The organism is Xanthomonas sp. DAR 34887 (genome assembly GCF_041245805.1).
Taxonomy (GTDB): domain Bacteria; phylum Pseudomonadota; class Gammaproteobacteria; order Xanthomonadales; family Xanthomonadaceae; genus Xanthomonas_A; species Xanthomonas_A tesorieronis.
In genome coordinates, this window is record NZ_CP162490.1 from 4,824,136 (window position 1) to 4,881,806 (window position 57,671).

Annotated in this window: 39 protein-coding genes and 1 pseudogene (1 of these 40 running past the window's edge); 13 read left to right on the top strand and 27 right to left on the bottom strand. The window is 58.9% G+C overall.

Going from position 1 to position 57,671, the window contains the following annotated elements; genetic code table 11:
- On the bottom strand, positions 1 to 1,255 hold the 5' portion of the coding sequence (locus AB3X08_RS20640; protein WP_369934808.1) for an RHS repeat-associated core domain-containing protein. 3,236 nt of this gene lie to the left of the window's left edge; 1,255 of the gene's 4,491 nt are visible here — the first part of the coding sequence; the start codon lies at positions 1,253 to 1,255; its stop codon lies beyond the left edge, outside the window.
- A 332-nt stretch (positions 1,256 to 1,587) separates the two neighbouring features.
- Between AB3X08_RS20640 and AB3X08_RS20645 the strand changes: the two genes are divergently transcribed.
- On the top strand, positions 1,588 to 1,803 hold the full coding sequence (locus AB3X08_RS20645; RefSeq protein WP_369934810.1) for a hypothetical protein: 216 nt from the start codon (positions 1,588 to 1,590) through the stop codon (positions 1,801 to 1,803).
- A 166-nt stretch (positions 1,804 to 1,969) separates the two neighbouring features.
- Positions 1,970 to 3,463: a S41 family peptidase gene (locus tag AB3X08_RS20650; protein WP_369934812.1), complete on the top strand. Its 1,494-nt coding sequence runs from the start codon at positions 1,970 to 1,972 to the stop codon at positions 3,461 to 3,463.
- Positions 3,464 to 3,601: 138 nt separating this feature from the next.
- Here AB3X08_RS20650 and AB3X08_RS20655 read toward each other — a convergent pair whose 3' ends face one another.
- The 6 genes from AB3X08_RS20655 to AB3X08_RS20680 form a co-directional block, all read right to left on the bottom strand.
- Positions 3,602 to 3,985 (bottom strand): SymE family type I addiction module toxin, encoded by a 384-nt coding sequence (locus AB3X08_RS20655; protein WP_369934814.1) that lies wholly within the window; start codon positions 3,983 to 3,985, stop codon positions 3,602 to 3,604.
- 297 nt (positions 3,986 to 4,282) lie between these two features.
- The gene (locus AB3X08_RS20660; protein ID WP_369934816.1) at positions 4,283 to 5,716 is read right to left on the bottom strand and encodes an XVIPCD domain-containing protein; all 1,434 of its coding nucleotides are present in this window, start codon (positions 5,714 to 5,716) and stop codon (positions 4,283 to 4,285) included.
- A complete protein-coding gene (locus AB3X08_RS20665) occupies positions 5,713 to 6,201 on the bottom strand; it encodes a hypothetical protein (RefSeq protein ID WP_369934817.1) in 489 nt (162 codons plus the stop codon). The genes AB3X08_RS20660 and AB3X08_RS20665 overlap by 4 nt, the downstream gene beginning before the upstream one ends.
- Positions 6,202 to 6,354: 153 nt before the next feature.
- Entirely contained in the window at positions 6,355 to 6,744 is a 390-nt protein-coding gene (locus AB3X08_RS20670; protein WP_369934818.1) for a SymE family type I addiction module toxin, read from the bottom strand.
- A 410-nt stretch (positions 6,745 to 7,154) separates the two neighbouring features.
- Positions 7,155 to 8,552, bottom strand: a complete 1,398-nt coding sequence (locus AB3X08_RS20675; protein WP_369934819.1) for a P-loop ATPase, Sll1717 family — start codon at positions 8,550 to 8,552, stop codon at positions 7,155 to 7,157.
- A gap of 684 nt (positions 8,553 to 9,236) precedes the next feature.
- On the bottom strand, positions 9,237 to 12,521 hold the full coding sequence (locus tag AB3X08_RS20680; protein WP_369934820.1) for a sacsin N-terminal ATP-binding-like domain-containing protein: 3,285 nt from the start codon (positions 12,519 to 12,521) through the stop codon (positions 9,237 to 9,239).
- Between the two features lie 641 nt (positions 12,522 to 13,162).
- On the opposite strand from AB3X08_RS20680, the gene AB3X08_RS20685 reads away from it, so the two are divergent.
- On the top strand, positions 13,163 to 13,420 hold the full coding sequence (locus AB3X08_RS20685) for a hypothetical protein (RefSeq protein WP_369934821.1): 258 nt from the start codon (positions 13,163 to 13,165) through the stop codon (positions 13,418 to 13,420).
- A gap of 179 nt (positions 13,421 to 13,599) precedes the next feature.
- Entirely contained in the window at positions 13,600 to 14,244 is a 645-nt protein-coding gene (locus tag AB3X08_RS20690) for a hypothetical protein (RefSeq protein WP_369934823.1), read from the top strand.
- A gap of 82 nt (positions 14,245 to 14,326) precedes the next feature.
- Here AB3X08_RS20690 and AB3X08_RS20695 read toward each other — a convergent pair whose 3' ends face one another.
- Together AB3X08_RS20695 and AB3X08_RS20700 are read right to left on the bottom strand one after the other, a co-directional pair.
- Positions 14,327 to 14,605 carry a BPSL0761 family protein gene (locus AB3X08_RS20695; protein WP_369934825.1) on the bottom strand — a complete coding sequence of 93 codons (279 nt, stop codon included), beginning with the start codon at positions 14,603 to 14,605 and terminating at the stop codon, positions 14,327 to 14,329.
- A gap of 75 nt (positions 14,606 to 14,680) precedes the next feature.
- Positions 14,681 to 15,040 (bottom strand): hypothetical protein, encoded by a 360-nt coding sequence (locus AB3X08_RS20700; RefSeq protein WP_369934827.1) that lies wholly within the window; start codon positions 15,038 to 15,040, stop codon positions 14,681 to 14,683.
- A gap of 255 nt (positions 15,041 to 15,295) precedes the next feature.
- Between AB3X08_RS20700 and AB3X08_RS20705 the strand changes: the two genes are divergently transcribed.
- The 3 genes from AB3X08_RS20705 to AB3X08_RS20715 all read left to right on the top strand — a co-directional run bounded on the left by AB3X08_RS20705 (position 15,296) and on the right by AB3X08_RS20715 (position 21,193).
- Entirely contained in the window at positions 15,296 to 16,180 is an 885-nt protein-coding gene (locus tag AB3X08_RS20705; protein ID WP_369934828.1) for a hypothetical protein, read from the top strand.
- 28 nt (positions 16,181 to 16,208) lie between these two features.
- Positions 16,209 to 16,760, top strand: a complete 552-nt coding sequence (locus AB3X08_RS20710; RefSeq protein WP_369934830.1) for a hypothetical protein — start codon at positions 16,209 to 16,211, stop codon at positions 16,758 to 16,760.
- A 122-nt stretch (positions 16,761 to 16,882) separates the two neighbouring features.
- Positions 16,883 to 21,193: a DEAD/DEAH box helicase gene (locus tag AB3X08_RS20715; RefSeq protein ID WP_369934831.1), complete on the top strand. Its 4,311-nt coding sequence runs from the start codon at positions 16,883 to 16,885 to the stop codon at positions 21,191 to 21,193.
- Here the strand turns inward: AB3X08_RS20715 and AB3X08_RS20720 are convergent.
- Positions 21,174 to 22,229 (bottom strand): hypothetical protein, encoded by a 1,056-nt coding sequence (locus tag AB3X08_RS20720; protein ID WP_369934832.1) that lies wholly within the window; start codon positions 22,227 to 22,229, stop codon positions 21,174 to 21,176. The genes AB3X08_RS20715 and AB3X08_RS20720 overlap by 20 nt on opposite strands.
- A gap of 473 nt (positions 22,230 to 22,702) precedes the next feature.
- Between AB3X08_RS20720 and AB3X08_RS20725 the strand changes: the two genes are divergently transcribed.
- Positions 22,703 to 26,761, top strand: a complete 4,059-nt coding sequence (locus tag AB3X08_RS20725) for a helix-turn-helix domain-containing protein (RefSeq protein ID WP_369934834.1) — start codon at positions 22,703 to 22,705, stop codon at positions 26,759 to 26,761.
- A gap of 216 nt (positions 26,762 to 26,977) precedes the next feature.
- On the opposite strand, the gene AB3X08_RS20730 is transcribed toward AB3X08_RS20725, so the two are convergent.
- From AB3X08_RS20730 to AB3X08_RS20765, 8 genes and pseudogenes are all read right to left on the bottom strand, one after another.
- Entirely contained in the window at positions 26,978 to 28,237 is a 1,260-nt protein-coding gene (locus tag AB3X08_RS20730; RefSeq protein ID WP_369938639.1) for a hypothetical protein, read from the bottom strand.
- Between the two features lie 300 nt (positions 28,238 to 28,537).
- Positions 28,538 to 28,870: pseudogene (locus AB3X08_RS20735) on the bottom strand (TniQ family protein); the annotation flags it as partial.
- Positions 28,867 to 29,970, bottom strand: coding sequence for a TniB family NTP-binding protein (locus AB3X08_RS20740; protein WP_369934836.1), 1,104 nt, complete (start codon positions 29,968 to 29,970; stop codon positions 28,867 to 28,869). The gene AB3X08_RS20740 and the pseudogene AB3X08_RS20735, both read right to left, overlap by 4 nt.
- Entirely contained in the window at positions 29,967 to 31,991 is a 2,025-nt protein-coding gene (locus AB3X08_RS20745) for a Mu transposase C-terminal domain-containing protein (RefSeq protein WP_369934838.1), read from the bottom strand. Before AB3X08_RS20745 ends, AB3X08_RS20740 begins: the two co-directional genes overlap by 4 nt.
- Entirely contained in the window at positions 31,985 to 32,782 is a 798-nt protein-coding gene (locus AB3X08_RS20750) for a hypothetical protein (RefSeq protein ID WP_369934839.1), read from the bottom strand. The genes AB3X08_RS20745 and AB3X08_RS20750 overlap by 7 nt, the downstream gene beginning before the upstream one ends.
- A gap of 306 nt (positions 32,783 to 33,088) precedes the next feature.
- On the bottom strand, positions 33,089 to 33,409 hold the full coding sequence (locus tag AB3X08_RS20755) for a hypothetical protein (protein WP_369934841.1): 321 nt from the start codon (positions 33,407 to 33,409) through the stop codon (positions 33,089 to 33,091).
- Positions 33,410 to 34,716: 1,307 nt separating this feature from the next.
- Positions 34,717 to 36,525 carry an ATP-binding protein gene (locus tag AB3X08_RS20760; protein WP_369934843.1) on the bottom strand — a complete coding sequence of 603 codons (1,809 nt, stop codon included), beginning with the start codon at positions 36,523 to 36,525 and terminating at the stop codon, positions 34,717 to 34,719.
- Positions 36,522 to 37,730: a hypothetical protein gene (locus AB3X08_RS20765; RefSeq protein WP_369934844.1), complete on the bottom strand. Its 1,209-nt coding sequence runs from the start codon at positions 37,728 to 37,730 to the stop codon at positions 36,522 to 36,524. The genes AB3X08_RS20760 and AB3X08_RS20765 overlap by 4 nt, the downstream gene beginning before the upstream one ends.
- 554 nt (positions 37,731 to 38,284) lie before the next feature.
- Here AB3X08_RS20765 and AB3X08_RS20770 point away from each other — a divergent pair.
- Positions 38,285 to 39,799: an MASE1 domain-containing protein gene (locus tag AB3X08_RS20770; RefSeq protein WP_369934845.1), complete on the top strand. Its 1,515-nt coding sequence runs from the start codon at positions 38,285 to 38,287 to the stop codon at positions 39,797 to 39,799.
- Here AB3X08_RS20770 and AB3X08_RS20775 read toward each other — a convergent pair.
- The 5 genes from AB3X08_RS20775 to AB3X08_RS20795 form a co-directional block, all read right to left on the bottom strand.
- Positions 39,783 to 40,214 (bottom strand): hypothetical protein, encoded by a 432-nt coding sequence (locus AB3X08_RS20775; RefSeq protein ID WP_369934847.1) that lies wholly within the window; start codon positions 40,212 to 40,214, stop codon positions 39,783 to 39,785. The two genes, AB3X08_RS20770 and AB3X08_RS20775, sit on opposite strands and share 17 nt — an antisense overlap.
- Before the next feature lie 169 nt (positions 40,215 to 40,383).
- Positions 40,384 to 40,719: a hypothetical protein gene (locus AB3X08_RS20780; protein ID WP_369934849.1), complete on the bottom strand. Its 336-nt coding sequence runs from the start codon at positions 40,717 to 40,719 to the stop codon at positions 40,384 to 40,386.
- Positions 40,720 to 41,125: 406 nt separating this feature from the next.
- A complete protein-coding gene (locus AB3X08_RS20785) occupies positions 41,126 to 41,947 on the bottom strand; it encodes a hypothetical protein (protein WP_369934851.1) in 822 nt (273 codons plus the stop codon).
- A gap of 12 nt (positions 41,948 to 41,959) precedes the next feature.
- On the bottom strand, positions 41,960 to 45,850 hold the full coding sequence (locus tag AB3X08_RS20790; protein WP_369934853.1) for an RHS repeat domain-containing protein: 3,891 nt from the start codon (positions 45,848 to 45,850) through the stop codon (positions 41,960 to 41,962).
- Between the two features lie 25 nt (positions 45,851 to 45,875).
- On the bottom strand, positions 45,876 to 48,533 hold the full coding sequence (locus AB3X08_RS20795) for a sugar-binding protein (protein ID WP_369934855.1): 2,658 nt from the start codon (positions 48,531 to 48,533) through the stop codon (positions 45,876 to 45,878).
- Positions 48,534 to 49,127: 594 nt separating this feature from the next.
- Between AB3X08_RS20795 and AB3X08_RS20800 the strand changes: the two genes are divergently transcribed.
- Positions 49,128 to 49,898 (top strand): hypothetical protein, encoded by a 771-nt coding sequence (locus AB3X08_RS20800; protein ID WP_369934856.1) that lies wholly within the window; start codon positions 49,128 to 49,130, stop codon positions 49,896 to 49,898.
- A gap of 563 nt (positions 49,899 to 50,461) precedes the next feature.
- Positions 50,462 to 50,770 carry a helix-turn-helix domain-containing protein gene (locus AB3X08_RS20805; RefSeq protein ID WP_369934858.1) on the top strand — a complete coding sequence of 103 codons (309 nt, stop codon included), beginning with the start codon at positions 50,462 to 50,464 and terminating at the stop codon, positions 50,768 to 50,770.
- Positions 50,771 to 51,512: 742 nt separating this feature from the next.
- Here AB3X08_RS20805 and AB3X08_RS20810 read toward each other — a convergent pair.
- Together AB3X08_RS20810 and AB3X08_RS20815 are read right to left on the bottom strand one after the other, a co-directional pair.
- Positions 51,513 to 51,806, bottom strand: a complete 294-nt coding sequence (locus tag AB3X08_RS20810; protein ID WP_369934860.1) for a hypothetical protein — start codon at positions 51,804 to 51,806, stop codon at positions 51,513 to 51,515.
- Between the two features lie 91 nt (positions 51,807 to 51,897).
- Positions 51,898 to 52,302 carry an H-NS histone family protein gene (locus AB3X08_RS20815; protein ID WP_369934862.1) on the bottom strand — a complete coding sequence of 135 codons (405 nt, stop codon included), beginning with the start codon at positions 52,300 to 52,302 and terminating at the stop codon, positions 51,898 to 51,900.
- Between the two features lie 449 nt (positions 52,303 to 52,751).
- Between AB3X08_RS20815 and AB3X08_RS20820 the strand changes: the two genes are divergently transcribed.
- Together AB3X08_RS20820 and AB3X08_RS20825 are read left to right on the top strand one after the other, a co-directional pair.
- Positions 52,752 to 53,513 carry a hypothetical protein gene (locus AB3X08_RS20820; protein WP_369934864.1) on the top strand — a complete coding sequence of 254 codons (762 nt, stop codon included), beginning with the start codon at positions 52,752 to 52,754 and terminating at the stop codon, positions 53,511 to 53,513.
- Positions 53,510 to 54,229 carry a DUF6602 domain-containing protein gene (locus tag AB3X08_RS20825; protein ID WP_369934866.1) on the top strand — a complete coding sequence of 240 codons (720 nt, stop codon included), beginning with the start codon at positions 53,510 to 53,512 and terminating at the stop codon, positions 54,227 to 54,229. Before AB3X08_RS20820 ends, AB3X08_RS20825 begins: the two co-directional genes overlap by 4 nt.
- Before the next feature lie 372 nt (positions 54,230 to 54,601).
- Here the strand turns inward: AB3X08_RS20825 and AB3X08_RS20830 are convergent, their stop codons facing one another.
- A complete protein-coding gene (locus tag AB3X08_RS20830; protein ID WP_369934867.1) occupies positions 54,602 to 55,810 on the bottom strand; it encodes a hypothetical protein in 1,209 nt (402 codons plus the stop codon).
- 149 nt (positions 55,811 to 55,959) lie between these two features.
- A complete protein-coding gene (locus AB3X08_RS20835) occupies positions 55,960 to 57,069 on the bottom strand; it encodes a toll/interleukin-1 receptor domain-containing protein (RefSeq protein WP_369934869.1) in 1,110 nt (369 codons plus the stop codon).
- Between the last annotated feature and the right edge of the window lie 602 nt (positions 57,070 to 57,671).

Genomic DNA, 57,671 nt, shown 5'->3' on the forward strand with positions numbered 1-57,671 from the left:
TGTCGTATTCAAAACTGGTCAGATCCGCATTTCCGGCAAAGGCCGTGGACGCCACGCGCCTCGTAGTGTTCCCCTGGTATTTGATCGTTTCGTAGCGAACGCCTTTTTCGTCAATCACTCCGGTCAAAACACCTGGAAGATTGTTGTTCCCGGTGTTAGCGCCTTCATTGTAGACATAGGAAAGCACCTTCCCATCGGGATAGGTAACGCTAGTGAGATATCCGGCGGCGTTGTAAGCATAGCCAAGGCTTCCGCCGTCCGGCTGAATGATAGCGATCAGTCGCGCCGCACTGTCATAGCTCAAGTTGAGATTTCGACCAAACTGGTCGGTCACTGCAATCAACAGCCCAGCCTTTGGCGCAATACTGACAGGCGTATTGCTATCGCTGTAGGCAAATGCAAGAACTCTTTGCCCAGCCTGATCGCTCACCTCTTTAATCAGCCCGCCTGCGTCGTAGGACTCGGTTTGATAATTCGCCGAAAGCTGGAGCGCGTAACCAGCCCCGGCCGGAAGCTCGACAAGCTTCTCAGCAACGTCCTGGTCACCTTTCCAGACACCATTTGCAAGCACGAAGCGAATCACGCCGCCATCCGGCCGAAACGCGTTAATAATTTGCTGACTATCCGCCATGTCAGAGCGCTGAATTTCCAAGCGCCTGTCATAGATGTGCCTCCACTGAGGCCCTAAATTGGAAGACGCAACGACCGAAGAGCTGTTATAGAACCTGCGGAACACGAGATTCGAGGCAGAGCGGAAATCCGTTTCCTGGCGATACAGATTTCCTGTCGATGCGTTTACCGGATCGCCTTCAAAGGGGCTTCCTGGATTGTCGCCATTGACTGATGCCGAACTGTCGCGACTACCGCGCGGACCGGTGCCGTCTCTATCCGCCCCAAGCCCAGCCGTGCAGCGAGTATGGCAACCCCCCAGATTTTTCTGGGGCACGCCGCCGCCCCGGCTTAGCGTGGCATGGACGTTCGTGCCGCTCGATCCATTCAAATAAATGACCGCAACAATATCGCCCGTTCCGTAGCGAACCGAGATCTGAGGTGGATTGGTACAAGTTCCGTTACACAGATCAGTTATCTTTTTGGTGACAAATCCCACGGCCTCGCCAACGGTGGCAAACGAGCCGACCCCATGTATGGACTGGACGGTATAAGGCGCGCCATAGTCGCCGGTTTGCCCAAAGACCCTCGCAGGGAGAAGCGCAAGGACGCTCAAAGCGATAAAAACAGCGAGGCGTTTCAACATAGCTTCATCCTTGAGCTTCGATAGCGTTGTAGGCGGACAACCGCAGGGCACAGGCAGTGCCTGGCCCGACAAGCTTACCGAACTTTGTTGCAAAATTTGAGACGGCTAGAACTTTTTGCAGGAGCCGGCCTGACCCGCTGTCAGCGGACAAGGGGCTGGGCGCGCCTCAGCCAACGCTACGTCTAGCAACTTGGATATTGATGCTACCCAGGCGCACAATCAAAAAACTCTAGACACGGGACACCGCGATGTATGGAACGTGGATCGCAGTCGTCGCAGGCCTCATCGCGCTGACACTGGCACTCAATGGATGGATCCTGGCAAGGACACGCATGAACCCGCACCATGGCGCGAGGCTCGCCTTCTTCAGTGCACTCACCTCGCTTCTCGCGCTACCCATTTGTCTTGCAAGCTTTGGCGTCTATGCCATGGGTCTTTTCAAAGATCTTCCAAACCCATCCGGCATCACCTTCTTGACAAGCGCGGCCGTGGTGCTCCTTTCCACCATCACGGCCGCAGTCAAATCCCGGCGCAATTCCCATTCCTAGGCAACCGACGATCGTGCTCGGAGCCGACCAGCGTTGGCTGGCACAGCCGATCGGCCGGCGTGCTTGCTCAGCGCACCTTCGCTTCCGGCATGGGCGTGATGACCAGCGCACTATCCGTCCTCGCCACCATGTGTGTATGTTTCCGACCAGCCACCGAGCCGCTACGATGAACACCAAATTCCTCCTTGTGCTGCTGGTCGCCATTGCGTGCATGGCGCCGCACGTCTCCGTCAACGCGGCGGAGGCGGAGGCGCTGGCACCCGCGCCCGCCGGGGAGGTCGCGGCGGACGTCGTGCGTGCGGATTTTGCGACCCTGTACCGGACATTGCGCGAGGCACATTTCGACCTTTATGCGCACCGTCCCAAGGCGGATTACGACAGGGCCTACCGTACGATGACGGCGTCGATCCGCGGCCCCATGACACCGGTCGCGGTGGCCACGCTGTTCCAGAAATTCGTGGCGTACGGGCGGATCGGGCACGCACGGATCGATGCGCCCATCGTTGCATTCGTGACGCATCTGCAGGGCGGCGGCACCTTGGTGCCGCTATTCGTGCGCGTCGATGGCGACAAGGTGCTGTTGACCGAACCGGCGGAGGCCAGCGGCACACTGCGCGCGGGCGTGGAGATCACCGCCATCGACGGGGTCCCGATCCATGCCGTGCTGGACCGGCTTTCGGCCTACGTGTCTGCAGAGCGTCCCTACATGGCCTTTGCACAGATGGAAGAAAGCTTTCCGGCGCTGCTGTGGCTCGACCGCGGCGTCGTCGCCTCGGTCTCGGTCACGGCGACGATTGCCGGCCAATCGGTGACCGTTCCCGTGCCGGCAGTGACCCTGGATCAACGCAAGGCGTTGGACGCCAGGTATCCGAACCCTGGCCTTGCCACCGATTTCGCTGCCCGCGACTACAGAGTAGTAGCGCCGGGCATCGCCTACTTGCGTCCCGGCCCGTTCTTCAACAGCGAACCGGGTGCTGACGACGGGTCCCACTCCTATCGGGCGACTGCGTTCCTGGCATTCATCGACGACAGCTTCCGCAAGCTCATCGCTGGCGGCGCCAGCGATCTCATCATCGACCTCCGCAACAATCCGGGCGGGGACAACAGTTTCAGCGACCCGATGGTGGCCTGGTTCGCCACCCGTCCTTTCCGCTTCGCGTCCTCCTTCACGCTCAAGGCAAGTGCGGCGACCAAGGCGGACTACGCGCGCCTGCGCACCGCCAACGCGCCCATCGATCCCGATTTCGCACGGCAGATGGAAGCCGAGACGCATCAGCCCAACGGTACCCGTTACCGCTATGAACTTCCCCTCGTCCAACCGCGGCCCGCGCCACGCTACCAAGGGCGCGTGTGGGTGCTGGTCAACCGCCACAGCTATTCGAACGCGGCCTCCACCGCCGCGCTCGTCCAGGATTATGGGTTCGGCAAGGTCATCGGCGAGGAGACCGCCGACGTGGCCTCCAATTACGCATCGGTGCAGAGCTTCACGCTGCCCGGGACCAAGCTCTCGGTCACCTATCCCAAGAGCCACTTCATTCGCCCCAACGGCAAGGACGAGGTAGCGAGAGTGCGGCTCGATTTTCCGATCGGCCGGCCACCGGTCACCAGTGCCGACGATGTGGTGCTGAGCCAAGCGCTGGCGATCGTCCGGCAGCGCTAGCGCGTGCCGGCCATGTCCCGCGCCAGCACCGACCACCAAGGCGCTGCCCATCGCGGCGCAGCGGCCCCGCAGGATGCGAGGCCACGCGCCGCGGCGCCAAAAGCGCGTGACGCCTATCCGAGTGACGAAGGCGCCGCGTTATGCCGCAGGCGTGATCACCAGCGCGCCATCGACGATGGCGATCAGCGGCTTACTGCCCGGCGCGAATCCCAAGGCTTCCAACCACTGCCCGCTCAGGCGCAGGGTGGGAATGCGCTGGCTCTGCCGGTGGCCTTCCACCAGCACGTCGTGGCAGGTGTAGCCAATGGTGCACTGCGTGGGTTGGTGCGGACGCGGTGCGCGCTTGGGCGGCAGTTCGTCTTCCGTCAGGACCGGATTGAACAGCGTGGTGTACGTCAGGTCGCCGAGCGGGACGCGCGGCATCGGGGCCGGGACGAAAGGCGCCACGTGCAGCGGCACTGCATCGCGAATACGGCGGCCGGGAGATGGGTTGCTCGTGGATGCGATCGCTTTGCGGGACATAGTGGATTCCTCGGTAGAAAGGGAATCCGCCACGCCGAGACCAATCGAGGTGGCGGACGGGACGTGTCGGTCTACCGGACCAAGGACCGGCGGGGCCGAAGCCCCCCGCGTACCGCCCGCCATGAAGTGGCGAGCACGCGCTTCGCACAATGCAGGCAACAAAAAAGCGCCAAGCATCGAAGATGGGCGCTGGGCGCTGGGCGCTGGTGCGCCTCGATAGCGGGAGACCAATCCCGGCTGCGCGATTTAACGCAGCAACTCGATCCTGCTATTTGCCAGGGGCCGATATCAACGACATCAAAGCGAGTGCTGCAACGGACGTTGTTGTTGCCCTTGGGTACGTTGCTGCTCCACGGACTGCTCTTGGACTTGGCGCTGGTTGATGGCCTCGACCTGGCTGAAGCTTTCCTGCATGGGGCGTTGGGCGGCTTCCGCGGTAGGCATGTGAGCCCTTAGTTTTGCCGGATCCTTGGGGTCGCCCTGAACCACGATGATGTTTTGCGCCGCAGGCAGATCTTTGGTTTTTTCGCTTAGCAGGACGTGATCCACTCGGGTGATCCCGTTGTCCTTGGCCAGGGCAAGCAGGCTAGCGGAGGTGCGCTCGCTGACGTCATCGAACGTACGGCCATTTGCTTGATCCAACTCCCGAACCTTGCCACGGATGTCCTCCAGCATTCTGTGGTCCGGGTGATTTGGGTTGGCCGGGGTGAATAGCACTTCTGGCGCTAGCGCGTTGCTTGGAGCGGACTCGCGTTGGTGGCCAGTGTTCTTGAGCTGGACGTAGCCAAATCCGTCCTTGCCCAAGTCCACAACAGGGAAGGTCTTCGCTTCACCCAAGTCCAGGCCATTGTGCTCCAGTTGATTGGGCTCAAGACCCAGCGAGTGAAGATCGATACGCACATCGGGCGGGCGCCGCCCTTCCGCATACCACGCATAGTTTTTTGCGATGTGGCTGATCGGATGAGCGCCGTAATAGTTCCGGTAGTCGGAGTCGCCTAGCTTTCCGAGTGTTCCCTTGCCGTCGTAGAAGCACTGTTCAACCGCACGGGTAACCGGCTCGCCGCGGGTGTGCGGATAGCGCGTCAGCGCTTCATAACTGAGACCTTTTTCGAACTGCACGTCGAGGGAGCTACGATCCACGCATCGGGACTTCGATCGCGCCAATAGCGCGGCCTCCTGCTCATCATGGGGTAGCGCAGGTTGCATGTGCCCTATGCGGCTGTTCAACGCGCGCAACCCAGAGACTTCGGCCAAGGCTTCGTCTTCCCGCCCGCGATCCAGGTACTGCCGCACCGGCTCGGTCAGGTTGACCATCGTTTCCCGATTGGCGTAGGCCTCGTTCATCGCATTGCGCACGCGCTCGCCAAATGCATCGAGCGCTTCCGCCCGGGTCTTGGACAGCACACCATGCATCGCTTCATGACCCATGACTTCGGTCAGCAGGTCCAGCCGTTCACCCTTCACCGGCCAGTCCTTGAAAACCGACTCGCTCACATAGAGCGTGCCCGGCCTACCATCCACTCCATCCTCGAAGTGCCCACCGCTGTGTTGGCCATGCGAGACGGCGATTCGGCCGATCTGCCTGGCGTCCGCGGCATTGGCGATCAGCCTGGAGAGGTAGGGCGATTCTGCCAGCGCGCCGCGAATGTCCTGTTCGGCATTCCTTGGCAGACGAGGATCGTCGGCCAAGTGCGACAGCAGTGGTTCAATACGGGGATCGACGGGCGTCATGCTTCACCTCCGCCAAACCGAATGCCATACACGCATTCTTTGGACTTCCCGCCATCGCTGGTGCGGTAGAGCAGGAGGCTGGCACTGACACCTTCCTTCCCGTCTCCAATGGCGCGCCAATGCTGACGCAACCAGCCTCGCTGGAAGTCACGCTGCCCATGGCGCTTAAAGCCCATTTCTTCCAAGCGCCGCGAGAAGTCGTTGGCATCCCAGAAACAGACCGTCGTGTCGCGGTCCAGCGGTGCCCTCCCGTCAGGGAGCAACACGCGCACCTCGTTGTAGGGGAAGTCGGGTGGATTGGGAAGCGTGGTGGCCACAACGGCATAGCCATCCGCCAATGGGCGAATGGCACGCTCCGACGAAGAACCCGGCTTGGCCGGCGCAAAGGTCACGCCAAGTGCGGAAGCGAATCGCTCCTTGTCGGAGTCGCCTCGCGTCTTCAATGTGCCGGCATAGCGGAGCAAACGCGCTTGAAACTCGTGCATCGACACCGCGCCAGAAGGCGAAGCCTTCGGAGCGGAAGACGCCGCCTGGCGCGCGCAAGCGGAAGGCATGGCCACCAAGAGGACAAGCGAGAGGACGAATGGAAGGCGTTTCACGATTCCCCGCATGCCAGGCAGTGGCGCCAATCCTACAAGCTAGCTCGGTTCCGCGACCGTGATCACCAGCGCACCGTCGATGACGGCGATCTGGGGTTTGCTGCCAGGCACGAATCCCAGCGCCGCCAGCCACTGGCCACTCAGGCGCAGGGTGGGGATGCGCTGGCTCTGCCGGTGGCCGTCCACTCGCACATCGTGGCAGGTGTAGCCAATGGTGCACTGCGTGGGTTGGTGCGGACGCGGTGCGCGCTTGCGCGTCAGTTCGTCTTCCGTCGGGACTGGATTGAACAGCGTGGTGTACGTCAGGTCGCCGAGCGGGACCTGCGGCATCGGGGACGGGACGAAAGGCGCGGCGGGCGACGGCGCGGCATCGCGGGTGCGGTGACGGGGAGACGGGGTGCTCTTGGGTGCGGTTGCTTTGCGGGACATAGACGACTTCTCCTGAGTTGAAAGAAGTCCGCCCACTGCTGCCAAGCAGGGTGGCGGACGGTACGGGTTGGCAGACCGGACTCAGGGACCGGCAGGCCTTGCGGCCTCCACGTACCGCCCGCCATGAAGCATGGGAGCTATCGCCCACGATAACGCCGGGCAACAAAAAAGCGCCGGGCATCGAAGATGGGCGCTGGTGCGCCTGAGTGATCGGGCTGCCAAGCCCGGCTGCGTGATTTGACGCAACGATCCAATATTGCTCTTTGACAAGGTCAACGTCAACGAGCTTTGTAGACAGAAATGTAGGTTATGCACCTATAAAAGTCTAACTCTGACCCTGGCATTCACCAGGGTCCTCAGCATCCCAGACAACGATGCGTCCTAATCGCCACGCCCCTGAGTTCCAAGGACTATTCAGCCTTGATTCTTTCCTCTCTAAGCTTGGCGTATTCTTTAAGACCCAAGTGCACTTTAAATCGCGAAGCAGACCGATCCCAGCCGGCTTGAGGGTCAGAATATTGAAACACCCACGAAGACCCTCCATATCCACTTCTTCGCTCATAGCCAATCACAGAAAAAGAATAAAGCAATTCTAAAGCTTCATCAACACCGACAACATTATCCTTTGATTTTCGCGCGTTGTATTCAGCCTCAAATGCACTTCTTTCAAAAGTAACGGTGCTGAGGGCGCTACATGCCTGTAGTGCTTCCGACCAACGCGACCAGTGCGGAAGAACTTCGTCGTCCAACTCCTTTTTTAGATAAGACGAGTAGCCATCCCGGGCGGAAACGATATCTGAGTTTCCCAAAAGCAATGGCTCATCTGTTCTAGTTTTTGCTTGACGTAAAGCCTCATTCAGAAACTTAATAACATCTCGAGGGCGCAAAAAAGTCCTTGATAGGACATGATTCCATTTTGGCTGAGCACCTCTCATCAACTGCTCGTCGATAACAGAACTCCACTCAGCGCTCCCCCCAAGGCGAGCACGCAAGCGTTCATTAACTAAAGCCATAAGCGCTTCGTCATCCCAAGCAAGGTCTATAGCGTGACTTTCGCTTATTTTGTTCTTATCGCTGAACTCAATATCATCCCAAATATCAGTTCTTAAATAGATAACAGGATTTATTTTTGTTTGAAAGTTTTTTGTGTCGATTCGAAGGCTGCGCGCCGCAAGAATGAGTCCAATGAACATCCTTTTTTTTGGATCATCCAATTGGGACAACCCGTGATCCAACTCATCAAAATGAAGCGATAGTGAGTCAATACCCAAACGGCCACATAACGATAGCGTTGTATTCAAAATGCTCTGAGACAGGGCATCCAATTCAATACCCAACCCCGAATCACCCGCGGGTCGTTCAAAAGAAATCCCGCCAAGCTTATTGCCAAGGACTTGGGGTTCGAATGAAGCCTTTGAAAGCCTGATAGCTTTAGGGCGTAGAAGAACTCCGAGTTCCGGGTGAACGCCCCCATAGTTCTCGTTGAGGAATCGCGTCAATATCTGAGCATCATTCGAACCAGATGCGTGGCCCGTCGATAGAATTAACGAAGCAAGCTCAACGCAAAGAAGATATCTCCAAGATGCGACATATGCCTCAATGTCTGATGCACCCGAGTCGACGCGAGATGCATGGACGCTCCAGGGATAACCTCTCAAATTCAATGACTTCGAGAGGCCGAATGCGCCAGACTCGGAAAGATGGCGAACGAGCGCTGTTTTACCCGAGCCTTTTCTTCCCAGAACCAAGAAAGCATCCATCTCCGCCAGACGAGACGCAGCGGTCGTAGTTAAAAAATAATCAAGCACGGCGTCATCCTCTGCCGCCACGTCCCCGAATGATGACAAACCTCGTAGTGATACTGTGGGTTCTCACTGGATGCACTAGCTGCCTTTCATACAAGACAAAGACTTAGCGCGAGCGGGCTGGCCCCTTGGCTATTGATCAGGCCCCATAAAGGGCTAGTTCCACATCTCATGACAGCCAAAAGCCGCTAGTTACGCCAGACGACTAAGTTAGTTATATATATCAGTTACTTACAGCCGCCTTATCGCCATTGAAGAACTCGTCAACTGGGCGTCATTCAAATTCCGGCCACTTCCTCTGCGCCTCAAGTCAACTTGCATATCGGCCAGCATAGGGCGCCACTGCCCTCACTCCGGTTCCGAAGATGCGATATGTATGCCCCGCTTAAGTCGGCAATAGTTCAACAACTAGCATCAAGGACGTCTCAGCTTAGCCTGGCTGAAGGCGCCCGGCGGCACCCTTGGCATCAGCGACGGGCGCGGCTGGGGATGACAGGCCTACAAGGAAGCGGGCGCGGACCTCTCGCTTACGCTAAAAAAGCGCTCGACGCATACACCGCTTGCAACAGTTCCGCACGACGCGGCAGCGACCAGCCATGGCCAACTGCGGTATGGAGATGACGACAAGCTGCTCGACTCGCGCCAGCCGAGGGGGAGCGATCGAGCATTCGAACAAAGCATGGGCAGCTACTGGGGAAAGGCCATCAACTGCTCTGAAAGAGCAATTTGGCTCCATCCATGATCGAATGTGAAAGTTCGGGCATGGGCGACGGGGTTCTGGATTTTGAGCACCCGGGCTTGTATCGGGTTGGTTGCGCGCTCTACCACGTACAACCAGTACGCATCGCCTTTCTCGCGCGCGCATTCGAATTGCGTGCGTGACATTCCCACGGGACGATCTTCCAAAGTTCCCGTCATCGACTTCACTTCGATCCATCGAATCTGCTTGCCACCGCTGTCGGCCTCGAAAAGGTCAAAACCGGGGTTGCCTTCCGGAGTCCGGTGCAGTGCTGGCTCAAGACCAATGATCAGGTCGATCGCACGCCTCTCGATCTGCATCCGTGCCGCTTGGTCGAGGCCATCGGGATCGGGGCAATCTTCATCAGGATGCATGCCGATGTAGGAAACGAATTGACGTCCGCCTGCTTGGCCAGGCGTCCGCTTTCCCTGACCTCCTCCCTTTCCACTAGCAGTGCCGTGGTCGCTTGAGCCGCCGCGGCTTCCTCCATTGACCTCGCCACCGCCGCGCGAAGTCCCAGTGCCAGAGCGGCCTAGGCCAGCACCACCACCCGCACCTGTGTGTACGTCGTCACCGCGTTCCGGATCAAGCCTGTCGGGCGGGACATCCGGCATATCATCGCCATACAGATCTTTCGCACCTTCGTATACGTCGCCGTTGGATGGCTCATTGGTCTCCGGCTCGCGTGCTGTCGATGGCTCCGGCTCAGACGGTAGATTGTTGATACCCAACCTGGAAGTCAGGTCAGCTACGCTGGTGATACCGAGTTTGCGTAGCAGATCAAGTGCAGCCGGATCGATTCCTACCTCATTGGCAAGCTGATCGATAATCGGTGTCTTGAATGCGATCTTGGTCCGCAGGAATGGGCTTGGCTTCCAGCCGAGCGTGTCGAACACGACGAGTCCCGCCGGCACAAGCTCTCCCTCGGCGTTCGGCACCCACGCTACCTGATTGAGCGTCCGCACGAAGGCGGCGTCGAACCGGGCGGCCTTTACCTCATGGGAGTAGCCCCACTTGTAGGAGCCGTAGAAGGCTGCAGTGCCGCGTGCCTCCAAGTCAGCCAACGTCTCCCACAGCACCTTCGCTCTGGTTGATGCCTCCTCGGGCTTCAGTGTGGGCAAGAACTCAAGCAGCTGCATCAACCCGCGAAGGGTGAAGTCCTCTGGCTGGCTCTCCCAGCTAGCACGCTCAAGGCCTGCTTTTCTGCGAATTTGTGCCTTCTCGGAATGTCCCAACCCCGACGGAGTTGCTTGCGGCGTCAGGTAGCGGCTTGCGCCACACGACACTAGCAGGTCACGGATGTCTTCACCACGCAGGCAGTCGTATTCGTTGTTGACTACCAAGATGCCGGGCACACCGGCAAAAAGCTGGTGGAGGCGGTCGGTGGGGATGTAGGCCTCCGCGGGCTTGGCGATGTAGGCTTTGCCATTGCCGGTGTCGACTGCCATCACAAAGGTAGTATCGCGCAGGGTCGACCGAAGCCTTTCCTTCTGCGCCGTTGAATCGGTGTTGAAGGCTGCACGGATGCGTTCGATATCGGCAGCGTAGGTATCTACGCCCACATCCACCTCTTGCTGTTGGTATTTCGGCAGCACGTTCCAGACGACGTCATCTACCGGGTCGGGTTCAGTGATGCCCAGCGATGTCAGGAACAAGCGCACCTCGGGTGTCGCACACACCGCGCGGCGCATCGTCGGGAAGCTCGTGGCGGTGGCGCTGGGCAGGAAAGCCCTAGCCTTCCCGTTCTCGCGAGCGAGGACATGCGTACCGTCATCGAGGCGGATGATCGGAACAGTGTCCAGGTGACGGCGCAGTGCCTTCTCCTGGCCGCTCAGGAATTCGTACAGCCGCGACACCCACTCGTCGGATTCCGCTTCCAGGAACGACTTGGTAAGGCTCGGCACCAGCTTTGTTGGCGTGATCTCGTCGATGTCAAGTTCGCGCATCAGGTACTGGCGGATCTCAGGTGCCTTGTCCTGAGTGATGTCGGCGGACAGCCAAGCGGCGACCTCCGATCCGAACAGCGCCGCGACCTGTTCCGGGCAGAACAGCTCGCGTAAATCTTGCGTTCGCGCCAGCTTAGCTTGCTGGGCGGTGACATGCCCGCCGTCGAAGGTAGGAAGCAGCTCCTCGTCCTGAAACGCCTGCCGGACGGCATCAAACATCGGCGCGAACCGCGAATCCTTTGGAAACTTCTCGCGGTCGAGCGGCAGGCAGCGCAGCGCAGCGACATCCAGCATTGCCTTGTCCCGCATCCAACGCATCGCCTCCACTAGCAGACCGGACGTCTCCATGACCAGATGCCGGTTCCACGGCTCGCCGGGTGGAATGTTGTCGCGGCTTGGCGTGGTGCAGTACGGCCCCTGCACGATAAAGCCAAGGTGACTCTCAACCACTGTCGGGAAGAACACCACCAACGGCGACTTTGCCAGCGGCTGAACCACCCAGCGATCAGGGACGTCCTTCACCACAATCAGCGAAAAAGCGATTTCCACCCGCCCGACCTTCTGCCCCTCGACAGAACACACGTCGCGGTGGAACACCAGCCAGTTCTGATCGACGTCCGGCCGATCATCCTCTTTACCGATCACCGTGATGCGCTGGACATTGGGTCCGAGCGATTCGGGGGCGTTGCGCAGGTAGAACCCGGATGCGCCGCCCGCGACGCTCCAACTGATTTCGTCAATGTGGCGCAGGAACAGCAGCGCGCACGGGCCCAAGTGGCGGAACCCCGCCGTGATGTCCTGCACTGCGCTCGCATCCTCCGGTTTCAGTGGCAGGATTATCTGCGTTTCGTCAGCCGCGCGCGCCGACCGCGCTATCCGCTTCGGGAAGACGTAGTTCTCAATGGCGAAGTCCTCGTCGCCAGAGTGAATCTCCGGAAGATCGGTGACGCTGTAGACAGACTTGAAGCCGAGGCCGAAGCGGCCAATGGAGGACTCGTTCTTGGTGCTCTCGGCGATGTCGCAGACGCTCCGGACATCGGCCTCGTCGAAAGGCTTGCCGAAATGCGAGAGGATCAGGCCGTTCAGATTCAGGGTGAACGCAACTCTACGTGATCCCTCCCACTCGCAGCGCCGCCCGAGAGCGTCCTCAGCGTTCTGCAGCAGTTCGAAGATGAAGTGCGTGCGGTCGTCGTATAGACCAGCGGCTAGCTGGCCGGACTTCTGAGCGCCTTTGGTGCCGTAGCTCTCCCGGTTCTCCTTGCAAATTGCCTCGTAGTTCGATGCCACGGCCACTCCCTCTTGATTAGGCGCCGATTTGGATGCCAAGTTTGCTCAGTCCTGAACAACATTCGAATATACCGCACCACTCTTCCTGATCATCTTCATTCAGAACCTAAGCGCGAACTCGTAGCGGGTGGCCACTTGGGGATCTTCCTGCACTGGTACAGCCGCCCAACGACGAATCTGAAGTGAAGTCCGTCGGGCGACATCTCGCAGCGCCGGAAGTCCTCCGGGTCGATCCAGTACCCCTACGCCTCAGGAAGGTGCCGTTTTACGAAAGGACGGCAAAGGCATCCTCGGAACTTGCGTGCTCCCGATACTTCACCAGCAACTTGTCATCCATAGACCTTGCCATACCGAACTCCTTTCCCCAGCTACCTATCGACAGAGTGGCCAGGCCAAGTCCCGTGTCCATCAAGGCTGGCCTGTGCTCACTGCCGATCTTAGTGCTGCCAAACACACCCCATAAATTCCCGGAATCCCGTCATCCGCACGTGGGGGGGGTACCTGCACCAAAGCCCGTTTTTTTATATCGGGCCTCCAAGGGACAGCAGAATCGGTGGGGGATTTGCGTTTTTCCAATCTTGTAAAGAAAGAGGGAGCAGCGATCAAAACGCCGCTCTCCCTTTCCTACAGGAGTTAGAGAAATGACCGGTATCAAAGTTACACCTCGCCACGGCATCCCCCTCCAGGAAGTGCTGGACTGCCACAGCATGCTCCGCGGTCTAGCGACCAACATCGATGGCTTCCAGACCATCAAGGGCAGGACCAATGCTCGATTCGCCAGAAGCGGGCACTCGATCTTCCGATTCCGTAATCAAGTTCGCGCTGATCGCTTCCTCCGCAGAGCGAAGAAGCGTCTAGGCGACGTCTTTCGTTTCCGCCATACGGATGATGACAGGTAACTGATCCCACCATTGAGTAGATAGGCGCAGGCTGCATGCCCAAGGATGGGCTTCTGCTAGGTTGAGCGTGATGATCTAGGGGCGCATCCCTGACGCTCCCCTGGGATGTAGTGATTCTCCTTACATCGGAAGCCGTGCACTGGCCTTAAGATGAAACCCTGACAAATGAGGATCGAGATATGCCACGGGATGCAATGCTGAGTGGTCTGGAGTCAGCGAGCGGGTCACTCATTGCTGCGGAGACGCTCACGCAGCTTGAAGGGTTCTCCAGCACAACCTTGTCGGATGCGGATCGGGCCAACTTCACCGGTCTGCTGCGACTGATCGAGGCTGAGGCAGACGCGGAGCTTGACTATGCCGCGCGGGTCGATAAAGGCGTGATCGAGTCGGCCCCACTGCTTGCTGACCTTGGCTGGCTTCCTTTTGGCAAAATTTCAACACGGAAATCCTCAGAGACTGATCTGGTTGAGGCAAAGACCAGGCTCGAGCAACTGACCGCAGAAGTCGCTAGGGAGAGCGGCAAGTTGGAGGACATCCCGGAGGCAGGCGATCTCATCGCAATGGTCCAGTACTTCAAAACGAGCACTCCATCTGACATTGCGCACATCCGCTGGCTCATTGTTGTTCTGTCGCTTCTTCTTTACCTGATCAAGGCTTATCAGGTCATCTGCCGCAACGCTAACTTGTTGACCCACCACAGGGACGCTAAGAGGAGGCTCGATTATTTCCGCCCCCTCCTGGTCCAGCTGTTCCCCGGTTTACCCCAGCCTCGCTACTCGGAACTGGACAACGAGCCGCCTCAGGGTCAAAGCTTCACTCCCTGAGTCCAGCCCCATCTTCAAAGAAAGCCCGATGCACTGCGCCAAATGTCTGAGGAGTCGTCCTGCTATTACACACGCATCTCAGCTAATCCTGCGACTTATAAGTCAGCCGTGACAGCCTATCGCTGAGACTCTCCGTGAGTGGCCCGTGTTCATAGGCGACGAGCCAAGAAGGATCCGGGATCTGCTCGTCGACACCCAGGACGCGCGCCAACTGCTTGGTCATACTGAGCGTTGGATAGTGACGTACTAGCCTGCATGCTTCTCGACGAACTTCACGTGGCAAGTCTTCGTTGAGGGCCAACTCAACGAGGAAGGCACCTGCCTGTGTGATGTGGCGGATTGTTTCGGCTGCAGTTGTCATAAGCAAACAAGGATCCAGCGATGGGCTTTACATTGTGACCAATGCGCACTGCGAAATCGCATGGACGTCTAACTCCTAGTAAAAGTCACCGGTGCTTCGTCGATAGACCTTAAAAGCCCGCTCTATCTCCGAATCAGTGGGATCTTTATAGATTAAGCCACTGGGCTGCTGCAATCGATGAGCAATGCGGTACCAGCCCCGAAAGTCGTCGAAGGAAAAGACGAAACCCGACTTCGCAACAATGTCCTCTGGAGAAAGCACAGGCTCGTCCTTTAGCCTTTTCACCACACCAGCGGCGGCATCCGCTGCTGCGACTGCCGCCTCTTCGCCTTTATCAAGATGGAGAGCAAACGTCGCAGCCCACACCCGCGGCGCGGCCTGAGACAAGAGCCATGATCGGTATGGTGGATCTAGATAGTCCGCGAGGTTACCCATACTGTTCTCATGTGCGGTGGACACTCATGACTTGAACATATCATGCGCTTATTCTCTAACATGCGGCCGTCGCGGCCGACCTGGCGTGGGGTAGGCCGCGCTGAGTCACGGATGACGACCCAGCGAAGTGGCTTCCACCGGCAGGCACTAAGCTACCCTAAGCGGATGTCGGCTCGCAGCTAAAGGAGTTCTGAGCATGACCGTATTGGCAATCACGTCATCGTGATCCATCGTCTCATGGTGCCTGGCGGATGGATGGACGCCCAGCAACTCGACGGACAACTCTCGCGCCAGCTCGCTGGCCGTCCCACCGATGCCGCAGTCGAGTTGCACCTGGGCCAGGACACCCGCTTGAGTGTAGGAGCCTGTGTCCGCTTGCTGAGCTTCCTGCACACATTGAAGGAGAACGGCGTTGCGGTGAGCATGCACGGCCTATCGACCTGGGGATTGGGGAGCTACCTCGACCGAATCGGTTTTTTCGGCTTGCTCGGTCCCGAGATCGCCGTTCGGCGCGCCGGGCCAGTCGGACAGTTCGATGACCGACGCGGCGACCACCCCCACCTAGTCGAATTGGTGGCGGTGGCCGCGTCCGGCACGCGAGATGCCGCGTTGCCGAGCCAGCTCGCCGATCGCCTGGCGGCGTGTGCGTTGCCTGAGCACCGCATATCGCTGGGGGCTACCGCCTTCACCTTCTTCGCCGAATTGATTGACAACATCCGGCTGCATAGCCAATCCCCCCGGCCCGGGCTGGTGGCGCTGCAGGTGTACGCGCCGACCGCTGGCGCCCGGCGCATGGTGGAGATCGTGGTGGCAGATGCCGGCGCCGGCATCCTCGCCACGCTGCGGCCGGCTCTGGCACTCGACCGACCGGCCCTGGCCGCGTTGTCCGATGAGGCTCTGCTCCTGCATGCGGTCAACGAAGGCGCGTCCCGGCACGGCAGCGAGGCGGGCTGCGGCATCAAGCAGAGCACTCGCAAGGTTTTGCGCCGCGTTGATCCGGAAGTGTCGCTGCGAGTTCCCGAGCTGCGTCTGACACTGGCCCCGGGAGCGACGGGCTACGCCATCACCGACCAGCGGCGGCCTCCGGCCTTGTTTCCTTTGCAGGGGACCCACTGGGTGGCCCGCTACTCGCTTGACTGAGGCTCGCCGTTCTGGTTCACTTAAACACATGAAGGAGATCACCCTCACCCTCCGCGACTACATGGACCAGGACGATGGCTGGGGCCGCGAAGACGGGCGGGCGGTATTTCTGAAGCTGCTAGAGGCAGTCGAAGCGCATCCGGGGGTGTGTCGGTTTGGCCTGGACCTGACCGGCGTGCGGCGCCTGGATGCCTCCTTCCCGCGCGAGAGCTTCGTGGCGCTCGCCAAGCGTTTCTGCGGAGAGAAGGCCTTCGCCCTGCGCGGGCCGCTCGACCCCGATACCGAGGACAACATCGACGCCGCGGCGCGCAAACGCCAGATGCCAGTAGTGACACGGGAAGGTGCCGAATGGCGGGTGCTCGGACCGGAGCCCTCCCCGGGGCTAAAGCCGGTGTTCGCGGCCGCCATGCGCCAGGGCGAGGTCACCACGGCTGAGCTGATCCGCCCGCCCTACGAACTGGGCTCGGCAAACAATGTGAGCAACAAACTGCGCCAGCTGGCCGAGGCCGGCTACTTGCTACGACGCGAGGATGCCTCGGCGTCGGGCGGCAAGGAATATCGTTATCTGGCGCCGTGTTGAGTTTTCGTGCCCCCAGGTTCATCGCATTCAATGAAGGAGAAGTTCGCTGCCATGTTTGCCGCCGCCGTCCGGCCGCAGCCGGTGCTGACATCGCCCTCCTTCCCTTCTTCGAGCCCACGCCAATGAACGCCGCCGTCGATCTGCCCACCCCGTCGCCCCGTGTGTCCAAGGGAGTACTGTCCCAATTCCTGCGCACCACTTGCCGACGCCAGCTCTACCTGTCGATCTTCGCGCCCCACCACGCGCACGCCGACTACGCGGCGCAGAACTTGCCGCCGCCTGCGAAGTGGCGGCCGGGGCTGCACACCATGAAGCGTACCGGGCAGGAACTTGAGCACGCCCGCTACGCTGAGGTCATGGAGGCGTTCGAGGATTGCGCATCGAATTTCAAGCCCACTGGCAAGGCCGCCACCAAGACGCAGACCGCGCTGCTCACCGCACTTAAGAGCCAGGTGACGACGCCTCACGTCTTCGTCGAGGCCCAGTTCGAATCGTCGGCCTTGTCGCCGCATCTCTATGAGCAGATGAGCATCGCGCCGGACATCGCCGCGCAGCTGCCGCCGCTGGCCGATCTGCGGCCCGACCTGATCCTGGCTCTCGCGGCCCATACGCCGCTTCCGGCGGCCCGCCGGCCGCGCCGCGTGCTGCCAAACGGCGAAACGGCCGAGATCGCCGCCCACGATACGCGCGGGTGGCTGCTGCCGATCGACATCAAGCACGCCGAGAGCATCAACGCCTCGTACGCCGTCGAGGTCACGCTTTACGCGGTGCTGCTGTCGCTGTGGCTGGTGCGCGCAGGACTCGACGACCGCTACGTCGTGGTCGACCAACCGGCACTGTGGACACTCGATCCACCGGACGCCCCGGCGCTGGTGAGGCTGAAGGACATTCCGCCGAGCGAACGCGTCGCGACGCTGCTGCAGCGCGTGGAGGTCGTGGAGTTCGACCAGTACGTCATCAGCATGCGCAAGATTTTCCGCGAAGACCTGGTGGCGGTGGCAACGGTCACCAACTGGACGGCGCTGGAACCGCACGTCGGCACCTACTGCAACATGTGCGACTTCTATGCCTACCCCGGCTGGGCGCCGACGGACAAGAAGACGGGGCAGAAGAAGCCCGTGCACCCAGAGCACTGCTCCGCCAAGACCGGGCAGATCGATCACCTATCGCGGGTCCCGGACATGTCCCGCGGCATGGCCCGCACCTTGCGCGACGGACAGGTCAACACCGTGTCGGCACTGTCCCAGCAGGTGCCAGACGCGCTGGTGTTCCAAGATCACAACCGCCTGGCAGCGGAACGTCGCCTGCTGCCCAAGCGGGCGCTGCACCTGATCGACGGCACCAGCGGCACGACCGGCCGCCAGTGCGCGACCTTGCCGCGCTTCTCGAACCTGAGCGCGTACATCGTCGTCAACTTCGACGCCTCGACCGGCTTCACGACCGGCTTCGCGATCTACGGCAACTACCTGCCCCATCGCGAGTACAACCCCGACGCCGCGCCGCTGCCGCCGACCGAGGACCCGAAGCGGCGCCCCGATGCGTGGACAGTCGAGCGACGTGACCTGGACTGCGAGTACGACGGCCTAGTGCGGGTGGTGTGTTACCTGCATGATCTGATCGAGGTCGCCCGTGCCGACGAGCGCCACGAAGACCTCAAGAAGGCCACCTTGGCGGTGTACTTCTGGGACGCCCGCCAGTACGAGCACTTCCGCACGGTGGTCGGGCGGCACCTGAATCGGCTGCTGCTCGAGCCCAAGCTCAAGGGCTTGGTATGGATGTTCCCGCCCAGCGACGTTCTACCCCACCCCGACTATGCGGCGACGCCGGCGATCGCCTTCGTCAAGGACGCGATCCGGCGCCTGGAGATCCTACCGATCCCGCATGCTCTCACGCTGCTTTCGGTGGCGGGCGCGGTGCTGCAGGATCCACCGAAGGTGTCGGATTACCTGCACGAGCCTCTCAGCGATGCGATCCCGAAGGAGCGCATCTACGAAATCTGGGACAAGGGTGGTCATCAGAACCGTCAGGACCAAATTCGCGAGTACAACCAGACCCTGCGGACGATGGTCATGACGCTGATGCGCCTGACCTCCCACCTGCAGAAGACGCACAAGGGCGCGCTGACCGCGACGCCGCCACCGCTCGCGCTGATGACCCTGCCCGAGTACCGCGGCGTGAGCATGGATGGCCAGTTGCTGATCCTGCATGCGCAACTTGAGGACGAACTGCAGCGCACCTCCACCAAGGTGATGTACGGGCGCGACCCGGACGAGCTCGAGTCGGAGTTCACCAGCATGCGTCTGACGACGCAGCTCACCGGTGCGGCGTTCGAGGCCGCGCGCGCAGCGCTCGCGCTCGACCTGCAGCCGTACATGCGCATCTACGGCGTCACGCCGACCTCGCACAACAGTCGGCTAAAGGTCGGGGAATGGGTGACGTTCTTCATCGACGCCGAGCCTGGCCTGTTGAACGTGCGCGCCAGCCGCCGCCTCGGCCACCGCCCCGACCTCGGCCGAGGCGTGTACTCGACCATCGCTGAAGTGTTGCTCGCGAAGATCATCGCCTTCGATCGCGTCGCCGGCCTGGTGGCCGTGGCCCCAACGAGCGAAAAGTCCGCCGACTACCTGCAGCCGCTGGTCAAGGCGCTTGAGGACAACGGGCTGGACCTGAGTCAGGGTGTCTCGCTGGTGCCCAGCCTCTCGGCGATGTTCGCTGCGCACCGCAAGGAGCAGTTCGTCCGCGCTTTGGCCAACCCCGCCATCGCGCAGCCTTACAACCAGGCACTGGCCGCGCTGGCCAAGCAGCCCGCGGCGGCCCCCAAGGCGGGCAAGGATCTGCCGCGGCGTGGCGCCCAGATGCTGTGGGACACGCCGACGCTGGCGGTCGAGCCCTCGCCACACTCGGCCGAGCAGATCGCCAAAGCGATCGCGTGGATTGAAGGCCAGGGCCACGCCATCAATCCGAGCCAGCGTGAGGCGCTGATGCACTCGCAAAGCGTAGGCTTCTCGCAGCTGTGGGGCCCTCCGGGCACCGGCAAGACTAAGACGGGTGCCGCGATCGCGGCCGCCGAGGTGTGGCTGGTCAACGATGACCTGGGTCACAGCAACCTGCTGATCACCGGCCCCAACTATCAGGCGGTGGAAACGATCTACCAGGACTTGCTGCCGCTGCTGGCGGCACAGGGTCCGAACGCCTGCCGCGTTCGCTGGATCAACCGGCCGACCGCACCCGGTCCGCTGGAGGAGACGATCAACTACGCCAACTTCGGACCCAAGGGCCTGGAACCGCTGCATCAGGCACTGACCGACAAGGGCACGCCGACGGTGGTTTTCGCCGTCGTGCACCAGCTGTTCGCACTGAGCGGCTTGCCGGACAAATACCAGACCAAGAAGAGTGCGACGCCGCACATGGGTCTGTTCGACTTGGTCCTGATCGACGAGGCCAGCCAGGTCGACATGGCATACGCCTGCGGCGCTCTGGTGCATCTGGCGCCGATCGGCCGCCTGGTGCTGCTGGGCGACCGGCTGCAGATGCCGCCGATCACGCCGGTCGAGCCGCCGCGCGGAGTCGAGTTCATCGTCGGCAGCGTCCTAGACTACTACCACGGCCGGTTTCCGGACTTGGCGGAGAAGCCGCTACTGACCAACTACCGCTCCTCCGAGGCGCTGGTCGCGTTCGCCCGCGAGCTGGGCTACCCAGCGGAACTGAAAAGCGCATATCCCGACACGGCTCTGGTGCTGATCGGCACTGACGACGTGCCTGCCGACTGGCCCGCCGACCTGCCATGGAGCAAGCTCTTCCCTGCCCTGCTCGCGCCCGAGCGCGCGACGATGGCGGTAACCTACCCCGACGGCAAGTCCGGCCAGGCCAACGAGTTTGAGGCCATGCTCGTCGCCGCCACCGTTGCCCTCGCGAGGCGCCGTGTGCTCGCGGGCCTCGCCGGCCGTGGTGAGCCGCCTACCGCGCTCGCGGATCCTGAACGCTTCTGGACGCAGACCGTCGGCATCGTGACCCCGCACCGCGCCCAGCGGTCGGCGATTATCCGCAAGCTGCGCAGCCTGTTCCCCGACGACGACGCCGCGCTGATCGAAGCAGCGGTCGACACGGTCGAGCGCTTCCAGGGCGGCGAGCGCGACATCATCCTGGTCTCCTTCGGCGTCGGCGACCCGGACGTGATTGAACTGGAGGAGGAATTTCTGCTCGGCCTCAATCGCACCAACGTGGCGATCTCGCGCGCTCGAGCCAAGGTGATCGTGTTCGTCTCCGACGACCTGTCCTATCATCTGCCGGACGACGCCGACATTGTCCGCACGGCTCGAGCGGTCAAGGGCTTCGTGCACCAGTATTGCCATGAGCAGCAGACAATCGCGCTGAACAACCGAGCGGTGACGCTGCGCTGGCGCAATAACCCGTCTAAGCCGGACGGATCCTGAAGTCGAACTCCGGAGTCGGCTCGCTCTGGGTGCGCATGGTGTCTGCTTGCCGTTTGCCGCGTGCCGACGTGCCGACATCGCGCACGCTGGTGATGCGCCAGTGATGCCGCGACAGGCGCAGCGAGTGGAGCAAGATCGTCTTAGGCTCCCGGTCACGCGAGCGGATCGAACCGAAGCGCACGGCCATCAGGCCATCGCTACGCAGGTGATCGCCGCAGTGGTCCCACACCCTGGCCAACGTAGTGGCGAAGTCTTCGGGTGAACGATGCGAGAGCTGCACGCGATTGCCATACTCGATGCGCTCGGGGCCGCCAAGAAACCAGTGGCGCAACCACTGGTCCTCGACATACGTGACCAAGCCATAGTAAGGAGGCGAGGTAATCACATGCGAGACGTTGTCGGGCACGTGCTCATAAGCACTGGCATGCGTGCTGTTGCCGCGTCGAATCGACCCCATCACAGGCGGCACTGGTACGGGCTGGGCGAGCACGCGATCTAGCTTGCGCTTGATAGGTTTGATGACGTTCACGGGGCGTGGGCGCAGCCCGTGCTTAAGCCAGTAACGCACCGAATAGTCAGGCTTGCTGGCAAACGTGCGCGGCATCTGATTAGAGAAATAGCCCGCGGCGTCAAGAGACTTGGACTGCGGGCCATGCAGGCAGCCCAGCACGACGCCGCGCAGTAGCGAAGCGGCACTGGAGCGCCGCTTCGCCAAGCCCTCACGCAACTGGCACAACTGGTACAGCGTCTCCGGGTGGAACGCCAGACGCCAGAACTCCCCGCGCGGCACTTCGACAGGCTCGACTTCCTCCAAGATTTCGTCGAGCAGTTCCAGCACATCTTCGCGCTCTGCCACAGCCAGCTTGGCCTGGGCGATCGCTACAGCGATCGGCGAGGTGTCAATGCCGTAGGAGGCCAGTTTGAGGGTGCGAGCCGCGTAGTTTGACGTGCCCCTCCCGCAGAAGGGGTCCAAGACCACGGCTCGGCGTTGCGGCGCAGCGCCGAGCACACGTAGCGGGAATTCCAGGGGGAACATCGTAAAATACGGGCACACCGCGTTCAGCGCGTGCCGGGGTTCTGATGTCAGGGGCGGAGTCATCGGGCATATTAAACCTGACAGACAGGCCTGCTGTCGCGTTGTGGACGCCAGTCAGCTGTCTTTTTCGTTCTACGGGGTACTGAAAGTGGAATTTGGACCGGCCCGCCTTTCGTAGACATCCGGACGCCACAATTGATGGCGATGACGGGGTATCTATGGATAACGGCGAGCAGTTCGCAGATGAGTCCCGGGCCGAGGTGATGAAGCAGATGACTGCGCGCAGCTTTGCGGTGCTGGACGTATGTCCCCGCATCTGGATTTCCAAGCAAACTTTGTCCGGCTAGGCGCAGGCTGCTAGGAAGACAGCACGGGCCCCAGGGGCTGCAGCCGTGCTGAGTGAGCCGGGCCGAGGGGTCGACGGGAAAGGAATTGGGCGGGCAGGACGCACAACGTAGAGGGCAACAGTAGCCATGTCGAATTCTAGTCTCCCCATCGATCTTACCCCCCGACAGGTGCAGGCTGCTCGCGCCCTATTGGCTTGGTCGCAACAAGATCTGGCGAAGTGCTCCGGCGTCGCCAACTCGACAGTGGTGAATTTCGAGCGGGAACAGTGCACGCCGGTCCTGGCCAACGTACAGGCAATTCGCAGCGCCCTTGAAGGTGCCGGTATCCGACTCATGTCCACAGGCACGGTGACCGGCCCGGCTGTTCCTGCGATCGCATCTCTGCATCACTTAGGAACGCCGATCCGCTGGGTGGACGCCGACGACCTGACTGAGTGGGCGAACCGGGCGGACGCAGCCTATAGCCTGCCCCAGCTCCTCGCTCATCTGGTCCGGGGCAGCCATGGCTCGGAGATGCGACTACGCTTCCCATCCGATGGGGGCGTGCGGCACTCCGGTTGGGATGGCTGGACATCCGCGACTGCCGCAAGCGACTACGTTCCGTGCGGCGAAGCAGGATGGGAGATTGGTAGCCAGCGCAGCAAAATCGCTCAAAAGGCCACCGAGGACTTCCGTAAGAGAACGAAGGATCCAGCGCCGCTCGATCCAGCCAATGCCACGTTTGTGTTCGTCACGCCCAGGCATTGGCCGAAGAAGGACCAATGGGCCAAAGCCCAGCAAGGAAAGGGCATCTGGAAAGAAGTGCGCGCCTACGATGCCGATGACTTGGTGCACTGGATCGAGCAGACACCGGCGGTCGGCCTGTGGCTGGCCACCCGGCTCGGGAAACGTCCAGTCGGCACGCGGCGGGTCGAGGATGTTTGGGAAGAATGGTCCCTCGCCACGCAGTGGCCGCTGACGGAAGAGCTCGTGCTGAGCGACCGTGACGAGGACGCGGTGGAAGTGCTGCGATGGCTTCGCGACGAACCGGCCCTCCTCTCGCTGCAGGCGACCACCACGGATGAAGTTATCGCTTTTTTCCATGCGACCTTGGGCATGCTTCCGGATGACATGGCGAGCGTCTACCGCGCTCGCAGCCTGGTCGCAACCACCGCCGCCGGTGCCCGAGCGCTTATGAACGCACCCGGGCCTCTGATCCTGCTGCTCTCCGAAGCCGAGCCCGGACTCGCACGAAGCCTGGTCGAGCGCGGGCACTACGTGCTGCAGGCTTACGACGATAGGCCTGTTTCCCGCGGCGAGGTTCGGAAGCTAGAGCGGCCTTCGCGAGAAGGGATCGCAACCGCCTTGATCAATACCGGCATCGCAGAAGCACGGGCCCATGCCCTTGCCCGCGACAGTGCGCGCAATCTCGCCATCCTGCGTCGGCTCATTCCCAATGCGCCGGGCGGCGTGCCAGGTTGGGCGCAGGAGCCACCGTCACGGGCATTGCTGGCGGGCCTGCTGGCAGGAGGATGGGACGAAGATTCCGAAGCCGACAAGGCCCGCGTCTCCGAGCTTGCCGACCTGCCATACGAACACGTGACCGCCGCGCTTGCGCCCTGCGTGGGCGATCTCGACAAGCCGCTGCGGAAGATCGGCTCGACCTGGCGGATGGCGTCTCCGCCGGATGCCTGGTTCCTGCTGGCGCCCAACCTCACGAGCGCAGACATCAGTCGCTTCGAGGCCGCAGCGCATGCCGTGCTGGGCTCCGCGGATCCGCGTTTCGAGATGGATCCTGGCGAGCGCTGGATGGCCGCGATTAAAGGGGTGCATCAGGACTATTCGGGGCTGATGCGCCACGGCATTGGCGAGGTGCTGATCCTCCTCGCGCTTTGGGGCGAACGGGCCCACACGGTGCCCGATGCGACGGACCGCGTCGACGCCATCGTCCGCAAGCTGCTTCTGAACGCAGATCGACAACGCTGGTGGTCGCTTTCCGGCGAGTTCCGGCTGTTGGCGGAAGCGGCGCCGAAGGCCTTCCTGGACGCGATCGAAGACAGCCTGGATCAAGCCGAACCGCCGATCAGTGCGCTGTTCGGCAGGGATGGCGACGGCCTGTTCGATACCGAACATCTTTCCGGCCTGCTGTGGGCACTGGAATCCCTGGCTTGGTCGCCGGACCTCATGCAACGCGTGACCCACGTCTTGGCACGGCTCGATGTCATCGACAATCCGCCGGGGCGATACTCCAATCGGCCGGCCAACAGCCTCCGCGCAATCCACTTGCTGTGGAGCCCGCAGACCTTTGCGCCACTGGACCAACGGCTTGGCGCGCTCGACTTCATCCGCAGGCGTGAACCTGATGCGGCATGGAAGCTCATGTTGCGCATCCTGCCCAGAGGCCACGACAGCCTGAGCCCGTCCCCACCGCCACGTTGGCGTGACTATTCAGTCGATCAGGTCGAAGTCGTCACCCACGGGCTCATCGGGCGCGGCGCGGCGGCTATCTCCGAGCGTCTGCTCGCCGATGCCGGCTCGAGCGGGAAGCGGTGGACGGAACTGCTCGAACATCTCGCCGGCCTTCCCAACCTCCAAGCAGGCCTTGCCGCGCTGGAGCGTGCCGAGTCGTCGATCACTGACGATGCGAATCGGGACAAGTTGTGGAAGAAACTGCGGCAACTGCTGCATCACCACCGTTCGTTCCCCGACGCCGAATGGTCGATGTCGGGTGATCTGCTGGATCAGTTGGAGAAAATCTACGACCGGTTCGCGCCCGTCGATTCACTGCAGCGCATCGCCTGGTTGTTCGGATCAAACGTGGAACTTCCTAATCCGTCGCAGGGTGGCTGGCAAGCAGCCCAGAAGGAAATGGACGCCGCTCGCGTCGAAGTGGCGCGGTCGCTGTATGCCGAACAGGGCGCCGCCGGTGTCCTTGCATTAGCGCGCCTTGTGGAGACCGCGGGATACCTCGGGAAGGCGTTGCATGACGGCGGCCTGCGAGGAAGTGATCTCGATGCCCTGGTGGAAATCGCAGTGCGAAGCGACAACCTGCGAGAAAGGGACCTTGCCCACGGACTGATCGCGGTGGCATTCCGCGACCTGAAGGAACCATGGGGAGAGGCCCTGCTCGCCAGAACCAAGGCAGATGCTTGGGGCGACGTTGCACTACTGGCGATCCTGAGGGCATTCCCGAGCGGGCGGTGGACATGGGCCCGCGCGGCAGAGGCTGGCGAGGCCATCGAGGCCGACTATTGGCGCAGCGCGCCAGTGTTCTGGATGGGTGAGAAGAACGACCAGATCGAGTTCGCAATCCGAAAACTCATATCCGTGGGCCGCGCGCGTGACGCATTGCCACTGGCCGAACACGGCGGAAAATCCGGACAGTCTTCCGATCTGTTGATCGAACTGCTGCAGGCGGTGGCCAAGCAGCCGATCATCAGCGATGAGGGCGGCAACGAAGCGACGATGTTCCAGCACTATGTCGCGGAGATTTTCCGGATCCTGGACGAGCGAAGCGAGGTGGATGAAGGAGAGCTTGCATCGCTCGAATGGATCTATCTGTCTGTGCTTAGCCATTCCCGCAGGCCGGCGAAGGCGCTGCTGAAGGTGCTATCGGAGCAGCCAGCACTGTTCGTGCAGATGTTGAAGGCGGTCTTCAAGCCGGCCGAAGACAGTGGCGTGTCCGACCCGGAGCCGGATGATCCCGAGCATGCAGGGAGGATGGCAGGGCAGGCATACAAGCTTCTTGATCTATGGAACCGTGTGCCTGGAACGGATGAGCACGGCAAGATCGACAGTACGGCGCTTGAGGAATGGATCAAGGATGCGAGATCGCTCGCGAAGTCGGTCGGCCGGGGCGAAATCGCAGACAGTAGAATCGGGACGATGTTGTCGGCCTCGCCGATGGGGGCCGACGGGCATTGGCCGGCCGAGGCCGTACGGGATGCCCTCGATCTTTTCCGCAGTCTGCCCATGATCGATGGTTTCCGAATCGGCAAGCGCAACCGCCGAGGTGTCACCAGCCGTGGCCCGCGTGACGGCGGCGAGTTAGAGCGTCAGGAGGCGGCAAATTATCGCAAGTGGTCGAAGGCCATTTCCTTGGATCATCCGCAAACGGCCAAAGCACTGGATGTGCTGGCTGACAGCTACGAGTACGAGGCAAAGCGCCATGATGAAAGTGCCGAGCGTCTTGATTGGGAATACTAGGACGTTCGTCTGGCGCGAGAGGATTTCCGAGGCGTGGCGATGCCTAGATGTTGACAGTTTTGGTCGCAGAAGACCCGGTGGGATAGTCAGTAGGGACAACGGCTCGTAGGGAGATGTTGTCCCCCAAAACCGATGGTCGATACTAGCGTTCGGCTCCAACCGGGGCGCTGTTTGAGGGGGTCGTAGGGCTATGGAATTTGACATCAAGCCAGACTGCTACTTGGATTTTGAGCGACGTCGAGACCAGACGGCAAAACCTGAGCGGATCATCTCTTCTGCTTTGGGCACATCGCACCTATGGATGAAGATGGTTTCGCACTGCGTTATCACCTTAACGTGCCTAAGCTTGCTGATTTTTAGCAGCCTATATACCAGCGTCGCACGAATGCCGATTCGGTTGGAGATCGAAGCCAATGACTCGTACGAAAGCACAAATTTTTCGACAGAAGCCATAATTATCATTAGGCGACCAGCGTAGGGCGTAGCGTCCAGATAGCCGGCACGCCTGAGTGCTGTTGCCACGGCCGCACTGCATCCAATTCTACGTCCAGCGTCAAACAAGGTACCCAATGCGGACCTTTCGCGAAGCTGCTGGAATATATCGTGCAACTCGCGAGGCCGGACCTGTGCGACGCCCATCCCCGTACCCGCCTTCTTCCCTACGACTAGCGCGGGGTTCTCAAGCAGGTAGGCAAACACTTCAGCTTTCTGCAAGGGCGACGCGGTTACCTCAATGAAAAGCCTATCTAGGTCGATTGCATCGGTTCCGCCGTAGGGCTTCTTACCGGCCAGGAGCTGTTTCAATCTGCGGGCCAGGTTTCTTATATCTTCTGCAGCCAAGCTACTTGGGGAGGCAGGACGGTGCCTCGCTACATATATTCCATTTTGCACCATCGCCCGAAGCGTAAAAATTGAAACTCCGACGACCTTTGCAGCATCACGCGGCCCGATAGCAGGTTCTTGAGTAACCCGCTGACGCCTAGCCCAATTCAGATCAACAATGAACTGACGGTGGGCGGCGAGCGAGACTCGTCTTACAGGAAGCTCGCCTGCCTTGATGAGCTTCCTCATAGTCAATGGGTGCAACCCAAGAATCTCTCCCGCTTCGCCAATGGTGCCCCATCGAATCGTTTCCCTGGCGGGCATATGAGCATCGCCGGTACGGGACAGTGCGCTATGCGTCCAATATTTCGCTCCGAACTTGAATACCTCCCTCAGAACAAAGTCATAGGATCGCCCATCCTCAGAATCGTTCTTAACCAACCGTTCGAGCACCCAACTAAAGCATTTGTAGAAAGGCGGCTGAACGCCTGTGATCAACAGTTCTTCGCCATACATCTCATGCAGTAAAGCCTGAAATCCTAATGGCCAATCGACCAGGGCCGTGGCCACACGTTCGGCCTCGACGTCATATCGGAGTCTGGATTTTGGCTTGTGCTTCTGCTTTTCACCAAAAAAGTACAAAGTGCTACTCATCACCCAGGTCAGCTTACACAGCTGCCTGAGCCCCAGATCTTTCAGAGGCGATAGTGTTTTGGGGCAGCAGACGTCAACATGCTCTCGATAGACCTGAAAGCGCATAAGCTGCATCAGATCGCATAACGCGGGAGAGGCTGGCGGGGCACTCCACGTAGCCAGGTCCGAGCCGCAAGGGCATTTGCGCAACCTCTTCCTCGACCAGCGTAGCGGACTCGAACACTCGGGACACCTTGATACAAGCATGGCACGATGAATCGGGCAGGCCCTTGCCTGGCTGAGGTCCCAGAACGCCTCGCAGTGACCGGTAGTAGTAGCCAGACATTGCGGGCATACCTTGGGATCACGCAACGCAACCTCGTACGAAGGCATGTCGTATCCGAACACACGAATGTACGCTCGAGGGCGCCTATCAGGCTTTAAGGACAAGCGCTCGGCATCTGCTATCGAGATCTCGGCCAATTCGATCAAGGCGCGCGCGTCAAGCCTCGACGTCGTCCGTGGTGAGGAGCCATCCCTCATGACTTCTTGTAGGAATCCCAACTTTGGGTAGCCGTTGCGCTCGCAGATTCTGAGCAGATAGCCGTTAAGCGACTCGGTGGGATATGGCTTGGGTCTGACGACAAGTCTCATAGGACACCCGCCAGCACGTTGGAGGCTCCACGTCTATTCCTTCTGGACGTTCGAGTGCCTGTTGCTGCGGACTTCGCCTTGGACGTAACTACTGTTGTCATCCCGTTGGACGAGTCCGCCACGTGCACTTCGACAGCGCTGCTCTGGTCAGCGACCGCTTCCTCAGCGGCATTAGCAAACACCGCGTCCCTCACACCCTGCCTCTCTAGGTCCTGACAGCTAGCCAAGAACGGCCCACCTGGAACCGGGAAGGCAGAGGCGCCCCAAATTGCACGCAGGTATGCCCTGGCCAGATCCTGCAGCCTGATCTCTAGCCTGTCGTTCCGAATGGCCGTGCGTACAGCGCGGTCCAATAGCTTGGCCACCAGCCCGATCCTTCCCGCCGTGGCGAGAAAGAACCGCAGACCCATCTCTCGGCTAGCCAGGTCCGGCAATAGGAAGGGGTAAAGCTCTTTCTGGAACTGCTTTAACATGGCCCGAAACTGGCCAGCCGAACCCTTGTCAGTCCAGTCAAAGGTAGGCATACAAAGCACTTCATCAAAGCGTCCCTTTAGCTGCTTGTGCTGTTGAACGACGGACGCCGAACTCGGTAGCCCTACGGCAATCAGGCCGAAATTTCGGCTCTCCAAGAGCACCTTGAGCCAGTCCGCCAGCGCGTCTGCTTTACCGCGACCACACAGGTGTTGGAACTCGTCCAAGATGATCAACCTGCACTCCACTTCTTCGAGCATCGTGTGCAAGCGCTCGGTCATACTGGATATAGTGCCCTTGCTCCAGAGTGGATCACCCAGTCCTTTGAGCAGGGACTCCAGCAACCCCTTCACTGACGCCTTGGCCGGAGCCACGGCATAGACCACCGATCGAATTGTCCGATCAGCAGCTTGGCGAGGGTGATAGGTCTCAAGCAGCTCGCGTACCACGCTGGATTTACCTGTGCGACTGTCTCCAGTGATCAAGAGGAAGATTGGCGAGGCCGTGTACCCGATCGATTCATAGGCCTCAATGATCTCGTCCCGGATAGCCACGTAGTCTTTATGATCCACGCGGATGCGCGAGACAATGTCCAAGTACTGCCGGAGCTCCTTAGGATGGCGGCTCAATGGACACCTCCCACCGATCGCTTGCGGCTTCCCAGCACCGGAATCTCGTCTGCATCCACGGATTCATTGCCTGTCAGCGATCCGGAAGGTCCGAGCGCACACTCCGGCACGCCCATGCACGACGGCGGCGGGACAGCGACTCTGGGCTCGATTTCGACCGAAGGGGATGCCCCACCACTTTGCATGAAGCGCTGCTGCTTGTTGCGCGTGGTCTTGCGAGATCTCCCGGCCATGTCCTCTTGGATCAGTGCACGAATACGCAGCTTCGCGTCGAGCAACGATATCTCAGCCGCCTGATCATCCTGGAGACGATTCCTGAAGCGCTTGCAGACACGATGCTGCCAGCGCGTCAATCCCTTCGCATACTCGCGATCAAGCGCGGGGACGTCGATCAGTGTCTTTCCGTCGGGTCCTACCACCACGATCGAGCCCAGATCGTCATCACTGGCTCGCACTTCCACATTCATGACATCCCCATACCTCTGGCGAAGCGCGCCTAGCTGAGCACTGTTGTAGAACAGGGTGTCGAACTCAATGCCCTTGTGCGTCAGCTGACGCTTGTAGCTAGTACTGAAAGCAGCCTCGACAGCAATTGATGAGGGCGGCAGGTAGCGATCAACTTGCTCAATATGCGCGTCCCACGCCTGCTGAGGTGTCATGTGCAACACCGAGTGGCGTGTTTGGTGGTAGATATCAACTATCCAGATGTGGACTACGTGCCTCAGGGTTTCCAGCGTCACGACCGCATGCTTGGCGGGATCGTAATCGCCCTTGAGCACGACGTTGGAAAACGTCTTTCCCTTCATATCCACGAGAAGGGACGTGTTCAATGTACCGAAGAACCGCTCTATTTTTCCTTTATACCAAGGCTTGCGTCGCGGACAGAACTGTACTATTCCGCCAAAGCGTCCAACACCATCCTCCAACGCATGGGCATGAAACTCCATACCGTTGTCCACCACTAGCGTCTCAATCGCACCCCAGGCATCCCAGGAAGCTTTGACATGTTGGCTGGCATCTTTGGGAGCTAGAGCATGGCGCAGTGCCCGCGCCATGCTTACTTTACTTGGCTCTTCAAACGACAGATAGAAACCCAGGACATAACGCGTATGTTCGTCGATAATGAGCGTCAGCCACGGCCTGCCAAGCGGCAAGCAGGTGTGCTCATCGATAACGAAAATATCCATGCGCGTGTGGTCCATAGCGGCCCGCTCTAGCGGAAGTGAGGTCACCACTCCCGATCCCGCTGTACGGAACTTCAGATCGGCGACTCGCTTCCCATAGCGGGCACGGCAAACGTCGTAGGCCGGTAATTCACGGATCTTCCTTTTGATGTACTCGAACGAAGGGGCGCACAAGCACTCGTGAGCCAGACGGGTGCTATTCTTTAGCGCAATCCAGCCTTTAACCTCTTTCCTGATTTCCTGGATAGGGGGACGTTCGGGAGTCAGGTAGCGGGTGTGAATGAGATCGTCGACCATCTCAGTCACCATGGGATGCACACGATCACGCCTGTTCCCTTTTTGATACAGCTTGTCTACCAAGGCGCGTATGTCGTCTCCGGCATCGTGGTACGCACGAATCCAGCGGGCAACGGTCGTGAAATGTGGCGGCGTGGTGTGGTATTTGACGCCAGCCTTCGTGTTCTTCGTCCAGACCTCATCAATGAGCGGCTTCATAATTCGTACGCTTCGCGGAGCCTGCTTCAGCGCCTGGACGTACGTCAGCTTCACCTTGGCGATCTGTTGATCCTTTTCCGAATATGACTGCCGGAACGCATCGATATGCGCCATATGAACAGCGCTATTCAGCCGGGAGGTTTCAGCATCCACAGGCCTCCCACCGAGAATGAGGCGGCCGGATTTCCATTCCGTAAGCAGGTCGATCACTTTGACCTCCTGCATGCGTCCGGTGGCGAGCTCCTCTGCGATCAAGATGCCTTTACCCAGATCTCGACATATGCGCCATACCTGGTCTTTCAGTTCGTAACGCTGGGAGACGCAGAAGCTACCCATCACCATGGCAGTACCTCCGTCATCGGTCCCTCGCTAGCCCGCACCAGCGTGCGTCCTGTAAGAGGAGCGCCGGCATCCAAGGATGCATGGCCTTGCACGAGCAGGCGTGCGATGGAGCACGCCACAGCGCTTCCGGGAACGTCCCACTCAAATGCGGACAACTCGGTACATCCCAATCGCCTGAGCCTTTCCCAAACGGCAATTAGCTGCACTTGGCAGGTTCCATGTCGCGCACGACGTAGCACCCGGATGGCACGTTGCACACCGTCACCTTCGCGAATCTGGTGTTCGGTAAGCAGCTTGTAGTGGACGCCTATCTCACCGAGTGCCCGTTGCAACACCGCGGTTCTGCTCTGGATCGCCTCATCGACATCCGACTGGAACTTTACTTCAAGCAACGACAGCCGCCCTTCGTTCGAGATCGCGGCAAGGTCAGGTACATGATGGTGAGCTCGTCCTTCCAGGTAATAGCGAATGCGAAGAGGCTGCTCGCAGAACGCCGAAACGGCACCATGTGCATCTAGAATCCGGACGGCATCCACTTCCAGCGCCGACTCGCATTGCACCACCCTGCCCAACTTGATGGAAGCAAGCTTGGACACGGGCCGCTGCGTGCCTCGATGCACCAGCTCGCGCACTCTGTGCGCACCCGATGTTGGCAGCTCTATTCGAAGTCCTTGGGCCGGACCGTCTTGCACGAGTTGGCGCAGGGCCCGCTTCAGCACGATCGGTTGAGATTGCGATGTTGCAATGCTGTCGCGTGAGGACTCAAGGATCGGTGATGTGGAAAATCTCATAGTGTTCATCTCCCGCGACCCCGGGCATGCCGTAGGCCGCGTACTCAATCGGACGGGGCGATCCGGGCCTGTGAACGGACAGGCAGCCGCCACCGTTTTGCCATTGACATGGCAAAAATCGGCTTGGTAAGCTGGGAGACGCTGAGGTGGCAATTTCAGCGTTTCTTGCAACGGCCCGGGTTACGACCCCGGGCCGTTGCTGTTTCCAGCCCTCGTATGTATTGCTTTCTGGCTACTAAAGGGTCAAGGAACACCTCCAATCGAAATGCGGGGTACGGACAGCTCCTGACGGCGGTGTCCGCCGCTCTAGAGCTGGGATGTGCCTAGTTGTTCAGTATCGGGGCGGATATGCTGTGCCGAGCGGCGCTGTTGAATCAGCCATTCACAGGCTTCCTGGGTTAGTGCGAAAAGGCCCTGGCGCCCAGGAAGGGCGAAGAGCGAGACCTCAACCGCGTCTAGGTAGCGCGCTTTTTGGAACGCCGCAGCCGTGCGAAAGCCCAGAAACTGTCGCAACACCTCTCCCCCCAGCACTGGGCCGTAGCGACTGATCTGATCTGCAATCCAGGTGGATTCGTCGAAGCCTGGCGGGTCGGTGAAGCTAGACATCATGATTTCCTGCGAGTTCACATGCTTTCCTGCCAGCTTGTCTCTTAACATCTTCGCTGCCAAGCATTAGAAACCCCCTGGTTCTCAACGTGCCCAGACCTTCTCGTAGTCCTCTCGCCAGCCTTCAAAGCAAAGTGTGGATTCGCCGCCTCCGCATCCAACACAGTCAAGATCCTCATCGTGGTGCTGATTCCGCGAACTGGACGTCCCTAGAGCGTGCGCTTCTAGACCAGCATCCTGTTGCCCGGGCCTGCCAGGCGTTCATGGACCGCCAACAGACACTGATTGGACTCGCAGGCAAGGGCACGAGCCCTAAGGGAACACGCAGGGTCCCCGCGGCTGCGCTTAACGAAACTCAGCTGACAGATGCCATCCTCTTAGGTCTGACCCCGTGCAAACGACTGCCTTCCGGGCCTTCGTCCAAAGATGAACCGGAAAAGAGCCAACAGGAATACTTAGAATTTCAAGTCGACCTGGTTGAGTGTGGAGAGCGGCTTTGCCCCGGATCAAGCGAGTGGGAAAAGAACCACTTGCTCTGGGCTCTCGCACAGCCGTTCCTGCCCACTCTTGATGTGATCAGGGAAGAGCTCGCACGGCTTAAGTGGTCACTCCGACTATCCACACCGTCGCCTCACCAGCGCGAGGCGATGACCAATGAGCGAGCCTTCTATCCAGCCAATGAGGCAGAGGCTCGATACTCCAGATCACTAGCCCCGCTGTCGGGATGCATTGATGTGCAAGCGCTTAGCTTGCTTGCGGGATTGGTCGCTGAGAGCCACATAGTTGACGATGAGAAACTGCTCAACATACATAAAGATCATTTTATGAGGGCGGTTGAACTCTTACTTCAGCACAAATGGATGGCGGACATACGCAAACCTTTTGAGCGTCTGATCAGCAGTCGATTTCTTCTTTGTTCCTGGGAATCTCCTGCCGTTCAGCATCGCACATCTATCCATGCTCCATTTGTCTCTATCGACGAATGGGAGCGGCAAACCGGCATCTCAGGCTTGCGCGGTCATGATTGGTAATGCTCGGCCTAGATCAGGGACCTCGGAACCCTAAATTCCCGCGCTACTTCCGGACAATAGACAGCGGCCGAAACGACAGTGATTGGGCTATCTCACCCGGGAACGCTCCGAGATTCTCCGGGGCGATCAGCGAGTTACTCAATTCCCGACATCCGCACCAACGATAGGCGTCTTCTTCCGCGCGAGGTTTCGGTCATGCGGAACTTCGCTGAGTTGATCGCGTAAGCGGCACTATCCGCTGCGGCGACCGGAGTGACGCAGCGGTCTTGACCGGATTGGCCGGGCACTGTTCGATCGTCATTTTTCTTCCTCTCGAGGGCTCGCCCAGAGGTGTTCCAGGTCGACGTCTTCACTGGCCGGTTGCCGGTTACTGGGCAAACGATCGATCTGGATCACCATCGGCAATTCGAACGCCGTGCCCGTCACCACGCAACAGCCCTGGGGCAAGCCGGGGATCAAGCTGCGCGAAATCGAGTCGAGCGTGGAGATCGTGTTGTCGATCAGATAAAGGTCGCGATCGTTGACGAGACGATGAATGAAGAAGTTGTGCACTTGCGACACGATGGTCGGCGAAATGTCGGCTGGACGCTGGCTGGCAATGGTGATGAACATGCCGAACTTTCGCCCTTCCTTGATGATCTCCTCGAACTGCTCAAGCCGGTAGTCCTTCCAAGTTTCGCTTTCACGCGCGGACTGCTCGGACAGGATGTTGTGCGCCTCGTCGACGATCAGGTGGATGGTGCGGTCGGGCGGGTTGGCAACCGCCGCCTTGTGCCCGTTGTAGTAGTGCTTGGCAAACAGTAACGGCAGGACCTTCTTGATCTCGTTGTTGCAACGTCGCATCGAGATCACAGTGAGCAAGCGCTCGGCTGGCGGCGCATTCGAGATCACCAGGACCTTTCGCAGACTGGCCAAAGAGGACTCAACACGCTTCAGCAGAGGTTGGATGTGTTCGAACTGCACGTAACCGGCATTCAGATCGGAAATCAGCTGGAGATTGACCCGCAGCACGAGTTGGTCAAATTCGTCCAGGCCGTGGCTGTCAAGCGTCTCGACTGTCGGCGCCATGTGCGCCGCATACTGGGAACCATCGGGATCAAAGAAGGCCGTACGATCAGCAGAAACGCGATAGCCGTATCGACCGTTCCGGTACAAAGTCACTTGACTGAGCAGGTCAAGCACCGCCTGGTTGCCCATGCGCTTGGCGACTGTACGCATCAGATCGAGCGTCGCGGGCTTCACCTCGCCCACACAGAAGGACTCCTCAAACTTCGCCTTGGCGTAGTTGCCGAGCGACACAGGATCCATGCCATACCGCAACTTTCCGGAAATGACGCGATTGAGGAAAGGCCGCTGGGTGTTGGGGGTCGCCTGGAACAGCAGCGACATCGTCTCCGGTTCCCAGAACTCCTGGGGCGACAGAGGAAAACGCGCTGCCGTTTCGGCCGGGTCGGGCTGGCTGAGTGTGCTCAGCTGGTAGACCGTTTTATGCTCGCCCGACGTCAGCTGTTCCCCAACATACTCGCCGTTGAAGTCAAGAATGACGAATCGGCTCTTTCCGGTAATGAGGGGCAGCTTCTGATCAAAGAGGGCGGTATAGAGTTTGGCGAGCGTGTTGGACTTCCCGCTGCCGGTGTTGCCGAAGATGCCGATGTGGCCATTGAACAGCCGCTTCCAGGGCAATCCGACCGGGATGTCTTCCTTGAGCATGCGCCCCATCCTGAATGCCCCATCCGACTGGCGGTCGAAGATGGAACGGATGCGCTCTTCTGGCATCAGGTATGCCCCATCCTGGATCATCGGCAGGTACTTGATGCCTTGCGTGAATCCGGTGCTGTCGAAAAATCCGATCGGGCGGACCTCTACTTTGCGCACAAACGTCGGCCTTCCGCTCGCGGACTCGACCCGGCTTTCGTCGAGGAACTCGCCTTCGACCATGCAGATGATGTCGCGAAATCCACGCCGGATCGCGAGGTACTCCCGGATGGAGACACCCTTGTATTTTTCGCCGCCATAGAAGAGCGTTTCCTTGCTCGATTGGTCGTCGATTTTCAACACCACCTTTGTGCCATGCACGGCAATGACTTCTCCCACGCGAATGCTCATGTCAGCCCGGCATTTGCTTGGTCGGTGGCCGCAGCCGCAGCCGCGGCGCTGGCGACCGGCGTTGGCGTTGGCGTTGGCGTTGCAGCCTCGGGCCAGGCCAGCACGTCCTTGTTGAATGCAGCGAAGTCCATCACGCCGTTGTCGAGGGCCAAGCACTTGACGTTTCGGTGGCCTTTAAACTTGTCTTCCATGGCCTGATGGCCCTGTTGATTGAAACAGCAGACGAACACCTGCAGACCCGGATTGGACAGGGATCGCATCACCAGGTTGAGGATGTGCTCGTCGGCGAACGAAAACCCGAACGTGATGAGCACCGCGTTCGGCTTCTCGAGCTCGTAGCTGAGCAGCCTCAGCATCTGGTAGTAGTGTTCCTCGTAGACGGTTTCGTGGAATTTCCATTTCGTCGGATTGACGATGGGCATCTGTTCGTACCTGGCCCAGAACGCCTCCAGCGCTTCATTACTGAAGTCGGTCCCAGGCAGATCGGCGAGCATCTTCTCAGGATCTCCCAGGACGGCGGAAAATGGCGCCAGCATCTCGAGCGCAGCCGCGTCGAGCAGATCTTCACGAGCCGATAGGTCATACCCGACCAGAATCGCGGTATCCGACTTGCTCCAGTACACCGAGCCGTGCAGATGGATCAGGTTGATCTGCGGAATACTGCTCAGGTAGCGACCGAATACGCCAGCCTGGCACAGGTAGGCGCCGAAATTCCTCGCCTGCAACGTCCGCTGCGTGAAGCCCCGCGCACCATCGTTCAACACGAAGTCGATCTTCCCTTCTTTGATCAGCGCGTCGGCCACGAGCGGGAAGCAGCCGTCGTAGTTAGTCGTGAACACATTGCAGCGACGGTCGAGCGCCTTCCGGCGCTTCACCATCTCAAGCGCCGTCGTCAGAAACGCGCGGTAGTTCTGGATGACCGTGGCACCTGCCGCCGTGGACTGAGCGCTTTCCAAGCTGAGCTGCTCTGCAGGACGGATACAGTCCGCGTAGTAGTGCATGAACAGCGGGACCAGTCGTCGATCTTTGTCACGATCGAACTGGGTGGCAAGCTCTTCGAGCGTGAAGCGGGTATCTCCGACGCCGGTCTTCAGTTGCAACTGCAAGGTCGGCAACACGCCGAACGATGCGCCTGCACCGAACAGAAAATTGATGTCCTTATCGTAGATGTCGCCTATTGAAATCATCGTCGTCCCCTGCCCCATCCCTTGATCCCTGGATGATCACACCTGTCTGACCCGCCGCTGGACATCATTCATCCGCGACCCCGGCAACATACACCGCGACATTGCCTCCAGGCCAAACAAGCCCTCTCGATCGTTGCGCCCATTGCCCGTTCTGTAAAGCACTCGATTGCCACAGCAGCCATGTAGGGGCGTCCCCCGCTGGATTCTGAGCCGCTGGGGAGCATAGGAGCAAGGGAAATCGATCGATTTTCAACAATGGCCGCCGGAAGTGACATTGGTGCAGTTGGCGCCATGCGCTGTTGTCCGAGCGTGCGAGCGCCGGTCTGCCGCAAAGCCGCATCAGTCGCGACAGCATCAAGACCACGTCTTGCGACGGAGACAGAATGCATATTCAAAGCCCTGACGGTTTCTATTGCTAGCGCCTTGTCGAGAAACTATTTCTGCAACGGCTAAGTGGTGGATCTCGATTTGCTACCACTGCACACAGCTAAACTGCCGCCAGTGTCACCAACTGTCTACCTCTGCATCCGATCCGACTTGTACAGTGGATCTGACGAGCCAGGGACGGTCGAATGACGGCTGTGAAAGACATCGCCAAGGGAGCATTGCTGAGCGCTAGCTACTGCGCAGCCTTCCTCGTCGCATGGCGCTTTTCCGTAGACCAATGGTATCTGCCGGCGGGGCTGCGGGTGGCGACGCTGCTGTTCCTACCGTACCGGCTCTGGCCATGCCTGCTGGCAGGCGATGCAGCCGCCTTGCTGATGATCCGCGTGCCGATGGCGCAGGAGCAGGGCGCCAATCCGTTGTGGGCTTATCTGAGCCCCTTCCTACTGATGCCCAGCGTCGCGCTGATGGTGCATACCGCGCGGCGCCACCTGCCGCGGTTGCTGGATCAGGAATACCTGCTGCTGCCTGTCTCGCTGGTGCTGGCGCTGTGGAGCACGCTGTGCAATATGGCGTTGAACGCTCTGTTCAAAGGCTACACCGCCCTCACACCGCTGGAGGCTTTGACACGCTACTGGCTTGGCGACTATCTCGGCATGCTGATGTTCGCACTGCCGGCCGTGCTGTGGCTTAGGCGCAAGGATCACGAGGCGGCTCCTCCCCGCCTACTCAGAGACGGCATCCTCGGCATGAGCGTGGTCGCGGCCCTGTTTCTGGTGACGGGTCTGATCCAAGACCGTCTCTCGCACCAGCTGCTGATGTTCTTGATGATCCTTCCCTCGGTAGTGCTAACGCTGCTACACGGGTGGCGGGGCGCGGCCATCGGGATCGTCTTGGCCAACGTCGCAATAGCCATCATGCTGCCCGATGCGATGACGATGGCCGCCTATCACGCCGACGCGTTTCGGGTGCAGGTGCTGCTTGCCGCAGCCGCCACGGGACTCTTCGTGTTCGGCTCGCGCCTCTCCATTGCCTTCGAACGCGCAAGGCGCCTCGGACACGCCCGCGAGGAAGCGCTGCAATTCGCGCAGGCCAGCTACCTGCAGGCCGAGCGCGCCCTACGGCAACGCGTGGTCGAATACACCGACATCAATGTGCACGTCAACAAGCTGCGCAAGGACATCGTGGCCTACCTGCGATCCAGGGGCCAGCATGCTGCGGCGATGGAAATGACGCGCACCGGGCTGATCCAGGCAAGGTTGCTCGACGAATATGTCACCGCCCTCTATCCCCTGGGCATCGAGACACAGGGCCTGTACGACATCCTGCAATCGGTTGCGTGCAGCAACCTGTGCAATACCGAGTTCCAGTGCCGCCTCCAGGGCAATCCCAAGCACTTGTCGCTCGGCCTGCAGCTTGTCGCTTATCGTTGCGTGCTCAACGTGGTCGAGACCCTGCCGCCCGCCCGCAGGCACTTGCTACGGGCCAGGGTATGGCGGGTAGGATCCAGGCAGGGAATCGCCATCAACATGATCGCGGATGCATCCTTGCTCGATCCCGTGCGGCGCGGCAATCCTGATGCGGACTGGGAACTCGCGGCCCGGCTCAAAACGCATGGCGGCACCTGCCGGCGCCGCCATGCCTACAGCCTCAGTTTTCTCGTGTCCGAATCGGTCGGCGAGGGAATCAGTCTGCGGCCCTGATTTCCCAGCCGTTGCCAATACTGCCCGGGACCACGCGCACGACGAGACCCGACGTCTGGTACACCACCGCCCCCTTGGCGCTGGCCGCCTTCGCCGGCAAGGTCACGCGCGCCACATCCGCGCCCATGGGCAGCACCCACACTGTGTCGCTGATCCTGCCCACGGCGGCCCGTACGGTCCCCGCCGCATCATTGATCTGCAGGTAGGTCACGCCGTCGCGCTCAAACTCGTAGATGCGCCATGCCGGATCCAGCGCCAGGTTCCGGGCCTTCGGCAAGCTTTCGCCGAGGCCTGCGGCCGCCGCGGGTGATCCGTGGCCGCCATCCGGGCAGCACGCGTGCGCCACGCTCGCGCTAGCCAGCAGTACACCGGCCAACGTGATATGGACCAGCGCGCCCGTCTTCTTCATTTTCATGACTCGTCCTTGTCCCCGTCGGGGGGAGCTTCGCCTGCGTTTCAGGCCAGCCCAAGGTACGTGGTCTGGAATGGGCAACGGTTGACAAGTCCCCAGGCGTGAAGCGGTGGACTAGTGCAGAGTGACCCCTGTGCAAATCGTTGGCGATGCAGAAGGAAGCCGGCCTGTCTCAGGGCTGCTTTGGGGAATCGACGAAGACCACGGGCGTTCCGGCGGCGGACCCGATCGGCAACTGCTGCTGGACACCCGGCGTCACGATGAGCGCCGTCAGCACCTCGTCCTGCAGCGAATTGATCTGCACGTACTTCACGCCGTCCTGCGTGAAGGTATAGACCTTGAAGTGCGGCGAGAGACTGACGTTCTTCGCGCCTGCAGGGACGCGTTCGCCAAGTCCCTGGACAACGTGCCCGACCGGAGGCGGCGGCTCCGCCCCAGTGACACATGAGCTCGCGATCGCTGCAGATAGCATAGCGGCGCGCAAAAGGTAGCGAGGGGTGCGGTCCATGTCCAATCTCCTTGAGGTTCGCATTTGCGGCACCGCCAAGCTACTCCCCGATAGACTCCACCAGCAAGCACCACCCTAGCCACCGCGTCTACGAAACTGGACAAAAAAGGGGGCTCGGTGCCGGCTCAATGCGCAGCCGACTGGCGAAGCGTGATGACCCGATATCGGCTTATGAGCAGAGGAAAGTGTTCATTTGCCGCTTTCGACCACTATCGACCACTGTCGACCAGGAGCTTAGAGGCCGCGAGCTTCAGCCGTAAGTGGGTTTTGCGGCCTACCACCATTTGGCAACCCAGTCGAAATGATCAGAGCTAGCTGTCTAGCTAGAAGTTTGCGGCGCAGCACGCGAACCGGCGGATGATCTTCAAGTGCTGTTGAACGCGAGCGGCGCGCCAACGCTAGACAGCTAGGCGCCAGAATTTGCGCCGGTGCAGGGCCAAAGACTCACACCTCTAAGCTTGGCCTGACTGATCACTGCCGCAACCTTAGCGTTAACGATAATTTTGTTAAAAGCCTGATGGTCGGATCCAAAATAATCTACGCTTCTACTTACTGGGGAGGTAGGAGCAATCAGAGGCTCAGGAAAAAACCCGCGCTTGATGACCGCATGCTTCTTCCTTCCGCATTGCCCACACTTCTTGGCGGATACCTCTCCAATCGCTAACGGCACCTGCTCAGTCGCCAGAAGCTGCACCACATCGTGGAGTACTCGCCCCTTCGTATCCAGGACCTCTCTAGATTTGAGGTGCAAGGGCGCAAATATCGACTCCCACACATCCGACTTTACAAAGAACTCATCAAAAACCCAATTAAGCTGCATCATTGAATTTTTTCCCCATTTTGGGTCTTTGCGCATTACAAACGGCGCTTTCTGCGTTAAGCCAGTACCGCATTGAGGACAAAACTCTTTGGTCTCATAGGTACGCTCTCGATAGCCAAAATTTGCCTCTGGCTGCGGATAGCCATGCATGAACTCCGGCGTAAGTACACAATAGGGAGCGCTGGATATCTCTTCCGCAGTGAACTCTGTTGTCACAAAGTCGCTTGCGTCCCACTGCATCACCAATGCATGAACTTTTGGCCAATCAGCATTTGTTTCGGAAATTTTCCCTATAGCACTGCTTCCGCCGCCTGGAATAGGTCCGATCTTAATTTTTAGATCTAGACCATCTAAAGTCTTTTCCCGCTCTGCGGTCAAGACAAAATTATAGCGATGACATATTTTCATATGCTCATTCTATCAAAGTCCTAAAGCTTCGCGTATAGCCGGATAGTTTGCATAAATTCTCCTCGCAGCATTCATCACATCTTGACGGGTAGCATTTGCAGTTCCTTGTCCAGTGGGGATCGCTGCACGCCAAGCAGCCGAGAAAGCTTTGTGCTCGTCCCGGGTAACCACAACAGAAAGCATATCACCCTTGTTCTGACCAAGCAGACTCGCGAAACGCTTCTCAATTAAATGATGCACGTGGGTCCCAGAACCCACGCCCACGGCCTTCCTTAAGGCGTTGTAGCTTCCTAAACCGAATTCACCCGCACGGGTCAGGTTCCCGAAACCCTTCGTTGCATTCCCTACTCTGAACACTAGTAGGAAACCAGCCACCTTTGCGCCTCCCGCCATAGTACCTCCGGCAGGCGAATTCATCAGAGGTGCAATGATCGATTCCGCAACAGCATCAACATCCGTGAGGCTACCCTGCCCGGTGAACCAGTTTCGCTCAGTGAAGGCCTCAGTAAATGCATCAAAAGTGGAGTCGTTTGACTCGGGCGCTGGTGCTGCTGCATTTGGATTGTGAATAGGAACTCCGGACTCCGTGTACTGGGTAACCTGTACGTTTGATCCAGCAAACCCCTTACCATCGCACATGTGCGATCCGGTTACTTCAGCGCAGTTACCCGACGGGTCAGAGAACCGGAATGGATTGTTATTTGCGTACAAATATCGATTGAATGCAACACCATCGGTGTTACTGGCCGCGAGAGGATCTACGGAAATGAACCTAGCCAATTTTGGATCATAGAGGCGCTGCCCCATGTACACCAAGCCAGTATCAGAGTCACTTATATGGCCCGTGAACCCCGGCACTCCCGGCTGAATCGGGTTATCGGACTCACCATAAGGTGTCCAGAAATAATGTTCCAATACTGTTCCGGAGGCATCTGAAGTCCCAGCTAAGCTGCCAAGTGCATCATGGTGCATGTACTTCAGACTGGTCGCCGAAGAGCCAGTATTCCTGATTGCGATCAGCTGATCACCGAGATAGATGTAATCAGACTCATTGCCACCTTCCTTCGAATTAATCAGCTGGCCTGATGCTAAATAGTGCCAGGTGGAAGTATCGCCCGCCGCGGTCTCAGCGGAAGCGCGATATCCGGCAGCATCGTAAAGGTAGCGCTGAACATTCCCAGCCGCGCGCAGCCGGCCTCCCACGTCGAATAGGAACGGGTGGCCGTCTCGGTTAATCATGTTTCCGCTTACGTCGTACGCAAATGCCGATACGCCGCTACCATTCTGGTCGCGAACAAGCTCAAGACGATTATTATCGTCGTATATAAAGTTGCTCTCGCGCTTTCCCGGCAACCTGGAATATACGATATTGTCGAGCGTGTCATACGCAAATGAATAGTTACTGCTTCCTCCATATGCCTGCGCACTTGCCTGCACGAGCCGATTCAGCGGATCATAATCAAGCGTAATATTTCCTGAAACCCCACGCACGCCATCTTCAATCTTGGATATATTCCCTGCCGCGTCATAGCTGTAAGTCAACGAGACCGCCGAGCCTTCTTTAATCTCGCTGACCAAGTTGCGCGCGTTCGCCTGCGCATGTCTGACGATGCCATTTCCATAGGTCAGGGTGGTAATCATTCCCGCCGGCGAATACGAGATGTTGCCGGCCAATAATGAACCAGAGCCATCTTCAAGGCGAACGGCTTCACCCATAGCGTTGAGCGTCTGCCTTACCTCATACCCATTGGGGTAGCGGGTTCGAACAATTTCGCCAAGCGTGTTGTAGCCAAATTCTACGATCCGAGGCGCCTGGGCACCAACAGACCTCTGCTCGCTTTCTATCACTCGCAGCGAATTGTAACTGCGAGTAGTTACGACCGGAACACGATTCTGGTTATAAGTCGTCGTCGAAGCAATCAGGCCGTCGGGTGCGTAATCTAGGATCTGATCTCCAAGTCCGTCGCCATGCTCTAGTGTACGCAGGCGATTCATCACATCGTAGGTGCGTACGATGCGACGTTCCGAGGTTTGTGCTTCCGCGTAATTGCAATTGTCAGGGTTCGGAAGATCGAGACCTTGCACCGACCATTTGATATTTCCTGCCGCGTCATACGCGAACACCGTAGACCCGGTTTCCGGTTCGATGACCTTGCACAACCTAAGGTTTTCGTCATAGACATAGCGGCGTGTCAACGTTGGCGCAGGGTTTGATGGTGTCCCCGGCCCGGTGGGAGCGGCCTTCGCCGTAGCACTGGCGCGGGCAAGAACGTCTCCGCCGGCCGTGAGAGCAAATTCGGTGACCCCCACTTGGATTCCAACTTCCGAAGTGCCGTTCCGACCGCTAGCGACCAATGTTCCTGCCACGCTGCGCACCACTTGCGCGCGTGAATCGTTCGCCGACCACGTCAGACGAACATTGCAACTCTGCGCACCGATGGCCAACGTACAGATAGCGGGCTCTACCGAGAGAGTCCCACTCGGACCCGGCGGCACAACGAATGATCCGGAACCGCCAATCTCGTTGTTAGGTCCACCAACAGGGGAAATGCCGTGTATATGGATGGCTTTGCCGGCCCGCTCCCGCCGCAGTTCGTTCGTCATCTGCAAGGAGAACCGATGACTGCCGCCGGCCATGCAGGCGGTAGCGACCCCAGCTTCGCTTGGCTGATTTGCGGTGCCACTCAATGCGAAGGTACCTGAACCCGCGGGGCCGCCTACGTACACGTGGAGTTCGATCGGGACATCCATCCGCGTAGAACATGCCCAGCCGTTAATCTGTCCGCTATCGGTGACCCCGTCGATGTTGCCAATAACGGTGGACGACGGTCCGTTGACCGTTATCTGGATGTCTGGGGTCGCATCGCCAAACCACTCTACCCCTTCCTCAAGCATGCGCCACTGAAAACTATAGACGCCAGGCAATGTCGGTGCCACGACATTGAACTCAAAAAGCGCGCCGATTTGCGGTGCGATTTGATCCCTCACCGCGACTCGCTGCACGCCCCACCGGTTATTGTTATCGGGGTTCCAAGATCCGAGCGTATAACCCGTCGAGGTCGACCATGTTGTGTTTCCGGTGTTTCGGAATCGCAGCTTGACTGGATAGGTCCGGCCAGCCTCCATGGTTCGTGGTACGTCTTGCTCATATGGAAGCGCATTGTTGAACTTCCCGGCAACAACGATCGTTTGGTTACCGCTCGTGCTGCCGAACAACGAACCGTTTCGATTCATCTGCCATTGCAGCAAATACTCCCCGATCGCCTGCGGTGCCGTCGCAGTGAACGTAAACCTAGCCGTACTGCCAGGTGCCACGTCATAAGGCACTGCAATCTCACCAATTCCGAAATGAGCAGAGCTATAGCCCGATGCCTGTCCGAGTCGGTAGCCGTCTCCCGCGCGCCAGGTGGTGTTTCCTGTATTACGGAATGTAACAGCACCAGCATATGAAACACCACGGTCCATCGCCCCAGGAAGTTCCATGGAGACGTATTCGGCTCCATCAAAGGGAACTGGCGGCGCTGCCACAGTGATGGTAACCACTTGGGAACTCAGCTGGCGATAAACTTCGTCGCCATTGACGTTCCGAATGGCGGTCGCCTTCAGTACATATTCGTATGTTCCAGCAGAGATCCCATTTTCTGAGTATGTTCCTGTAGGAAGAGTGGAAATCGTAACGTTGTTGCGGAGCAAGCGTATATCGGATAAATATTCAGCTTTAGGCCCCGTGCCGATGACGCCGCTCTTGATCTGGAATTGGTACGTAGCCGGCGCAGTATAACTGGTCTGAGTCGGACCCGTTAATTCAATCCACGCTTCAGCTTTTGCCTCACCACCTAATAATGTAAGGATGAGGAGTGCGATAAAAATGCACAACTTGATTGAATAGGTTTTCAGGTTCACTTGCGTCTTCCTTGACTGCCTTGAATCAATTGGAGGATTGCGCAACTTCTGTTGGTAACCCAAACAGGTTTCGCTTCACCGTGACTTTGCTGCCATCGGCACGAATGATCTGCGCTGGCTTTTGGTAGTCCGGCGCGTCATAGCCTTCAAAGCGGGTGATGCTCTGGTAACCGCGTGGATCGGTTGCAACTACAGTGGCGTTCGTCGTATAGGATTGCGTGCTGACCAACAGACCCTGCTCACTGTCTTGTCCGGACGAAATCTTGCGGCCGAGCGCATCATATTCCAGCCACATACCAGAAGCCGCATTACTGCTGCTAGACGGATAGGAATTGAACGAAACCCGACCTTGGGTGTCAAACGCCTTGCGTACAAACCTCTGGGTTCCGACAGGATCACTGTTGTCGTACTCGCGAGTTAGAACTGGCTGCCAAAGTGCATCGTGGTAGGTCTCTTGGCGTAGGTTCCCCCGAATGGTGTCGGTGCGCCAGTGTCCACCCGGCAGCCCATACTCCTCCGCGTTCGTTTGACTAAAGTTTATGACAGTCTTCTGCCATTGGTTATCGTCAATCGGAGGCTGCACTTCATGCACTCGACCCATAGAGTCATACGAATAGCCAGTGATCAAGCCCAGTTCATCGGTAGTGGACGTAATCCATCCGTTGTCATCAACAGTCATGCGATTGGTAGTGCCATCCGGATTTGTGACCAACCTTGGCACGCCCCTGTACCAATTCTCTATCCGCGTTTCCCTGGCCAAGCCATCGCGCACTCGCGCGATATTACCGTCAGCTGCATAGTCCACCTCTTGCTGCAACTTGCCAGCACGCCAGACGGCGATGGGCTTCGCCAGTGCGTCGTAACTGTATTGGTATGTTATTTTTCCGGTGCTGGGCTCAGTGACCTTAAGGATCTGATCTACCACCCAGGGCGTGGCGCTGTTGTGGTAATCGCGCTGCTCCGAGCGCGTTCCAGATGGGCCCGTCCGAGATATACTCGTGGCTCGTGCGTAGCGATCGAAACCAGAGAAGCTTGAACGATAGGTGTCACCGTCTTGATAGATTGTACTTTCGCTCAACGCACTCAGCGTCCCGTCAAGTAGCTGACCTCCCATAATTGCAAGAGAACGGCCAATGCGCTTAGGGAAGGGACCGTCATCAGATCCAAAGACATAGGTCCACTGTTCGTCTCGCATGACCTGCCTGCTCGAGTTCAGGACCTGCCTCTGCAACAGTTTGCGCTCATCGAGCCTGGGATCAACGCTAAAACGTTCGCGAACTTCAACGCCGTCCGGCTGCAGGCGACTGACCCAGCGTCCACGCGCAGTATCACCTGCTGGCCGCGCGTCATAGGCCCAGCTAGTCACCATAGTAGACAGCCCTGGTCCGGTAATCGTCCGTCGTTTCAGTGACCACATGTCGTAGTAGGGTGGTTGTGGCCCCTCGCAAGCTTCGGGGTTTCGTATGAACAGAGTCATCTCGAAATCGAATACGCCCTTGGCCCCGGTCGGTGCATTGACGACCATCTGGGTTGGCGGACGCGCAGAACCGACCGCATTGGAGCACACCCCACTATCCTCTGCGTTTCGGTATGGCGCACGTGACTGCAGACGGCCAGAATGGCTATAAGCCCAAGAAGAACCATCTGGCAATGTGACTTTGGCTAATCCGGCGTCGTTGCTATTTGTAGCCTCGGCATAGGCATAGTTCCACACGCGACCATTCGCACTTACCGTCTTAACCCTTCCCTGTCCATCGTATGTCAAAGTGATCAGGCGTCCGTCACTAGCTTCGATGCTATTGAGGCGATAACCGGTATAGCTATAAGTAACCCAGTTTCCAAATCGGTCTTCAATGCGTGATGCAAGTAGATATACGCGTTTGCGATTGACGATACGAGATGCAGCGCCATCGCTGTACTTAGCAACAGCGTAAGGTTTCTCTACGCCCCAGTCGAAGAAATATTTTTTCCCATCGGGCGTGTATCCGATAAAGCCTTCGCCGGGATAGCCGTTGCGGGTTGAAGATAAACACGTAAAACGCGCTTTAGAAGTCGTAATCCACTTAGGATCCTCAAGCCCAGGAGCACTCGCGTAGTTTAAATCATCTGGGACCAAGAGCTGTTCACTCGCACCCTTGACCCATTTCACATCAATACCGAAGCCTATGTTGTCGTAACCATGGCCATCAATAACAAGTGGTGCAGTATTGGCAGTGCATCGTTGTGTCGTTAATGCTCCACCCGTGCTTGTGACCCATCCTGTCGCATTGGTCCAGACACCGGACAGGTGGGGAACTTCAATTTCCCAGTCGTCAAACAGTGTGAGGCCAGTGGCTTCGCTTCCATTGATTGCTCGATTAACTGATTCCACACCAAAGCGACGTGCCACGCTCACCGGCAGATCGAAATTGCCGGGCAATGAGACATCTTCCACGTAGAAGTCGGTACTGCCGTCGAAGCTTGATGTACGATCACCAAAAACCGCGTCGGCTGAAATAGCGGTCAGGCCTTGTGCCGACTTCACTCGCTTTTCATACTCTTGATAATCAAAGAGGCCGTCCTGCGCAAATACCCTTATAGGAGCAATTGCAAGCAGGAGCGCTAAAATTGATGTCCTTCGAAGGCGCCCACGGGCGCTAGGTAGACCCGAAGCAGACAAACCTTTCCTATCGGAGATATCCATATCTTCCCTGCAGTTAGCGGTTGGACGCACTCAACGCGTTCAGCAATAGTACATCTACAGTGGCGGCGCCTGTCAAGAGCTTATCTCAACGAAGGCACTCGATCCGCCGAACGTGCTGCTCCGCTTGCTCCTTGCACTCCGGCTCTGGGCCAGACAACTCGAACTACGCCGCCGGACTGATGAAGTGAAGCACATTAGTCTTTGATCTGCAGACGTGTGCCTGCCGGCCAGCTGATCAGCAATCGCATGGTCGCCGAAGGCGTATCGCGCATGCGACTACTCGACAGTTCGCCTCCATGAGCTGCCTTGAACTGAGACCAACACTGCAGCTGAGCCACCAGCCAGGTTCACCTCATCCCGAGCGCCCACTGGAACTTCTGACCGGCACGATGGCCCCGGTATGGATACGCCTTGAAGCGAGGCTATGTACGAAGGTCTCTTCCGATGGATTCAGTGGGTATAACTTGGCGTGATCGCGGGCCAAGATAAAGGCAGTTGCTTATCTTCGATCAGCGCGAAAATTTCGCCGCTACAAAGACCCTTAAGTTCGCAAGGAATTGGCCGTTATATTATAAATATTTCAGGAATCTCAGCATGCATATATTCCTTATACTGATTTTGATTGGATCGCTGATTTGGGGGTGGATCACCATGGTCCCGTACCTGCTCGGCAATGACTGGCCGCTAACCGTCGCGGTTCCGTTCGTGGCTCTCATAGATGTCTTCTGGGGCGTGTCGACGATCTACTTGATCGACCTCCTCAATTCTCATTACAGAAAGAACAATGAATTCCTCAGAAAATTTTATCAGGAACTCCATTCGGATCTGTTTTCGCTCCTGGCCTTTGCAGCAATTCTCATCATAATTTTCACCTTGGCCAAGCCTACCTACTCGCTCTCCAACATTGACATCGCTTGCCTGGGAATACCGTTGTTCATCTATGCGATCGACTCCCTAGCTAGAGCAAAAGATCCTGCGGGAATTCTCAAGCTAAGTATCGCGCGACGCTTGTTCCTCATGACACCCCCAGCAGCATTGCTTCTTACATCTAGCTGGTCGCTGATACACATCTATTCGGGTGATGTCCCTGCTGGGGCCTCTCTCTGGATCCAGTTCTGCATTTTCTTTGCAGGCTTCGCTTCCTATGTTTCCTCCAAGCAGGTGCGTTATTTCATGATGCATCGCAAGCTTGGAATTTCTCCTACGATCCAGCGGCTCTTTAAAAAATTGAGAGGCGGAAAGCCGGGGATTTATGACCAAACGGCAGCTATGGCAGAGCACTTTCAGCGTGAGATGAGGGCGGCCACATCGAAGGCAGCATCCGAGCGCCGTAGAACCTCCAAGAAGAAACAGCCAAGGAGGTAGATCATCTATCGTTAACTAAATGGCTGCACTCAAGGCATCCGCAGCGTCGCCAATAGCAAATAATTTGAAACATCGCTTCTCGCTGTGTATGCATACGTTATAGAGAGAAGGGTCTTAAGGCCATGCCTTTCAACGTCTTTGGATAGGCCAAACAAAAGCAATAGATTGCAGTCGCTCTATCCACGCCGACTCAACGGCAAGCTGGCCTTGACCGCGATGCAGGCAATGGAGAACCAGGGATTTGGAGCATCGGCAGATCAAAGGCGTTGAAAGGCATGGGCCTTAAGGCCCATCGGTGCTGATCGCCAGTGGGCAGCCAATAGCCTGTCACAGCTCCGCTTAGCTGCCAGGTGCGAATTTAGAAGCGGCTGGGGACCCAGGCATGCGGTTTGAGATGGGCAATTCTTTGTTCCATGATCCGACAATGCACCTAGAGAGACCGTTCCCGATGCTCGCCTTCACCCGAACATCGTTGGCGGCGCGAGGGTTCGCCCATGTGGCTAATGCGCGCAAATGCGCGCGTAACGCCTGTTTCTTCTCGCAATGAGCGTTTTTGCGCACATATGAGCAAACTGCCCGTACAGACGCCTACTGAGATCGTCGAGGACCTGGGGCGGCGGATCCGAGCACGCCGCCTGGACGCCAACCTCACCCAAGCGTATCTGGCTGACAAAGCGGCCATTTCTCGGCGGGCCCTGGTTCAACTGGAGGCCGGGGGTGGATCAACGCTGCACACCCTGGCCAGCGTCCTGAAGGCCCTAGGCCTGGAGGAAGAGCTCACCCATCTGGTTCCCGCGCCGACGGTGAGTCCCATGGCAATGCTCCGTCTAGCTCGTCGCCAGAGGAAGCGGGCCAGCTCGCAGCCGGACTAGCGTCCTAACGATCAGGCCGCTTCCTTCGGGGCGACAATGGCGCTGCCCCGCTCAGAGGCGCGCCTGCCTACCGGTACTCACCCTGGTTGCGCAGGTGGGTGATCAGCCTCCACAGCTCCCTGAGTTCAAGTCCATCGATGCTCCCACCTGGTGGGCGCTGCCGAGCAACTGCGATCTCAGCTGATCGCGCGGCGGCACAATACGGCTTCGCCCCAGGCCCCAGTCCAACTGGGGCTTCCCAGCTGTGGGCTAGAACATCCAGGTAGTCACCGATTCAGGAGCGAAGAGTTCAAACGTCCCGGCACTGCTGCTTGCCCGGACTGCAAGCTGGCGGCTTCGTCGTTGATCAAGGGCAGTGGTTGGCCCGCCGCGGAGCCGATCGGCAGACGGGACTCGGCGCCCGGGGAAAACGCTACTGCTGACCAGATGGGCGCGCAAGCGCCAGCCCCAGGGCCGCTCAAAGCGGCTACGAGGATAGACAGATGTCTTCCGGCCGCCGGCCTTCCCGAGCCGCCCCTGCCTGTTCCAGGAACCTCAAGGGCAAAAAGCAAAGGCCTCGCATGCGAGGCCTTTGATCGTCGGCGCTTGAGTGGAGGTTCTAGCCCCCGTCCCCCAACCATGGTGGGTGAAGTGGCCTGGACGACGGAGACAGATTGCCATCGTTGACATGGGAGATCGATCAGCCAGCTGCCCATTGCGGCGTCAGAGAACTCCGCACGCCAGCAGCACTTCTACCAACGAGTCAAACTCTTTTCTTTACAGCCACAAAAAGCAAAGCGACAGTAATGACCACAAAAGCCATCATCACGTAACTAGAAAAATCAAGAACTCGCACAACCCTCGATGCGCACTGCTCAGATGAGCACAAAGCAGGAACGCCTCGAGCAGCCAGCCTCACCAGAACAACACCAAAAATCATGCCCATGGCTAGAAATATAGAAGGAACGATCGCGCGCCCTTTCCGCCAAGCCATGAAAAACCAACCCAAAGAAATGGCTAACGATAAAAAATAGGTGACCAAAAAAGTAGCGTTCATTCATTCCCTGTAGCAATGCCCACGGCCCCGCCAAGCCCACAGATGTCTCATGAGCTTGCGCTCTACTGAGGTCCTGCAAAGGGGACAGCGCCTAGCCCGGATACTTCGGGAACTTCTCGTCCGGGTGATTGGCCTTCCAATGCTTGTAGGCAGCGGTGCCCTCCCACGCCGTGAAGGCACGCGGGGGACGACCCCGGCCGCTCCATGTCTCATGCGTATGCGGCAGCCAATACTTGGGGGCGACTTCCTTCCTGGCCTGGGTGGGAGCGGCCTTGCGGCCACGGCCCGGGCTGTTGGCGCCAATGGCCACCGCCAGTTCGGCCTTCTGCTTCGGAGTGAAGTACTCGCCGTATAGGCTCAGCAGGCCCGCGATTTCCGCGACAGCCGCGGCGGCCTGTTCTTGGCGGAGCGCCGCTTCCCGCTCTTCCAGCTTACGGAGTTCCTCTACAATCTTGGCCTTGGCAGAAAAAATCGACTCCAGAGTTTTCTTACTCATTAAGCTAATCGCCTGTTAGGAAGATGGGTCTTATCCCGGAGGCCAAGAGTTTATCGGAATTGCGCCGGCGCAGCGTCTTCGTCGTACAACACCAAATCCATTCAATCCACTTTGGGGCTACCTTCTCAAACGGCGCCAGGCATCGAACTGCACGTCGTAAAGCTGCCGGCCGCAATTCGAATATATCGTTGGCCAAGAAATATTCTTCAATTAGTTTGACGGCGTCATCGCCGTGACTGTCGGCTCAGTCAATCTGACCGGCATCACGCCGAACGCGATGTCTTCCAGAAGAGTGCCTCCGCCAAGCGCACCCAAATGAGATGTGTTTCCGCTGATCGTTTCACCACCAACGGCGCGGAGCACGCATTGGGAGGATCGGCCATGGGAGCAGATGGATCGGGTCGATGTGTGGGGCCGTACAATGAGGGAACACGATACGGAGATCGGACTTGACTGGCGACCAGTACCTGAATGCAATTCTCGCGCGGGAGGCCGTCGATACCTCCTTCTTTTCCCCCGCATTGTTAGCGAAGGCAACGCTGACGCCGGTGATCAATGCCTGGGGCGCTCACTTCATACAGTCTGTATCCCCAAGCGGATCCTTCGCGAAGGGCACGGCGAACGCGAGCGGCACCGACGTGGATATCTTCATCTCCTTGCTTCCGTCCACTCCCAATAGCCTCAGGGAAATCTACCTGACGCTCTTCAGGGCTCTGACAAATGTAGGCTACACCGTCCGTAAGCAAGACGTGTCCCTGGGCATCCGCGTGGGTCTGATTGATGTGGATCTCATCCCCGGGAAGCAGCAAACGCCGCTCACTACGGACCATAGTCTCTATCGCAGCCGGGCGGATACATGGACCAAGACCAACGTTCAAACTCACATTGACGTAGTTCGTGCGGCCGGCAAGCAGGCTGAGACGAGAATCATCAAGCTCTGGCGAGATCAGAATAGGCTGGACTTCCCATCGGTCTACCTCGAGCTCGTGGTGATCAGGGCCCTGCAGCTGAACTTTTCCGGGAGCCTGGCCGAGCGCGTTCGGGCCGTTCTGCACTTCTTGGCCAACAATTTCGCGTCTGCTCGAATCATTGATCCTGCCAATGGAAGCAACGTGATCTCAGACGACCTTACGCTCGCAGACAAGCTTGCGATCGAGCGCACAGCGCAATTCGCACTTGCGCAGCAAACATGGGGCAGCATCGTCCAATGACACAGCCATCGCTTCCCAATCTTCTGGATCACCTGCACGAGCAGGTGGAGGCGGAACTGAGAACTGCCCGCTCGGCGTTGCACCACCCCACCGACAAGGGTGATGCCAGTGAGCAGGTCTGGATCAACCTGCTGAGCAGCTACTTGCCCAAGCGCTACGTGGTGAGCAAGGCGCACGTGGTAGATAGCGAAGGGAACTTCAGCCAGCAGATCGATGTGGTCATACACGATCGCCAATACTCCCCATTGGTATTCAGCTACCAAGGAGTGCATTACGTCCCTGCGGAAAGTGTCTATGCGGTCTTCGAGGCCAAACAAGAGACCAACGCAGAAACTATGAGCTATGCGCAGAGCAAGGCGGAGAGTGTAAGGAGGCTGACCAGGACCAGCATGCCAGTGCCTACGGTCGACGGCCCCAAGCCGGCCAAGGAGCCGGGCCGTATCCTGGCCGGCCTGCTCTCATTGAGTTGCCCCTGGAAGCCTCCGCTGGGAGAGACCTTGGCCCACCATGTTCATGCCAGAGGTGGGGATGCACAGCTCGATATGGGCTGCATCGCAGATGCCGGAACATTCTTCATGAGCAATGAGGGCGCGCTGGAAGGCCAGCCTGGATCGCGCGCAGCAACTCGCTTCCTGCTCGAGCTGATGGCTAGGTTGCAGGAGCTCGGGACAGTTCCGATGCTTGATATCCGCAGCTACGCCAGGCATATCCCGTAGGTCTGGCGCGAGGGCAGCTTGACCCTGTGGGCCGGTGAGTGAAGCGCTGGCCCAGCTGCTCCACGCCAGCAGGTGTGCTATCTGCGCATCGCTCTTCTGGGGTCCCTTTCCCGGGCGATGAACGCCCCGCCATCATGCATGCCTGCGTATTGGTTGCCCTCCACGTGCTCTGGCCAAAGCTGTCCAGGAAGACCTACAAAGTCCAGGGGGGAGATCAACTTCGTCGATGGGTCCAACGTACGCCGAAACGTATCGTGTAATCCCGGTTAGCCGAAGGTGCCCCAGCATTCGGGGCTGGTGGCCGTTCAGGAGACGGAGGCTCTCGGCGTTGCCGCCGCACGCCCTTGCCCGATGCGTAGCCCAGCGGGTGAACTATGCGCGTTGTGTCCGCGGCTGGACGAGAAGTACTCCCTGATCTAGCAGATCATCCAGGAAGGCGTCCCGCCCCAGCGTCAGATTGGCCTGGTTTGCCATCACCAAGCCGTCTACTACGCGCCTGGCAAGCGTGCGGGCCCGAATTCGGAGACCGGCTGGGATCGCCTGCATCGATCTGCCGTGCAGGAACTTGCTGCGCAGCTCGAACAGATTCCTGTAGTCGGACGCTGCCTGTACATCAAGCAGCGCCGCCAAGCGGGCGCACATCCTTTCCGTCGCCCCAAGCCCACCGTGAGTGCTCACCCCCGAGCTGGACTTACGCTTGTAGTCGCCCGGCAAGCCGAGCGCCGCCTCGATGGCAAGCAGATGAGCCATGAACTCGTCGATGCCATCAGCCAGGAAGGCACGGGTGAAAAAATGGGCTACGGGCGTTTGGAACAGCTGCAGCTGAGGGAGCTGTGAGATAGCCTGAAGGCGGCCAGCGAAATGTTCGGTAAGCGCGTCTGCCGACCCATCTGAGAGCCACATCGCGACGGGCTGGGAAATTTCGACCGGGCGACCGTCTGCCTCATGGGCGATCCGATCCTCCCAAGTGAGGGTATCCGAGCTGGGCGGCCGCTTCATGATGGAGAACAGATCATGGTCCACCGAGTACAACCAAGGAATCTGCATCCCGCGCCATTCGATGTGCGGCGCATCTGCCCAGATTTCCCAGGGTGCCAGCGCTAGCCAGAACAGTGCAGTCTCAACGGCCTCTGGATACCTGCCCCGGTGGGGCTCGATGCGCCCATAGTCCTCCTGCGGATCGAACGAGAATCGAAATAGTTCACGACCTCCAGGGCCACGAGCGATCGGCACTTCCTCCCGCACTACCAGCCAATGGAACTGGGAGAATTCGTAAAGATCAAAGCTTCCCTCCGGATGAATTCTCTCCATCCGATCAAGGTCAACAAGCTCGCGAAGCTCAGCCATGGTCAGTCGACCGACCATCGCATTGCCGAAGTGTGCACCTGGAAGGCCATCTGCAAGATCGAGAGGCATCAGATGGAACCGCGCAAAGCTCGTTGCTTCAAGCGCGGCCTGCAGTCGATCCGCAGCATCCCTTGCCGGCATGGCCAAGTGCTTCTTGGAAGCAGGCAGTCCGCATGGCAGACCAAGGCCAGCCAGCGCACTGGACATGGATATGCCGCCGAACATCTTGCGCACCTCAGCACAGTTGGGTGCAATCGCATCCAATAGTTGGGCGTAAAGGGGAGTCTCTGTCAGATTCTTCCAGGAAGAATCGGGGAGCTCCCAAATCCCCTCCATTGCGTCTATTAGCTGCGCGGACGGCCTCCCGGCGAATGAGCTACTCATCATATCTTCAGCCTCCGCAACAGCTTCTCCAATCCTTCGACATACTTTTCCTCGCTGGAGAAGTCGGCGTAGAGCTTCCCTCTCAGGAAAGTCGGGATATCGCATTCTTCGTAGAGCATGGGCAGGACGACCACCTCGCCGCTACTGATCTCCCGGTTCATTGCCACATCAAGTTCCTTCTTGACCCAGGGTGCATCGATCGACTTATGCGATAGAACTACACCGACGTATCGGCTCATTGCCATTCCCTCATCAATCTTTGCGATCAACGAGTCACCCACTTGAATCTCGGCTTCATCCAACCAGACCTTTGGCACACCACGAGCCATCAGATCACGTCTGAGCTTCCTGACGAACGGCTTGTCGACACTGGTATGGCTAAGGAATATCCCGTGATACCTAGGAGCGTCTGGCTCGGCCTTGCTCACAGCGAGGGCGCCTAGAATGAGATGGTTGGTCGCCTCCTGCGTCAAGGGCGGAGTTATTAGCCAGCCCGTGGTTGCACCAATTTCAACTTTAGCCCCAAGTTGGTAGCCCTCCGGGGTCGCTGCAATCGTGCTCAAGCCCGGCTCATCGTGCTCAAGAGCGATCCCCCAGCCACCGACAGCGGACAGGTTTTCGAAGTAGGCGGCGAAGGGCGTATCGGGATCGATGAAGCCCACTCTTCTGCCCTTCTTGAGGATCTGCCCGCTACGCCGGATCGCGGCCGTCATCGCCGGCGCCAGGTATCCCAGGCTTGTCTCTCGATAGCCGAAGAAGTTCATCCTTCTTGGTTCAGCCATGCACCAGACCACTGTCGCACCCGCGGCCAATGCTGCTTCCAACTCATTCTGGCGGTCAGCACTGTCAAAGACGGTGTCGAGATCGTGCTCTCTATAGTCCGTCTTCAAGTCCAAGAGCTCCTGATCTGAGCCAGAGTGCGCGCCCTCTTTGCCGAAGAGGAAGTGGCTATAGCTTTGTGGACTGATAACGATGACGTCATATTCATAGAGCGGATACGCAGCTCTGGCCTCATCGATGTCTGAACGGCAAAGTCCGAGTTGCTCGAACTCCACTCCTTCGATCGGGTTACCGGTGTACTCCATACCGACAGTCAGCACTCTCTTCATGGGTTCTCTCCTTGCTCACCACTGTTCGCCGGTCACGCAGGACCCACACCGTTCCTGCCTGCCAATAGCACTGCTGCGAAGGGAAGTTCAAAGTGATTTTTCAATGCAATCTTGGCAACTCATCTAATGTCTCCCGCTGCTCTCTCCGCGCTATTGGAGCAACACAAGCTACCCCAGCCTTGAAGTCAGATGCCGGAAAATTAATTTGAGCAGTGTAACAAGCTCCCCGATCTTTGCGCGCATGCTTCATTACGGTCCAAACCTAGCGAGATGTGTGGCAGATGAATTGGCGAACAGAGTAACCGTGGCATTTCTAAGCAAGCGACCACCCAGTGAGTGCGCTTGCCTTGGGCCAGCCACTTCAGTAATTTGCTAGGTTCCTAGCATCACCGCAGCGGTCAACTCGTGGATCAGTGCTAGTCCCATTAGGCCTTGGGCTAGCGCCTGATCTAGGGGGAAGGCCTGGGTGAATTGGCTAGACACCGAATGAGGGGTAGCGTCCGCTCAGGCAGCCACGTCGGTTGCAGGACGCGCTCTTGGGGACGACTCCAGAGGCAGGGAGTGGGCGCGATGAAAGGAAGCCTGTTGCTAGTGCCAGCCGT

Bases quoted from the DNA above. Each gene is read 5' to 3' on its own strand.
- AB3X08_RS20700 (WP_369934827.1), bottom strand. From the start codon at position 15,040: ATGGGTAACCTCGCGGACTATCTAGATCCACCATACCGATCATGGCTC.
- AB3X08_RS20670 (WP_369934818.1), bottom strand. From the start codon at position 6,744: ATGTCCCGCAAAGCAACCGCACCCAAGAGCACCCCGTCTCCCCGTCAC.
- AB3X08_RS20825 (WP_369934866.1), top strand. From the start codon at position 53,510: ATGACACAGCCATCGCTTCCCAATCTTCTGGATCACCTGCACGAGCAG.
- AB3X08_RS20745 (WP_369934838.1), bottom strand. From the start codon at position 31,991: ATGGTGATGGGTAGCTTCTGCGTCTCCCAGCGTTACGAACTGAAAGAC.
- AB3X08_RS20810 (WP_369934860.1), bottom strand. From the start codon at position 51,806: ATGAACGCTACTTTTTTGGTCACCTATTTTTTATCGTTAGCCATTTCT.
- AB3X08_RS20690 (WP_369934823.1), top strand. From the start codon at position 13,600: ATGCCACGGGATGCAATGCTGAGTGGTCTGGAGTCAGCGAGCGGGTCA.
- AB3X08_RS20795 (WP_369934855.1), bottom strand. From the start codon at position 48,533: ATGGATATCTCCGATAGGAAAGGTTTGTCTGCTTCGGGTCTACCTAGC.
- AB3X08_RS20650 (WP_369934812.1), top strand. From the start codon at position 1,970: ATGAACACCAAATTCCTCCTTGTGCTGCTGGTCGCCATTGCGTGCATG.
- AB3X08_RS20775 (WP_369934847.1), bottom strand. From the start codon at position 40,214: ATGAAAATGAAGAAGACGGGCGCGCTGGTCCATATCACGTTGGCCGGT.
- AB3X08_RS20805 (WP_369934858.1), top strand. From the start codon at position 50,462: ATGAGCAAACTGCCCGTACAGACGCCTACTGAGATCGTCGAGGACCTG.
- AB3X08_RS20815 (WP_369934862.1), bottom strand. From the start codon at position 52,302: ATGAGTAAGAAAACTCTGGAGTCGATTTTTTCTGCCAAGGCCAAGATT.
- AB3X08_RS20685 (WP_369934821.1), top strand. From the start codon at position 13,163: ATGACCGGTATCAAAGTTACACCTCGCCACGGCATCCCCCTCCAGGAA.
- AB3X08_RS20770 (WP_369934845.1), top strand. From the start codon at position 38,285: ATGACGGCTGTGAAAGACATCGCCAAGGGAGCATTGCTGAGCGCTAGC.
- AB3X08_RS20785 (WP_369934851.1), bottom strand. From the start codon at position 41,947: ATGAAAATATGTCATCGCTATAATTTTGTCTTGACCGCAGAGCGGGAA.
- AB3X08_RS20645 (WP_369934810.1), top strand. From the start codon at position 1,588: ATGAACCCGCACCATGGCGCGAGGCTCGCCTTCTTCAGTGCACTCACC.
- AB3X08_RS20800 (WP_369934856.1), top strand. From the start codon at position 49,128: ATGCATATATTCCTTATACTGATTTTGATTGGATCGCTGATTTGGGGG.
- AB3X08_RS20720 (WP_369934832.1), bottom strand. From the start codon at position 22,229: ATGTTCCCCCTGGAATTCCCGCTACGTGTGCTCGGCGCTGCGCCGCAA.
- AB3X08_RS20725 (WP_369934834.1), top strand. From the start codon at position 22,703: ATGTCGAATTCTAGTCTCCCCATCGATCTTACCCCCCGACAGGTGCAG.
- AB3X08_RS20665 (WP_369934817.1), bottom strand. From the start codon at position 6,201: ATGCACGAGTTTCAAGCGCGTTTGCTCCGCTATGCCGGCACATTGAAG.
- AB3X08_RS20695 (WP_369934825.1), bottom strand. From the start codon at position 14,605: ATGACAACTGCAGCCGAAACAATCCGCCACATCACACAGGCAGGTGCC.
- AB3X08_RS20730 (WP_369938639.1), bottom strand. From the start codon at position 28,237: ATGAGTAGCACTTTGTACTTTTTTGGTGAAAAGCAGAAGCACAAGCCA.
- AB3X08_RS20835 (WP_369934869.1), bottom strand. From the start codon at position 57,069: ATGAAGAGAGTGCTGACTGTCGGTATGGAGTACACCGGTAACCCGATC.
- AB3X08_RS20715 (WP_369934831.1), top strand. From the start codon at position 16,883: ATGAACGCCGCCGTCGATCTGCCCACCCCGTCGCCCCGTGTGTCCAAG.
- AB3X08_RS20780 (WP_369934849.1), bottom strand. From the start codon at position 40,719: ATGGACCGCACCCCTCGCTACCTTTTGCGCGCCGCTATGCTATCTGCA.
- AB3X08_RS20655 (WP_369934814.1), bottom strand. From the start codon at position 3,985: ATGTCCCGCAAAGCGATCGCATCCACGAGCAACCCATCTCCCGGCCGC.
- AB3X08_RS20760 (WP_369934843.1), bottom strand. From the start codon at position 36,525: ATGAGCATTCGCGTGGGAGAAGTCATTGCCGTGCATGGCACAAAGGTG.
- AB3X08_RS20660 (WP_369934816.1), bottom strand. From the start codon at position 5,716: ATGACGCCCGTCGATCCCCGTATTGAACCACTGCTGTCGCACTTGGCC.
- AB3X08_RS20710 (WP_369934830.1), top strand. From the start codon at position 16,209: ATGAAGGAGATCACCCTCACCCTCCGCGACTACATGGACCAGGACGAT.
- AB3X08_RS20750 (WP_369934839.1), bottom strand. From the start codon at position 32,782: ATGAGATTTTCCACATCACCGATCCTTGAGTCCTCACGCGACAGCATT.
- AB3X08_RS20765 (WP_369934844.1), bottom strand. From the start codon at position 37,730: ATGGGGCAGGGGACGACGATGATTTCAATAGGCGACATCTACGATAAG.
- AB3X08_RS20705 (WP_369934828.1), top strand. From the start codon at position 15,296: ATGGACGCCCAGCAACTCGACGGACAACTCTCGCGCCAGCTCGCTGGC.